The sequence below is a fragment of the Companilactobacillus paralimentarius DSM 13238 = JCM 10415 genome (assembly GCF_001434985.1).
In the GTDB taxonomy this organism is placed as follows: Bacteria; Bacillota; Bacilli; order Lactobacillales; family Lactobacillaceae; genus Companilactobacillus; species Companilactobacillus paralimentarius.
Map to the genome: position 1 here is coordinate 1 of NZ_AZES01000051.1, position 57,671 is coordinate 57,671.

Here is a 57,671-nt window from a genome sequence, read left to right on the forward strand (position 1 = left end):
GCCGAAAGTAGTTGGTGGGAAACTACCCGCGAGGATAGGTAGCTGCCACGCTAATGATAAGGGATCAACTTAGGTTGATTCCTTTTTTTGTGTCTTTTTTTATTAATAATTAGTCTACAAGTATAGTCTAAAAAAACTTCATTAAGCCAAATTAGACTTATAAATTAGACTTATAATATAGAGGTAAGAATTATTAGTAAAGGGGGAAAACATTACTATGGTAAAGTTTTTACGTACTAATAAGATTGCTTCAATTATTTTGGCTATTATTAGAGTGTACTTAGGTGTTCTATGGACAATGGCTGGATGGGAGAAAATCACCGGTGGTGCTGCTGGAGCTGTTAAAGGCTTGCTCAGCAATGCTGTTAAGAATCCTGTTAAAGGACCTACAGGTAAAGTTCTTTACCCTTGGTTCAATAACATGTTAAGTGCCATATTACCTCATTACAAAGGTATGAGCATGATGGTTTCTTGGGGTGAGTTTCTTGTTGGTTTAGGTCTTATTTTTGGTTGTTTAACAACGGCAGCAGTATTCTTTGGACTGATGATGAACTTCTCGTACATGTTGGCTGGAGCTATTTCAGTTAACCCTGAATATATTTTTCTAGAATACTTCATTATTATTGCTGGGTTTAATGCAGGTAAGATAGGATTAGATTACTGGGTTATTCCTTGGATCAGAACACATATCTTTAAACAAAAGAAACAATCAGGTATTTGGAATTAAAAAAAACTTGTTGGTTGCATAAATGTAAATCAGCAAGTTTTTTTGTGCCAAAAAGTACTATAATGTTAAACTATTAAATCTATTAAGAAGAGGCAGATTGAATGACAAGAATCAGACCCGTTACAGAGGATGATGCCCAGGCATTATTGAATATTTATGCGCCCTATATTACTGATACAACCATAACTTTTGAAGATGTTATTCCATCTGTTGAAAACTTTAAACAGCGTATTCATGATATTTCTCAGAATTTTCCTTACCTAGTGGCGATAGATGATGATAATAAAATATTAGGCTATGCTTATGCTCATCTATATGGACCAAGAGCCGCTTATGCATGGACTGTGGAAGCTAGTATTTACGTTGATAAGAATTTTAAGGGACATGGATTAGGAACGGAACTCTATCAAAAACTTGAAGATATTTTAAAAAAACAAGGGGTCGTCAATTTAATGGCCTGTATTACCGAGGAAAATATTAATAGTATCAGGTTTCATGAAAAGAGAGGATATAAAGCAGTTGGAACCTTTCATAAAGTTGGTTTCAAGTTTAATCGTTGGTTAGACGTAACCTGGTTACAAAAAGATTTGAATGATCGTCCTCAAAAAATGTCGTCAGTTATTCCTTGGAAAGAACTAGACTAAATATTTGACCTAGAGTTAACTCTAGGGGGTATCATAACCATGTTCGAATGGAAGGAGCATTTTTTATGACGAAATTAACAGATACATTTGAAATTTATAATGGTGTGAAGATTCCTAAAGTTGCTTTTGGTACATGGCAGATCCCTGCGGAGGATGCTCGACAAGCTGTTCATGATGCTATTGATACTGGTTATAGACATATCGATACAGCTTTGGTTTATCAAAACGAAAAGGAAGTTGGACAAGGTATTAAAGATTCAGGTGTTAAACGTGAGGACTTGTTCGTAACTTCTAAATTACCAGCTGAAACTAAAAATTATGATGATGCTTTAAATGACTTTGAAACTACAATGAAGAATCTTGATTTAGATTACTTGGATCTTTATTTGATTCATGCTCCATGGCCATGGGGAAAAATTGGTGCTAATTACGACAAAGAGAACCAGGACGTATGGCGTGCAATGGAAAAAATTTATGCTTCAGGTCGTGTTAAAGCAATTGGTGTTTCTAACTTTAATGTGCATGATTTGGAAAATGTTTTACAAATAGCTAAAGTTAAACCTATGGTTGATCAAATTCAATATTATGTTGGTTTTACGGAACCTAAGATCACTAAATTTGCGCAAGCACATGATATCTTGGTTGAAGCCTATTCACCATTAGCAACTGGTGGCTTGATTCATAACCAAGACGTTCTCAAGATTGCTGAAAAATACAATGTCAGTGTTCCACAATTAGCTATTCAATTTGTTATTCAAAACGGAGTATTGCCTTTACCAAAGGCAGTTCACAAGGCTCATATTGAAGACAATGCTAAATTAGACTTTGAAATCAGTGCTGAAGATATGGAAACTTTGAATAATATGTCGGATACAGCACCATCACATTTCCACAATCCTACTCAAGGATAAGAATGGAGACTGTGGACATAACATGTTCGGCTTCAATAGTAATAGGGTAGGTAATCATATTTGATACCTATCCTATTTTTTAGCGATGATTTAATAAATGGACAAAAATTCCTACATCATGATAATATAAAAATATACTTATATTATCGATAAGATTCTAAATAGTAGGAGATGAACTATGAAAATAAATAATGATAACTTAATGAGACTTTTAGCTTCAGATGTGGAACCAAAGATCAGTATTATCTTACCAATTCATCCAGAAACTCCTCAAATTGAAGAAAACATTCTTAACTATAAAAACTTATTGAAAGATGTTAAAAAAGATTTGGAATTGAATTATCCAAGACGCCAGTGGGACCAAGCAGTTGAACGGTTGGAAAATTTATTGCTGGATCGCCAATTATTTAGTACTTCCAAAAAAGCTCTGATTATTTTTGCTAATAATGAGGCTATGGAAATTTCACGCATGGAACATCAAGTTTTACCTAAGGCACATGTTGGGACAACGTTCCTAGTTCAGGATCTGCTCTTGCCTGAAGAGAGTGGTGCTGATCCAGAGTATTTGATCAACCTCAGTCGTGATCGAATCAATGTGTTTAATATGGATAGTCTTAAAGAAGTTGAACTTGAGGGAGTTCACAGTAATTTTGCGGACTATTATCCAGATTTTGATGCTAATGCTAATCTGAATTCCGGTTCATATGGCGGAAAGAATGCGATTTATCATGGTCATCGAACAAAATCAGAAGAGCAGCAGAAAGATCAATTGATCTATTACCAATATTTAGATCGTAAACTGGGATCAATGTATCAACGTGAGGGCACGACTTTTCTTTTAACAGGTCTACCAGAAGTGTTAGATGTTTACTTAAATAATTATGGAAATAGTAAATATATCGATGGTGTGATCCACAGTTCAATGCTTAACTTATCGCACAGAGAAATGTTGGAAAAAGTTAATGAATACAAGAATTTTGAAACTGTCGCATTGATAGAAAAAATCAAACATGATTTGCATCGAGCAGACAATCAAGAGTGTCTGATCAGTGATTTAGATACAATTAATTTTGCTTTAATGAATCGAGATATTAAATCACTGATTTCATTCAATGACGGTACTTCTTATTCTGTAGAGCACAATAAAATGTTAGTTCAATATATTTTGAATAAAACCAATTCGCAAGTGGTTTATTCAAAAGATGCAGCAGTACCAAGTATGAGTGCTATTGTGTACTAAAAAAGGAATCTCAGGCTGAATAACTTGAGATTCCTTTTTGGGCTGATTAATTAATCTTTAGGTTCATTTTTTCTTAAGATACGAGCGGGATTTCCAACAACAATAACGTTATCAGGGAAGGATTTTGTAACAACTGATCCTGCACCAACGATGACATTGTTTCCTAGAGTTACTCCTGGAAGAATACTTGCGCTGCCTCCGACCCAAACATCGTTTCCGATTGTAATTGGGGCAGTTCTTTCGGCTTCAGTACGACGAACAGCTGGGTCCATGGGATGCTTTGGTGTATATAAGCCGACTTTGGGACCGAATTTAACATCATTACCGATAGTGATTTTACCTTCATCACAAAGCATGACATCGTGATTGGCGTAGAAGTGATCACCGATAGTGATATTAACACCGTAACTAAAGTAAATTGTTGGTTCAACGAAAAATCTGTTACCAACTGATTTCATTAAACTTTTAATTTTAGTGTTTCTTTGATCGTTGTCAGCAATCAAATTATATTCCATCAATTTTGTTCGTACATCGTTACGCAAGTTGACCAAAGGTCTTGATTCTAAGTAAAGTTCTCCATTTATCATCTGCTGATACGCAGGGTCTTGTTCAATTTCCATTCTCAAATCTCTCCTCTTTTAAATAAAAGTGTACATTAAGCATAGCATAATTTTTGAAAACACTGAAATATGAGTGAAAATGGATCGACTGATGTAAGAAAATGAAAATGAGTGATTAAGAATTTGGCTATATTTCTTAAAAAAGAGTTAGGATAGAGCTGGAACAAAATTTTGAAGTCGGGGGTAATTTGGTATGACAAATGTATTGGTAGTTGGTGCAACTGGAATAATTGGTCAAAAGGTTACAAGACAACTTTTAGATAAAACGGATGATTATTTAACATTGTTGGCTCGTAATACTAATATCTTATCAATCGATGAAAAACGTGAGCGTGAGGTTCATGGGGATGTGTTGGACGATAAGGTTTTGAATGAAGCTTTGGATGGCAATGATATTGTTCTAATGGCAACGGATAGCAATCTGGGCTTGTCGGTTCAAAGAATTATTGATGGGATGAAGATGAAAAAAATTAAGCGTCTGATCTTCATTACATCAATGGGTCTTTACAATGAAATGCCTGTTACTGATGGTGCTTCAGGTAATTTAGCACAGGATGCTCTTTTGCAGCCATATCGAACAGCCGTTAGTTTGATTGAGGATTCTGAATTGAACTATACGATTCTTCGAGCAACTCGTTTAGATGCTGGTAAGGATATTAACTATGATCTAGTTGATAAGGGTGAGGCACCAACTAGTGAGAATGTTTCTTATGATAGTGTTGTCGATTATGCAGTTAGATTGGTTAACAATGGCAAATTGGAATCTCATAAGAATGTAGAGATTAGTCGTAGAGCTGTTGCTGCTAAGTAATAACTATTTGATTTTAAGTGGAGCTGGATTTTTTCTGGTTTCACTTTTTTATTTTAAATAACCATTGTTCTATGTTTAATAGTGGAAACGAGCTTCGCAGGCCAATTTCTTCCGGTTTGCTACAGTACTGAAATTGCCCGCCAAGTATGCGTGCAGTTCCAGTACTTAGGCAAATCCTCGGAAATTCCCAGGCCTGCTCCGCTCTCTGATCTCTTGACCTCAACCTGACTTTAGGGTATAGGATACTAAATAAGAGGTGTAATTATGGCAAAATTAATCATTTATTTTTCACTTTCAGGTAACACTAAGAGGGTGGCTCAAAAGATTCAAGCGTTGACTGGCGCTGACATTGTTAGTTTGGAACCTCAAGTTCCTTATCCGGCGGGTTATAGTAATTACGTACCGGTGGCTCAAAATGAATTTGAACAACGGCTTCACCCAGAAATAAAAACGAAACTTCCGGATTTGGATAAATACGATACAATCTATTTAGGATATCCAACTTGGAGTGGTCGTGTGCCAATGATCTTTTATAGTCTTTTTGATAAATATGATTTCTCAAATAAGACGATTGTTCCTTTTACAACAACTGGTGGTTCTAATGTTAATGAATCAATGCCTTACGTTAGAGAGTTAGCTGCTACAAGTAAGGTAACGGACGGTTTCAGATACAATAATAACGATACCCAATTGAAAGAGTTCATTGAACAATTTGATTAGGAGGTAGTCCTATGAATATTTTGATTTTAGGAGCTAATGGAAAAATTGCACGTTTAGTTGAAGAGCAGTTGTTGAGTGATAAAGCTTTCTCAGATATTAAATTAACGCTGTTCTTGCGTGATAAAATTCGAGCTGATGATTTAATAGCTAATCAATCAATCGCTATTGAAGGGGATGCCAGAGACAGTTCGGCTGTGGAAGTTGCAGTGGAAGATCAAGATATTGTTTTGGACTTAACGGGAGCTACGAAATCAATTGTTCCGACGCAAAATATTATTAGAGCTATGCAGGCTAATGGTGTTATGAGAGTAGTTTCTATCTGTGGCTTAGGAACTCATAGTAAGGCAACCAGTCAAATTGGAATGCAGGTTGCGCATCTGTATGAGCAATCAGGGTTGGATTACACGATTTTAAGATTGGCTTGGTTGAATAATGTAGATGAGGTACGTTATCAGGTTACGCAGCCTAATAAGCTGGTTCAGGGTAATAGTATTTCACGTAAGAGTGTAGCTGAACTTATTTTAAAAATAATCGATGATCCAGCATACTTATCGAAAAAAGATGTAGGTGTTAGCGACGGGATCAAACGTGATGCACCAATTCTTTAAACAAATCAAAAAGCTTCTCAAAACTATTTCTAGTCTTGAGAAGCTTTTTTTGTCGGGATTCTTCGATTAATTAACTGATTATGTGTGCAATGTGGGAGAAGAGTTAATTAATGGAGTTGCATTGACTACTTCAATTTAGAAGAAGTCAATGTTAGATCACTGAATAATTCGTTATTGGCAGGACTGAAGTCGAAGCCTTTAACACGATTATTAACTGGTTGCCATACGTAGTTGAATTCTTCTGGTACAACACCAGCTTGATCGTTCATGTATTCTTGCCATTGTTTGAATGTCTTAGTACGTGTCTTGTCATTCCAAGCAGATGAATCGTTCATCTTGTTGATCAATTCAGTATTCTTCTTGGTTACGAAGTGACCCATGTTGAATGGAGCAGTTTCACCATAAAGTTGTGATTGTGATGGTTCAGATGATAATGACCATGCAGCTGTCCAAAGGTCAATTTTGTTTTGACTTGGTTTTTGTAGCAAGTCATAGAAGCTATTCATTTCCATTGGTTTGCCACCGTATAATTTAACGTTCAAACCAACTTTGTGCCATTGTTGTAGATAATCTTGGTATGTAGCTTCTGTAATAGAGTTACCACTCATACCACCGAAGTAGATAGTAAGTTTCTTACCCTTTGGATCAGAACGCCATTTGCTACCGTTACGCTTCTTGTATCCAGCGTCATCAAGTAACTTGTTGGCTTTCTTAAGATTCAATGAGTAACCTTTAGCTGACTTATCGTAGTACTTAGTAAATACAGGTGGAATCAAAGTGTTACCACGCCATGCAACACCATTACCAAACTTCTTAGCAACATCATCGACGTTTAGAGCGTACATCATAGCTTGACGTAGACTCTTGTTAGCCATCTTCTTATTAGAATCGGCAACGTTCTTACCAGTCTTAGTATCGAAATGGCCTAAGTTAAAGGCAAAGTAACTGTATGATAGGGCAGGTTGACCAACTTTTGTATAACCTTTAAGGTTCTTCAATTTCTTGTATGAAGTACCACCAACTTCACCAGAAGCTGAAGGAACTACGGAGTCATACTTCTTAGATTGAATGGCCTTAACAATGTTGTTTGATGAAACAACGTTGATAGTAATGTGTCCGATTTGGGCTTTCTTACCATAGTAGAACTTGTTTGGTACCCAACTTGTTGATTCACCAGTAACAATCTTATCTAGCTTGTAAGGACCAGTGAAGATAGGGTTCTTACGGATTTGTTCTGAAGATGCAAGTTTAGCAATAGGAACATTTTTGATGTATTCGTAAGGTTCAGCGGAGCCCCAAATGAATGAGTTACCAGAGAATTTCATACTTGGTGACATATGCTTGAAGTGAATAACAACTTTCTTACCTTTTTCACCATCTGGCATTTCGATACCAGAGATAGTACTTGCTGTTCCCTTATGATATGCAGCCATACCTTCGATATTTTCAAAGTCAGATGAATATTGACTTGTTGTTGATTCTTTATTGCCAAGAACTTCATATGCGTACTCAACATCCTTAGCAGTTACAGGGTCACCATTTGACCATTTACCATTACTACGGATTGTAATTGTAGCTGTCTTAGCTTTACGATCAAGCTTTTGATTAGCAAGACCACCATCGATAATCTTGTAGTTCTTATCGACGGTGAACAAGTTGTTCAAACCACCAGGAGAGAAGACATGTGAGTCAGCGGCGTTTGAAGCAAGGACTGGATCTGAGATTCCTTGGAATGGTGAGTCAGCGACTTCGGCCAACTTCAAAGTACCATTCTTAGTTGCATTTTTATCTGTAGCAGCACTGTTCTTAAATGATGACTTTAATTTAATTTGAGCAGTTGTACCGGATGAAGAACTGCTGCTATTTCCGTTAGAACAACCAGCTAATGTGACGGCAGCCAAAAGTGTCACAGCTGAGAGAATAACCTTATTTTTAGTTTTAACCATTGTGTTTCCCCCTTAAGTTAAAAAAACCTATATTCACCAATTACAGAATTGGCTAAGAAAATTTGTATCCAGAAGACTTATAAAACCCGTGATTAGGAAAAGGCACCATCTCCCTTAATTTTTTGTAAAATTACGAAATAATTATTGTTCTGCATCTCCCTGACGTTGAGAGGCATCAGCTGAACGTCTAACAACTTGACCAATGTAACTAATTGATAAACAAAGGACGATAATCAACAAGGCAGCTGGTAACCATGTCCACCAATATTCGGTGATGTTATTAGGATCATTAGCATTAGCAATCAAAGTACCAAGTGATGGAGTTTGAATTGGAAGACCAAATCCCAAGTAGGAAAGACCTGTTTCAACACCAATGTTTTCAGCAAATGATAAAGTTGTATCAACGATGATCAATGATGAAATGTTAGGCATGATCTCTCGGAAAATAATCTTGAGACTGCTAGTACCAGAAGTCTTAGAAGCAGCAACGTAATCTTTTTCAGATTCTGAAAGAGTACGTGAACGAATCAAACGTGAAGTACCTTCCCAATAGAAGATAGAGAAGATAAGTGTCAATGAAACAGCATTGTAGTTTTTAATGATAGTAACTAAAACAATTATCATCATTGTCATTGGTAACATCATCATGAAGTCGTACACACGTTGCATACCCCAATCAATGTAGCCACTGAAGTAACCTGAAATTAATCCCCAGCAAATACCAAAGGTTGAAGAAATAATTGTAAGTCCGATAGCAATACCGATTGAATTACGTGAACCAACGATAAGCTGCTGAGCGATTGAACGACCACCAGCATCAGCACCGAGAGTATAACCATTGGTTCCTGGACTGATATTGTAGTTCATGATGTTGGTCTCCATCATTTTTGGAGTATTAATGAATAGTGATGCAATCATAACGAAGAGTATAAAGCCAACAACGATAAACAAGGCGATGAAAGCAGGTCGGTCAGCCTTGAACTCGTTCCAAACAATCTTGGCAGATGATGGAGTAGCTTCTTCGCTAGCTTCTTTAGTTAAACGGTCTAAGTCAGCCGCTGAAATATTTGAATGTTTATTTAGATTCTCTTCCATAAATTAACGGCCCCCTTATTCGATTCTGATTCTAGGATCAACGATACTTAGGATGATATCTGAAAGTAGCGTACCCAATAGATTCAAAATTCCGTAAATTAAAACTAAAGCAGTGATAACGGTGTAATCACGATAATTGATTGAATTGATAAATAGTAGTCCCATACCTGGATAAGAGAAGACTGTTTCAGTAAAGATAGAACCATTTAACAATCCAGTAATTGAATAACCGGCAAATGCGGCGATAGGTAATAATGAATTTCTAAAAATATGATGTTTGTAAATATCTTTTTCAGGAACACCTTTAGAACGAGCAGTTCTGACATAATCGGAACGTTTGGCGTCGATAACTTCTGAACGAAGGTATTGAACAACATTGACAGTTCCAAATAGTGCACCCAAGATACTTGGTAATAAGATGTGGTACAAATGAGATCCAGCGGTTGGAAGTCCTGGATTAGCGGTAGCTGAAACGGAACCTGTAGTTGGGAACCAGCCTAGAACGTAACCGAAGATCCAGATACCAATAACTAAAACAACGAAGAAAGGAATACTGTAAGTTACATATGTGTAAATTCTGACGATATTGTCAGGAAGTTTACCTTCATGTTTAGCAGCAAACATACCCATTGGTAGAGCAAAACAGTAAGTAAGAACTGTTGTAAGTAAGGCTAACCAAATGGTATTAACGGCACGGCTACCAATTAAACGAGTAACTGGTTCTTGATATTGATAACTGTTACCCAAGTTACCGTGGAATAGATGGACAACCCAATTCCAATATTGTTGATACCAAGGATCGTACAAACCATTCATTTCCATCAAATGATGAAGTTGAGCAGGATCGGATTTAGGATTAATGGAACCGGTGAAAGGATCACCAGGCATTGCCTTAGCTAATAGGAAAACTAAAAGACTAAGAATAATAACTTCAGGAATCATAATCATGATACGACGGAGAACTGTTTTCCACATTATGCCTTCACCTCTCCTTCTTGTTTGATGATCTGGTTGGCAACTTCTTTTGGTAGAGCAACTGAATGAGTTGGACTAATTGGAACTAGTGGGAAAGCTTTACCATCTTTGTCGTAATACTTGTCTTGTTGTTCACGATAGACTTCTTCAACGGCTAAACGATTAGCACGATGTTGTTGTCTGTTGTTAACACTTGTTTCAGGAATGGCAGCTAGTAAACGCTTAGTGTAGATATGAACGGGATGATTATAAATATCATCACGAGTTCCAATTTCAACTAGACGGCCACGGTTCATGATAGCGATGTTGTTACACATATGTCTGACAACACCTAAATCATGGGAGATGAATAGGTAAGAAATTCCAAATTCACGTTGAATTTTCTTCATGAAATTTAGAACTTGAGCTTGAACGGAAAGGTCCAAAGCGGAAACCGGTTCATCAGCGATGATCAATTTAGGATTGGTAGCAACGGCACGAGCTACTCCGATACGTTGTCTTTGACCACCAGAGAATTGATGAGGATACTTGTATAAAGCATCAGGATCCAAACCAACGATATCTAGTAGTTGTAAAACTCTTAATTTCTCTTCATCTTTACTTAAATGCTCGAAATTTCTTAATGGTTCTGCGATAATATCTTCAATTCTTTTTCTAGGATTCAAACTAGAAAGGGAATCTTGGAAAATCATTTGAACGTCGTGGTTGTAATCAAGTTCCTTACGGTTGATTTTTTTGGTAATATCTTTACCTTGATACATGATTGAACCGCTTGTGATTTTTTCTAGGCCAACAACTGATTTACCAGTCGTTGATTTACCTGAACCAGATTCACCAACTAATCCGTAAGTTTCACCAGCTTCAATATTGAAACTGATACCATCGACAGCCTTTACAGAATCAGTAATTCGATTCCAAAATCCAGAACGGATAGGGTAGTGAACTTTTAAATTTTTGATTTCAACTAAACTCATGCTTTCACACTCCCAACCTGATCTGGAAACGAGAAGTTCTTGTAACAAGTACAACGAACTTCATGTCCAGGTTCTATTTCATGCATTGTTGGATTTTCTTCGTGTTCTTCAGGTTTGACCCAAGGAATACGTGGTGCAAATCGATCACCAATCTTAGACATCTTTTGTAATGAGGGAACATTACCTTGGATGACATATAAGTCATCGTTTTGATTGTCACGTTGAGGCATTGATCTTAATAGTGAACGTGTATAAGGATGCTTTGGAGTATTGAAGATTTGTTCGACGCTACCTTCCTCAACAATTTGTCCAGCATACATAACTGCTACACGGTCGGCGGTTTCAGCAACAACTCCCAAATCATGGGTGATCAAGATGATACCGGCATGATTTTCAGATTGAATCTTTCTTAAAACATCTAAAATTTGAGCTTGAATTGTTACATCAAGAGCTGTCGTTGGTTCGTCAGCAATGATTAAATCGGGTTTGCAAGCAATAGCAATCGCGATAATAACACGTTGACGCATACCACCGGAGAGTTGATGTGGAAATTGATGAGCAGTCCGTTTGGGATCAACAATTCCTACTTCTTTTAATAGTTCCAAAACTCGATCGTGTTTTTGTTCAGCAGTTAACTTAGTATGGTAAGTCATGACTTCACTAATTTGATCTTCAATCCTTTTTAGAGGATTTAAAGCAGATAGTGGATCTTGGAAGATCATTCCGATTTTAGCTCCTCGGAATTTGTTGTATCCAGCTTCATCAAGTTTTAAAAGGTTAGTGCCTTCAAAATCAATTTCACCTGAAATTTTTGTTTCGGATGGATCATGCAAACCCATAATAGTTGTGGCTAAAGTACTTTTTCCACATCCAGACTCACCAACAATGGCAAGAATCTCGTCATGATGAACTGTGAGATTAATATGAGAAATGGCATCGTAGTATTTTCCGTTAATCTTAAAAGCAGTATTAACATCTTTAATATTTAGAAAATCTGATGTAGTTTCCAAGATATCCCCTCCTGATTCTAATAATCTTCTTATATAGACCCTAAGGTGCAAAGATACATTCGTACCAGTGCCCGGTTGAACTTTTTAAATAATTGAGTTCGATTATAGTTAATCATTTTCTAATTTACAACCCCTAAAATTAAAATGATATTAAAAAACTTTATTATTTATTCATAATTGAGTTATAAACTTTGTTTTATCTGTATGAACAGACTATACAATTAAATTAGAAAGATTAGAAAAAAGTTAACTTATAAATGACGATACGTATATTTTCAGGTCATTGGTCTAATTATTGGTATCAAAGAGATTAATAGAATATGGAGGAAGATAAAACGGACTAATTAATTGACGTTATAACGCCAGTGGTTTGAACCAATTATCTTAGAAATAAAAAGGAGCTTCAGAAAAATTAGTTTCTGAAACTCCTTTAAAGAAATTTTTTATTATTTTCATGAAAAATTAGTTAGCAAAATGAGTTGAAACGCTACCATTAACGTGTCAAAATATGAAAACACGGTAGTTAAAAAGTGAATTATGAATGAAAATGGTGGTAATATATCCATGAAGAAGGGTGATCCTATGCGTCAACAAATGCGTCATCAAAAGAAAACTAAGAAACCGTTAATTTTAACAATCATCATTTCATTACTAGTTTTAATAGTCCTATGTGTTATCTTCTTTTTTCCATTGAACAATATGTTACGTAATGCAACAGGTAATGATACTCCTAGTGACAAAGCTGTGAAATCAGAACTAGTTAAGAGAGTTAAGGCACGTAAAACCGGTGATTCTAAGAAGGATGAGAAGATTGACCGAGCCGCTTCCGTTTTAGGAAAGAAAAAAATGTCTGAAATTATGTCGGCTGCTGATAGTCAGGATAAAACAGCAACTCTTATTGAGGATTCGTCTGCTTTAACGAAGGAACAATCACAAAAGGCTGCACAAGAAATTTTCTCCAATAATGAATATTCAGGCTTGAGAACTGCTATTAATAATGGAAATTGGTATCAGGCTTACCAGCAATATCAGAAACTTTCTAATAATGGAGAATTGAATCAGTTACAACAAGATATAAATCAAAAATAAAGATAACAAAAAAGTGCAAAGCAATGTTTGCACTTTTTTTGTGATTTGAAATAAACTATATAGTGATGGCATATTTCAAATGAATAATCTTAAGAATTTTCTGGGAATGTGGAAGTATCCGTATTATCGTTATCAGCATCATAGAAAAATGCTTGAATAGGGATGTTGTATTTATTATGAATTAGTAATATCTCTTTTTGAGTGAATCCTAAATCATCATTTTTTCTACGAATGGTGGATGTTGATTTGTCAAGAAGCTTGGCAATATCATTTTGCTTGATGTTCTTTAACGTAAAATATGCTTTTAAATATTGATTGCTATACATAATAAATTCCCTTTTTTTAAGTTTTCCTTAATCAAGGACAAGAACATGTTAAACTAGAAATTCTTTTTTTTCAATAACTTTTTTTGAAAAAGCCATATTTTAAGTTAAAATATCATATATGAAAGGTATAGGTTATATTTGAGACATGATGACGATTGGAAAGTATTTGCGTAAAAAAAGACTTTTGAAGAATTTGACGCTCCAGCAGGTGGTTGATACTACGAAAATAGAGTATGGCTGTACCACATCAACCTCAGTCTTGAGTGCAATTGAAACAGATAAGAACAAAATCATTGATGGTGAGCTCTTATTTGTGTTGTCAGATTTTTATGAGATTGATTTACGAGAATTACAAAAATTAATTCTAAAAAATTTGCAAATTAAATAAGCAAAAAATTATCTTCAAAACTTAGTTGTATTAGCAGATACTTCTATATAAATAAATCTATATTTTTTAATAATTATATTAAATATGGTTAAAAACAAAATAAATGAATGAATGCCGTATGATTGCTCACTTGTAGAGACGCTTAGAAGACAAGTGAGTTTTTTTGTGCCAAAAGTTTGAATGATAAATCACAAGTGAAATAGTTCACATCTACGAAAAAATAGGTACAATGAAAGCAGAGGATTCGATTTATGTGAACGGCATTACTGATATTGAGGGCAAAATATCTTTAATGAACGGATGATGACTTATGGAATATTGTGTAACCACCAAAAATAATGACAGTTGGTATATTGGTACCAACAATTTCGACCTCTTCAAGGCAGATAAGACTGAAGCAATAATGTTTCAAGGCAATGGTTATCTAGGTATAAGGGCAACTGCCGAAGAAAGAAACTTAAACGAGAGACGTGACATGTTCGTGTCTGGAACGTTTGATGCGTTCAATGATGAAGTTACGGAACTTCCTAATTTGCCTGATCTATTAAATATGGAGATCATAATTAATCAACGAGCATTTTCATTAAGCACAGGATTGATAGAAAATTATCATAAGCATCTCAATTTGAAGAACGGTGAGTTAATTCGATCATTTGATTGGTTAATTGATGGTAATAGAATCAGTTTTAAGTTTTCACGTTTTGTTTCAATGAATGATGTTCATTTATTTGTCTCAAAATTAGAAATTACTTCTAATCAAAGTGATTTAAATATTAAACTCAATTCAGGGATTGATGGTCAATATTCCAATAGTGGAACTCAACACTTAGTTGAAGGCGACAAACGTTTGTTTGATGGTAAAATTCTGCAATTGCAGGAAAAGACGCAACAAACGAATATTGGTTTTGCTTTTAATGTGACACAAAAGGCCTATATAGATGAGGTATTGTTAAAAGTTAAGCCCGATATTAGAATGGATCGCCGCCAAATTTTTGACGAATATAATGTTGACATGGCTAAGGGTAAAAGATTCACTTTTGTTAAATATGCTAATGTCTATACGACTATTGATAGCGATGTGGGTAGTGACACTATTTCAGATATATCCATAGATGCAATTAAGCGTGCCAGTTTACTTAATTATGGTGAATTACTGAATAAATCAGCCAATACTTGGAATATCAACGTTTGGCAACGTAGTTTGATCAGTATTGATTCAGATGATGTCAAACCACAAGTAGCAATCAATTTTGCTCGTTATCAGTTGGCGGCCAATACTCCTAAAGATTCAAGAATGAATATTGGAGCTAAAGGTCTGACTGGCGAGGGGTACAAAGGCCATACGTTCTGGGATACAGAAATTTATATGTTGCCATACTTTACTTTTACAATGCCGGAGATGGCTCGCAATCTGCTGAAATATCGTTATTTAGGACTAGATGGTGCCAGAAAGAAGGCTAAGGCTAATGGTTACTGGGGAGCTCAATTTCCTTGGGAATCAGCTTGGTCGACTGATGGTGAAATGACGCCACCTTGGGGATCAGCTGATATTGTAACGGGAAAGCCAATGCGAATTCTTTCAGGTTCTTTGGAACAACACATTACCAGTGATGTGGTTATTGCCGTAATGCAATACTTGTCGATTACTAAAGATGAGAGATTTGCTGAAGAAATGGGTTATGAAATTATTTTAGATGCTGCCAAGTTTTGGGCTAGTCGGTTAGAATGGGATCTTGCACGTAAGAAATTTGTGATCGATAATGTAATTGGACCTGATGAGTACAAGGAACATATCGATAACAATGCGTTTACCAATTACACTGCTTTCTGGTGTATTCAAAAAGCGATTGCAGTGATTGATGTATTGAAAAATTCTAATCCGGAAATATATAATGGATTGAATTTGAAATTAAAGCTTGATGAATCTTATCAAGACTGGATTTCTAAGGTTAACTTGATTTTTCTACCCAAACCTAATGAATTCGATGTTATTCCAGAAGATGACACATATTTACAAAAGAAAATAATTGAAACAGCTCAGTATCAATCCGACGGAGGTCATGCGAAGATCTTCAAAGATTATAATTTACAACAGATTAATGATTTACAAGTTACTAAGCAGGCTGATGTCTTATTGTTAGTCTTCTTATTTGAAGATTTATTTAGTGACGATATTAAACTTGTCAATTGGAATTACTATGAACCCAAGACCACACACGATTCATCACTATCTTTTTCAACTCATAGTATTTTGGCCAGTGATTTAAATTTGGCTGATACGGCTTATGATTATTTTGAAAGAGCATGTGAAGTCGATTTAGGGACTGGCGCCGGCAAATCAAATCAAGGGTTACATATGGCCTCAATTGGTGGTGTTAGAGTTCTTGATGGTTAATTAAGAATCGAACCGCATCTTCCAAATAAATGGAATAGTTTGCATTTTGAAATTAATTGGCAAGGTAGTTTGTTAAAGATTGATGTGTACAAGGATACCTTCCAAGTATCTGTTTTAGGAGACGCCATTACTTTTATTAACCACAATGAGATTTATCACGTTGCTGCTAATTCAAAAATAGAAATCCCTATATCGATTGAAGTGAACGTAGAGGATTAAAGAAAAGTCTTATCAATTTCGTTGAGGAGTTGATAAGATTTTTTTGTTGATTAACTAATTAATTTTATATTTTTGAATAATTAAACCGCTTTCTATAATAGAATTAACGTAATAGTATAGGAGGAGAAATTATGAAAAAGGTAGCAATCATCACAGGTATTTCTTCAGGGATGGGAAAAGCGGCAGTGTTATATTTTAAAGAACAAGGATTTGAAGTCTACGGTGGTGCTCGCCGAATTGAAAGATTGGTTGATTTAAAGGAGCAAGGTATTCATACACAGAGTCTAGATGTGACTGATGCCATTTCAGTGCGTGCTTTAGTGGATCGTGCTATTAGTGAACAAGGACAAATTGATGTTTTAGTGAATAATGCTGGTTACGGTGAATTTGGTCCGATTGAAGAGGTACCGATAGAAAATGCTAAAAAGCAGTTTGATGTCAATGTCTTCGGGGCTGCTCAAATAACAAAATATGTTTTGCCGCAAATGAGACAACAAGGTTCAGGCCGAATTGTTAATATTTCTTCAGTTGGTTCTAACATTTATAGTCCACTTGGTGGTTGGTACTACACTACTAAAGCTAGTTTGAACATGTGGAGTGACGTTTTAGATCAAGAGGTCAAACAATTCGGAATTCGTTCAGTTATCGTTCAACCAGGTTTAACCAAATCTGAATGGAGTAAGATTGCTTTTGAAAATGCTAAGAAGAACTTAGTTGAAGATTCACCATATGAAAACATGCTTGATAAAACAGAAGAACTCTTCTCAAAGATTACTTTCAGTGAAGCAACAGCCGAAGATTTGGCAAAAGTATTCTACAGAGCTGCGACTGATATTAAACCAAAACGCCGTTACTATCACTCGATCGTTGATCATGGGATGGTCTTAGTGGCTAGAACGATGCCTAATACTTATCGAGCAGTTTTATCCAAAATGATGAAGGGGATTTAATATGGCATTTTTTGGATTCAAAGATATTGATAAATTATCAGAAGTTGATATGGCCATTTATCGCTATATTGTTGATCACGATGAACAAGTTCCTTTAATGAGAGTACGTGACTTATCTCAAGGGGCACATGTTTCCAATTCTTCAGTCATGCGCTTTATTCATAAAATTGGTTATAGTAGTTTCCCCGAGTTCAAGGTTTCATTTAAAAGTGAGAATCAAGATTTAATGCGTTCAAAAAGTGATGTATTGAATATTATTGATCGGAATGCTTTTCCCAATGACATTGAAAAGACAATTAAGTTGGTAGCTCATTTGATGCTAGATGCTGATAATATTGTTTTCTTTGGAATGGGAGGGTCTGGTGCAATTGCTGAATATGCTTCGAGACAAGCAGCGTCATTAGGATTCAATTCATATGCAGTTAAGGATCCGTTTTATCCTTTGATCCAACAATTACACAATACTTCTAATAATGTCATCGTTACGCTATCAGTTTCAGGGCGGACTAGTGAAATTTTGGAAACTTTAAATAACTTTGTTAATAGTCCAGATACTATTTTAGTTAGTATAACGGGAAATATTGAAAGTCCTATTGCTAGAATTGGTCGCTATGCACTTAGTTACAATATTCCAGAAACTAGAATTCATAAATACTACGATTTAACAAGTCAGGTACCGTGTGTTTATATTGTTGATGGTTTACTAATGGAATTACATAATCAAGACATTGATCGAAAAATAGAATAATGGAACATGTTGTACCGCGATTGGAATATTATTCAAAGCTTAGGTACAGCAATTCAAAACGCTTACAAAGTATTCACAATTTGTAAGCGTTTTTCTATACTGGTATTTGTAATCAAATAAAGGGGGATTCATATTATGATGAACAGTTTCAATACGTTCATGGAAAAACACATTGTTCCGTTTGCTACTAAGTTAAACGAACAACGTCACATCGCTGCTATCCGTGATGCTTTCATGTACACATTTCCAATCACAATGGCTGCTTCAATTGTTATTTTGATTAATAATCTTGTCTTTTCAAAACAAGGTTTTATTGCACAGATTTTATTTTTACCGAAATTTTTCCCACATTTGGAAGATGCTCAAAGGCTTCTAAACTCTGTAACTAACGGAACAATGAATATTCTTTCAATTTTCATTGCTTATCTGGTTGCTAGAAATTTGGCCAAGTATTTTAAAGCCGATGATATGTTAGTTGGATTGACAGGAATTGCTGTCTTTATGATTATGTACACACCTTCAATTATGAAGGGCGGAGTTACATACCTACCAACAACATATCTTGGTGCCCAAGGCTTGTTTGTTGCCATGCTCTGTGGTGGCTTAGTTGGTGAATTCTTACCTAAGCTTACTAGAATTAAGAAACTACAAATTAAAATGCCTGATATGGTTCCGCCAGCTGTTGCTCGTTCGTTTAATGGTTTAATTCCAATTGTTTTTGTCATTATGGCTGCTTCAATTTTGAATTTTCTTATTCAATTGGTTGCACCACAAGGTATCAATGATGTGATTTATAAGTCTATTCAAACACCGCTTACTCATATTGGTGTCAATATCTATGGTGTTATTATCATTGCCATTGTTCAAAATTTGCTATGGCTTGTTGGTATTCATGGTCCAAATACTTTGAATGCTTTGAGATCAATTATTTTTACTGAAGCTGATATGAGTAATCAAACATATATCAATCTTCATGGTGTCGTAGGTGTCCCACATCGTGTTACATGGGGAATTTTAAACGATGTTTTTGCTAACATGGGTGGTTCTGGTATGACTCTAGGTCTTATCATTGCAATTTTCTTAGTATCAAGAAGAAAAGATTATCGTGCTATTGCTAAATTAGCTTTCGTTCCAGGACTATTTAATATCAATGAACCTTTGATGTTTGGTCTACCAATTGTTTTAAACCCAATCATGGCTATTCCATTCGTATTAACACCTGTTGTTAATATCTTGGTTGGTTACTTTGTAACTGTTGTCTTTAATTGGATACCATCGCCGGCGATTAGTATGTCTTGGACCACTCCAGGACCATTGATGCCGTTTATAGGAACTGGTGGTAATTTACTAGGACTAGTAATTGGATTTGTTTGTTTAGCAATTTCTGTAGCTATGTACTTCCCATTCGTTTTGGCAGCTAACAAGATGGCTGTTCCTGACGATGACGAAAATAAAGAGGAAAAAATCGAAAAGGGTGCCGAAGATGAAGATATCAACGGTACTGTAGAAGCTTAATTATAAATATATAACGATGATGTAACGCATTTGAGGAGGACAAATTTATGACTTTAGAAGGAAAATCATTTCCAGACGGATTTTTATGGGGTGGCGCTGTAGCTGCTCATCAATTAGAAGGTGGGTTTGATCAAGGGGGCAAAGGTATCAGTACAGCTGATGTAATGACTATCGGAGCCAACGGTGTGCCTAGAAAAATTACTGATGGAATTGATCCTAATGAATTTTATCCTAATCACAATGCAATTGATTTTTATCATCGTTATCCTGAAGATATAAAATTATTTGCTGAAATGGGCTTCAAGTGCTTTAGAACATCAATTGCCTGGACAAGAATTTTTCCCAATGGTGATGATGAACAACCTAATGAGGCTGGATTAAAGTTTTATGACGATATGTTTGATGAACTACACAAATACAACATTGAACCTGTAATTACATTGTCTCATTTTGAAATGCCATATCATTTGGTCAAAAAATATGGTGGTTGGCGCAGTCGTAAGGTAATCGACTTCTTTGTTAAATTTGCTACAGTTGTCTTCAAACGTTATAAGAATAAAGTTAAATATTGGATGACATTTAATGAAATCAATAATCAAACTGATTATGAATCAACACACGCTTTGTTCACTGATTCAGGAATTGTTCCTAAACCAGAAGAAAATAATGAAAAATTAATGTATCAAGCCGCTCATTACGAGTTAGTTGCTAGTGCTAAAGCTGTCAAAATTGGTCACGAGATCAATCCTGATTTTCAAATTGGTTGCATGATTGCGATGACTCCAATCTATCCACTCACATCTAAACCAGAAGATATTCTATTTGCTCAACGCGCGATGCAAACAAGATTCTGGTTCGCTGATGTTCACGTAAATGGATTCTATCCACAATGGTTGTTGAATCATTTCCAAGAACGTAATTTTGATTTGGATATGACTGACGATGATTTGCAAGTGTTAAGCCAAGGTAAAGTTGATTATATAGGATTCAGTTATTACATGTCCTTTGCTGTCAAAGATACTGGCAAGCTTGAATACAATGAAAGTCATGATCGTGTTAAGAATCCTTACGTTAAGGCTAGTGAATGGGGTTGGCAAGTTGATCCCGTTGGCTTGAGATATGCTCTAAACTGGTTCAATGATCGTTATCATTTACCATTATTCATCGTCGAGAACGGACTTGGCGCTATCGATAAAAAGACTAGTGACAACAAAGTTCATGATGATTATCGAATTGACTATATGACTGATCATATCCATGCAATGAAACAAGCTGTTTTGAAAGATGGTGTTAATTTGATTGGTTATACACCTTGGGGCTGTATCGATTTGGTAGCCGCAAGTACCGGTCAGATGTCTAAACGCTATGGTATGATTTACGTTGATGAGAATGATGACGGAACAGGTAGTTTGAATCGATACAAGAAGGACTCATTCTACTGGTTCCAAAATGTCATTAAAACCAATGGTGCGGAGATAGATTAATATGAAAAATTATGTAGGTTTAGATATTGGAGGAACTTCAGTTAAGTATGGTTTAGTTGACGAAAATGGAGTTGTATCTAATAAAGGACATTTTAAGACTAACGTTGATGACCAAGCTGGTTTGTTGAAGGACTTGGTAACAGCCGTTAAAAACATTCAATCAGTTGATAAGAATGTTTTAGGTATCGGTGTCAGTATGCCTGGTGTTGTCCAAGCAGATGGTTTCCTAACAACTTCTGGAGCTGTGAAATGTTTTACAGGTATCAATTTGGCCCAATTGTTAGAGGAAAAAACAGGTTTGCCTGCCAAAATCGAAAATGATGCCAATGCTGCAGCGATTGCTGAAAAGTGGATTGGCTCAGCTCAAGGAATTCACGACTATATTGGTTTAGTTCTGGGAACTGGAGTCGGTGGTGCGATGATTATTAATGATCAAATCTATCGTGGCGCTCATGCTCGTTCTGGTGAATTCGGTTGGATGATTGTTGAAGATGATGATATTGATGTTGAGATGGGCAGTCTAAATTTCCGTGGTGCGACTGTCATTGGCTTGATCAGACGATATAATCAGTTCAGTGATCAACCAGTTGAAGATGCTCGCCTAATCTTTAAACGTGCTGACGGTGGGGAAGTTTTAGCTCAGAACATTTTGAAGAGTTACTATCATAGTCTGGCAAAGGGAATTATCAATTTGGAAGTTTCCTTTGATCCAGCGGTAGTAATTGTTGGTGGCGGAATTAGCGCTAATACTGAATTCATCGAAAATCTGAATAAGACGATTGAGGAAGTCAAGGCTACACATAATAGTATTAAGGATATAGATTTACCACTTGTCAAAGCAGCTAAATTGAAGAATGATGCTGGGATGATTGGTGCAGTTTATCAATTGATTCACGCATAGAAACAGAATGGCTTGCCCCCGTTAGGTTTTTATAAAACGTGAAAAAAATCAGCGACTCTGTATTTTGAAGTCGCTGATTTTTTGTCCAATTTGTATATTTCCTCCTTGTCATAATTACTATCAACAATAACTAAAGATGATAGGATTTGTGTCGAACCAAAAGTATTTTAAATATTAAATATTTTTATCTGATGGGGGTGAGAATATGAATGATTGGTTCAATAAAAGGATTATGCCAGGTATGATGAAATTTGTTAATACCCGTGTCATAACCGCAATAAAAAATGGTATGTTAGTTTCCTTGCCATTCATCATGGTAGGTTCTGTTTTCTTGCTACTGAGTTCATTTCCAGTTCCAGCGGTTGCTAATTGGATGAATAAGGTTGGTCTAACGCCATATTGGACACAGGCTTATAATGCTTCATTTGGTGTTATGGCAATCTTTGCCGTTGTTGGTATTGCTTATAATTGGGCAAAAGATGCTGGGTTCGAACCACTTCCAGCCGAAATGACAGCTCTGGTCAGTTTTCTACTGATTATGCGTCCAACTACGGCAGTTATGAATGGTACTAAAACAGTTATTGCTGCAAAACAAGCACCTACAATGTTAGGTGGATTTATTGATAGAACTTGTCTAGGCGGTCAAGGGATGATTGCTGCAATCTTAGTTGGATTGTTGACAGGTTGGATCTACTCTTGGTTTTTAAAACATCATATAACAATTAAATTACCTGATGCCGTACCACCCGCAGTTGCTGAATCATTCATTGCTTTGATTCCAGCTTTTGTAATCGTGACAGGCTTCTTACTTGTTTATATCTTCTTTGATTTAGTAGTACACGAAACTGTAACACAATGGATCTATACAACAATTCAAACACCTTTACAAGGAATAACCGATACAGCCGGAGGTGTCTTCTTAGTTGGTATTTTGGTACCATTCTTGTGGTTCTTTGGTGTTCATGGTTCCATCATTGTTGGCGGAATTATGGGACCACTACTACAAGCTAATGCACTCCAAAATGCTCAAATTTTTAAAGCTCACGGTGTTGTAACCCAAGCCTTAGGTGGACATATCTTTACACAATCATTGATGGATCAATTTGGTACCGTTACGGGTGCCGGAATGACATTTGGATTAGCTGTCTATCTTTTGTTCTTCGCTAAGTCAGTACAATTAAAGAGTATTGGTAAATTGGCATTTATTCCAGCTATCTTTAATATCAATGAGCCGATTCTCTTTGGCTTACCAGTTGTATTGAATCCAATCATGTTGTTACCATTTATGTTCATGCCAACATTTTCAATGCTTTCAACATACTTCTTAATTAAGATTGGTATCTTACCATACTTGAATGGTGTACAAGTACCATGGACTACACCACCAGTAATTTCAGGATTCTTGATTGGTGGTTGGAAAGTTATGATTTGGCAAGCTATCATCATTATCGCATCATTCTTTGTTTACTATCCATTTGTACACAAACAAGATGCAATCCTTTATAAACAAGAACAAGCTGAGGCTAGTGCTAAAGCTTAATATATTAGGTTAATAAAGACTCATGAGTATTGTAAGCTCATGAGTCTTTTTATAATCTCTCAGTTAAATAAATTAAAATGATGAAATTATTTATAACATTGATATTGATTTATATGATTGAGAGTAATAATATATTGCCCAAGGAAGCACGAAAACAATGTGCTGAAAGTGGGGAGATTATATGGGGAAATATTTGAATACTAAAAATCATTGTTTAAATATAGTTTGGATTATTATCAATGCAATATTATCGGCAATTACGGCAGTTTTACTGACATATTCGACAAATGCTATTTTTGATAGGAATATCAAAAAATTGTTTTTCTGGTGTTTAATCAATCTTGCAGTATGGATTCTATTATTGTTGAGTGATTACTATCAGGCATTCTTTCAAGAAAAATTTGTTCAAAAGATTTGTGCAGATCTGCGTGTGAAGATTGCTACCGATATGTCAGAAGATACTTATTCACATTTTCATAAAATGAATACGGGTCAATATATTTCCCAATATACAAATGATGTTGGGATGATTGAAAAGAATTATTTGAACAATCTCTACTTGGTTTTGTCCAGCATCTTTGCGGTCATATCATCGGCGATTGCGTTGGCTCTTTATAGTTACTATTTACTGGCGGCAACTGTAGTATTAGCAGGAATTCTCATGACTTTGCCTAATTTACTTTCTAAGCCAATGGGGAAGGTTACTGAAGAATTATCTAGTTCCAATGAAAATTTAAATAGTGAAATTTCTAATATTTTGAATGGATTCGACGTGCTTTATAGTTATAATCGCTTGTCAGTTTTGCCCAAATTGGTTAATAAATATGCTCGACAATATTCGAAAAATAAAGTTGATTATACAAAGACTTCTAAGCGTGTTGAGAATTCAATTGGTAGTATAAGTATCTTCTGTCAGGTAGGAATAGATTTATTAACCGGTATTTTAGCAATTGGACAAATAATCCCTATGGGAGCTATTAGCTCCACCGGTAATTTGGCAGCGACTTTATTCAATTCGTTATCTCAAATTGGCAGTGAATATACGCAAATTAAGGCAACTAATTCTATTGTAGAAAAATTGAAAGTTAATTTAACTCAACAAAAGAAAGCTATGGATTCTCAATCAGAGTTACCAAGCTTTGAAAAGAATATCCAGATTAAAAATTTATCTTATTCGGTTGGTGGAAAGGATATTTTTAAAGATCTTAATTTATCAATAAATAAGGGTGAAAAGGTGCTGATTACTGGAAATAGTGGAGTCGGCAAAAGCACGCTCTTAAAGATAATTAGTGGACAGATTAAGAATTATGAAGGACAAGTTTTAATTGATGGTTTAGATTTAAAGAAAATTGATTATAAATCATTAAATAGAAATATTACATATATTGATCAGAAACCATATCTTTTTGCTGAAAGTATTAGGAATAATGTGACTCTTTGGAGACAAAATATTGAAGAAAAACTTTTCAAGAATTCCCTAAATATGTCCAAAGTTGATTTTCTTAATAATGATGATGCGGTTGTTCAGGACGATGCCTCGAATCTATCGATAGGACAGCAACAAAGAGTGGCTTTGGCAAGATATTATATTAAAGGAACACCGATTGCGCTATTAGACGAAGGTACATCAGCGTTGGATTATGATACGTCTTCAATAGTAGAAAGAAACTTGCTAGATGACCAGAAGAGAACGGTAATCGAAGTAGCCCATAAGTTTAATAAAGAGAACGAAAAGTATTTTACTCAAACTATAAATTTGGAAAATGTTTAATGGCTTATTACGCAAAAAATCGTATCAGTAGATTGATTCTACTAATACGATTTTTTTTAATCTAATGCTTGTTCAGCTTGTTTTGCTTGGACACGTTCACTTATCTTCATAAATGGTAAGTAGAAGAACACGCCAATTATGATAGTAACTATTTGAACTAGGACGGCTCGCCAATCACCGGCAGTTGCCAGATAAGCTGATAATAGTGGTGGTGTGGTCCAAGGAACCATAACGACTACTCGATTCATGAATCCAATTGCAGTACAGAAGTAGGCGATTAGAATGCCGATAACTGGAGTTAATACAAATGGAATCATCATAGGGATGTTGAAGACGATTGGATATCCGAAGATAACTGGTTCATTAATGTTGAATAGTCCAGGAGCAATGGCTAATTTGCCTAATTCTCTACCTGATTTTTGTTTGGAGAATAGGAAAATAGCAATCAATAAACAAATTGTTGATCCGGTTCCACCCATCATTCCGAAGGTATCACGGAAAGTGTTAGTCAAAATGTATGGTGCTTGATGTCCAGCAGCAAAAGCAGCTGTGTTTTTGTTCATATTAATTAATAGGACGGGATCAAGTAAGGTACCATTGATAACTGTTTGGTGAATACCAAGTGTGAATAGAAAGTTACCAATCGAGTAGATAAACAACATTCCAAATAGACTGGTATTAACTTTTCTAAGAGGTTCTTGAATAACATTAGTAATCAATGTAACAAGATCTGTGTTTCCAAAAACGGCTAGAAGTGCAGCAATTAAAGCAAATAGGCTGGCCGTTAAAATAGCAGGAATTAAGGAATTAAAAGATGCAGATACGGCAGGTGGGATGTTATCACCTAAATTGATTTGTAAATGTTTAACATTTGATAATTTAATAAATACTTCGGTAGCCAATAAACCAACGATAATACCACTGAACATACCAGTTGTTCCTAAATTACTGAATGAAAGCATGCCAGATACGTCAACGGCCTTTTTAGCACCATTAGGAATTACACTTAATGAAATTGGCATTGTCATAATTAAACTAGCTAGTGAAATAATAGCAGCGGCAATAGAATTACTATAACTTTTGTTACGTGCCAAACAGAATCCAATTGCAGGAGCTAACATTAGACCAGCAATGTTTAGAGTACCGTTAGAAATTAAGTTTCCCCAAACTTGTAAATTGGTTAGGGTAGTACCACTTGCCAGTTTAGGAAAGACAACGTTATTAATCAAAACTCCAACACCAGCTAGGATGAATAGGGGCATGATAACGGCGAAAGCATCACGTAATGATCTCAAGTGAACTTCAGATCCAATACGTGCGGATACAGCAGCAAATTTATCTAAAAATTTTTGACCTTTGCTTTTACTAGCATCCATCTTGATCACTCCATTCTATAAAATATTTCCATTTGATTTGATAACTTCTTTAAACCAATTGAAACTCTTTTTAGGAACTCGTTTCATATCTCTAAGATCATGATTGCCACGGTTTACGTAAACCATTCCATAACGTTTTTCCATATTTCCTTGTGAACTAGGAATGTCGATCAATCCCCAACCGAGGTATCCCATGACGTCTACACCGTCAATACTTACGGCATCTTTCATGGCTTGAATGTGATCTCTGTGGTATCTAATACGATAATCATCGTTGATAGGATTCTTGCCGTCCCATTTTTCACTAACGCCAATTCCGTTTTCAATTGGGAAAAGTGGAAGATGTGTTTCATTAGAAATAGTGGTTAAAACAGTTCTAAATCCTAATGGATCGATTTGCCAGTCCCATTCGTTAGTTAAAAGATAAGGATTAGGTTTATGACCCTCGATACTGTAAAAGTTAGGGCAGGTATTTATTGGAATTAGTGTGCTGTCGATAGTTGAAGTTGAATAATAGCTGAAACTGATAAAATCACTCTTAGTATGAGAAATAATTTCCATTTCTTTAGGGTCCAAAATATCATCGAGCTGATTTAATTTCATATAATGGAGAACTTCGTCGGAATATTTTCCTTCAGTGAATAGACGAATTAGGTTGTTATCTGCAAATTCTAGGAATTTACGCGTAGCGGCAACATCTGTAGGTAATGCTGTTGCAGGATAAACTTCTTGATAGGCTAGCATGCCACCAATTTGTGTATTTGGATAATTTTCATGAACTTCATTAGCAATGGCAGCGTGGCAAAGGAATACGTGTTGTTGAATTTGATATAGATCTCTAATTGAATTGTCACCTTTGTAACCACTAATTTTGAAAGCTTCAGGAACACTGTAAAGATTTTGTTCGTTGAAAGTGATCCAGTATTTAACTTTGCTACCAAAACGTTTGAGCATTTCCTTTCCATAGCGGATAAAAGCATCAACTACATGCTGACTAACGAAACCATTATATTTTTCAGCAAGATGTAGTGGCATATCAAAATGGTACAAGCAAATCATTGGTTGAATATCATTAGCCAATAATTCATCAATTAAATCATTGTAAAATTTGATACCTTCTTCATTAAAATCGCCGTCACCTTCGGGGTTAACACGACTCCATGAAATTTGGAATCTGTAACAATTCATACCCATTTCTTTCATCAATTTGATGTCTTCTGGATAACGATGATATTCATCAATAGCGACTTTCCAATCTGAAGCATCATCAGTAGCCTTACGAATATCGTAAACAGATTTACCTTTGCCGCCTTCGTTATAAGCCCCTTCTGTTTGCATACTAGAGGTTGAATTGCCCCATAAAAAATCTTTTCTTAATTCATTCATAAAAATTATCCTCCTTTTACAACACAAATTGTACGCGCTTACAGTTAACTTGTAAACCCAAATTATTAAATTGGATTATCACGTTTTCAAACCAGATAAACACGGGTATTATATAGTTAAAGATAATATTGAGGTTAGAAAACTATGTCGAAATATGAGGAAATAGCTAACGATATCATAGAAAAAATTAGATCTGGTATTTACAAATCGGGCAATCCACTTCCTGATCAAAAGACGATGGCAACAGAATATTCAACGAGTCGAATGACACTACAAAAATCATTGGCAATATTAAAAACTAAGGGTTACGTTTATAGTCAACAAGGTTCAGCAACTTATGTGAAAAATAATGCTGACAGTATTGCTAACATGGATATTGGTGTAGATCAGTACGTTGGTACTTCAAGTCTATTAGGGAAGGATCACAAGGTAGTTAGTAAAATAATTGAATTTAATTTGAGATACCCTAATGATGATGAACAAAAGGATTTGAAGATTTCTGCTACTGATGCAATTTATGATATAAAAAGATTGCGAATAGTAGATGATGAACCATATGCATTGGAATTCACCAAGATGCCAGTAAATGTTATTCCGGGAGTTAATGATGATGTTTTGCATAAGTCAATTTATGGTTATATTCAAAAAGATCTGAAATTAACAATCGGTGCGGCAGATAGGACCATTATGGCAAAAAAGCCTAATAGTGAAGATATTAAGTATCTGAAGATAGATAAAACAGATCCAATTTTGAATGTAAGCCAAGTAGTTTATTTAGACGATGGAACTCCATTTGAAAAGTCTTCGACGGATAGATCTTATGACACTGGTGGTTATAGGGTATTTCTTTCACATAAAAGTGATTTTTAATAAAAATAAAAGAGTGTTCATATCATTTCCAATGTAAATATTGGTTGATATGAACACTCTTTTTTTATTTTTGGTAACAAATAATAGAACAACTCATTAGTCCAGACCAATCGGGCTTTTTGTGGAGGACGGCACGTATCTAAGAATTTCTTATTTTAACCTTAATTAATCATCAAGACCATACCACCGTTGCGATGCTATAACTTAACTATGCTTTTTAACAGCAAGTAAATAATCGCAATAGAGGTGAACTCTTGGCAACGAAGAAGAAAAAGAAATACCTATATGAAGTCGATTTAATGCGAGTTCTCTTTATCGGCGGAGTTCTACTTAACCATACGACAACAGCTTTTAAGAATAATGTCGGCAATGGTTCAGGTAGTCAATTATTTATCGAAGCAACCCACTTGATGCTTCACTTTACCAGAATGGGTTTTATGTTTATGACCGGACTCGTTTTGGTTCTAAATTATTATAATCGCGATAATCATTGGCTACACTTTTGGAAAAAACGTTATATCAGTGTTGGTATACCTTACATTGGTTGGAATGCAATCCTAATGTGGTTTGCTACCGTTACAGCTGGTGTAGCGATAAGTTGGCCGGATTATTATAAAAATTTAATTGATGCCATCATTCATGGAAACAAGTATTACATGTATTACATCTTAGTAACGTTCCAGTTGTATCTAATTTTCCCATTGATAGTTTATATGTTTAAAAAATTACCAAAGCATCACACTGCTATTCTAGCAGCTAGTGCAATCATTCAACTGTTATTAGTGATAGGAATCAAGTACTGGCTGCCAGGTGTCGACCGTGACAGTTGGTGGTACTTATTTAGAGCTTATGGAATGAACGTTTTGGTTTATCAATTCTACTTTATAGCCGGAGCCTTTGTGGCGATTCATTATGATCAGGTAGATAAGTTTATTGAAAAAAATCATCGTGTGATTGGTTGGTCAACTTTGGTTATGGCTATTGGAACAGTGTTCTTATTCTTTGGTAACCAGAACATTCTAAAACTAAGTATGAGCGCAACTGAATCGATTCATCAACCGTTTATCTTCATCTACGATACGTTCATGATTGCCTTTGTTTTCTGGATTGGGCGGCAATATGCTCATGCTCGAAACAATGGATTACCAAAGATAATTGATCGTATGGTAAGTAATATGGCCAAAGTATCCTTTGGAATCTACTTGGTACAAACAATTCCAATTACATTGTTATATGGGATTCTCAGCATGGTTAAAGTTCCATCAATCGTCATGTTGTTGCTATTACCATTAGGATACGCATTTGTATTAGGCGGAGCCTTTCTTATTTCATGGTTCTGCTACAAAGTTCCCCCATTTGGAGTATTAATTGGACGTCCACAATGGCATTTAAAAAAAGGAGTTAAAAAATATGTCAGAAATAACGAATCTATTAAACAAACAGTTAAAGAATAATAAAAATGAAAAAATTATTAAAGATGAGACCACAAATAAATGGTTCACAGGGCTTGAGTTTGGAGAAGACGTTAATGATTTAAAAAAGACGTTGATCGACTTGCACATAGGATTAGGTGATGTCGTCTTGGTATGTTTACCAAATACGGCCGCTTATCCGGTCTTAACACAAGCTCTTTGGGAAGTGGGCGCAATTATGCATCCTATTTCGGCCACGACACCTGAAAGAGAACTACAACAAGAATTGAGTGATCATGATTACGTGGCCTCAATTGTAGGCGAAAACTTGGTTAATGCTGTTCTGGATGAAAGAATGACTATTGTAACGGCGTTACATTTACAAACTTACTCAATTTTACACATCATTCGTGATCGTAAATTGATGGGCCACGAAGCTGCACTTCCAAAGGAAGATGATCTAGCTTTGATCCTCAATACTTCTGGTACTACAGGCAAGCCCAAGCGAGTTGGGTTGACGCATCGTATTTTGAAGAATGCTGCAGAACATGATATTGAAAGTCACCAAATGAACCAACATGACACAACAATGATAGTTATGCCGATGTTTCATATCAATGCTCAAGCTATTTCAATTCTTTCGACTAGATTGTCTGGTGGAAAAATTGTTGTAACTGAGAAATTTAGTGCTTCCAAATTTTGGAATCAGATTCGTGATAACGGCGTTACATGGGTTTCAGTTGTTCCAACAATTGTAAATATTCTATTGATAAATAAAAATTCTCTAGCGGCTTATAGTAATGATATTAAATTACGTTTTGTAAGATGTTCATCATTTGCTTTACCACTTGATAAATTAACTGAATTTCAAACTAAATTCCATACGAGAATTCTTGAAGGATACGGTATGACGGAGACTGCTAGTCAATGTACAATTAATCCTTTCGATGCACCTAAAGTTGGTTCAGCGGGTAAAGCCTTTAAGACTGATGTCGCTATTATGGTTGATGGAAAAGTGGTATCTGAAAGTAATCAATTAGGTGAAATCGTGGTTAAAGGTGACCATGTTATTAGTGATTACTTAGATCCACATCCAGATTCATTTAAAGATGGTTGGTTCTTAACTGGTGATTTAGGTTATCTCGATAATGACGGTTATCTTTTTGTTAAAGGTCGTAAGAAGGACATTATCAATCACGGTGGTGAAAAAGTTGCGCCTGCCCAGGTTGAAAATATTCTGAGCCAATTAAATTTTGTCAGAGAGGTTTCAGTTATTGGAACTCCTGATACTCTATATGGTGAGGCCGTTACGGCAGTTGTCATCACTCGTGGAGATCAGGATGAAGAATTGGAGCGTCGCAAGATTATGGCGCATGCCAAAGCTAGCTTGGCGAATTATGAACAACCAACACGAATTTTCTTTGTAAAGGATTATCCTCGTAATGCTACTGGCAAAGTAATTCGCTTGAAGTTACGTGAACAAGTAATGTCAGCGTTAGTAGGTAAGCGTGCATGAATAAAAGAAAAAGAACTCTAAAGAAAATTTTAATCAGTGTTGTTCTACTTTTCTGGGCCGTGGTTGCCTTGTATGGCTTTAAACAGACTGATACAAGTAGTTCTAGTTCAGGCCTAGAAACAGTGACAATTGGTTATCAAAAGGGTGATCCTTTCGATATTGCCAAACAACGTGGTGAATTTGTTAAGAAGATGAAGACTAAAGGTTATAAAGTGGTCTTCAAAGAGTTTCAAGATGGTAATTCTCTAATGCAAGCTTTGAAAGCAGGTAGTGTCGATTACGCTAGAACAGGTGATACACCTCCAGTTTCAGCCTTATCAACAGGGACTAAGTTGACCTATGTAGCGGCTGGATCTTCTAAAGCCAAAGGTTCAGGAATCCTGGTTAAGAAATCTTCAAGTATTTCTTCAATAAAAGATCTGAAAGGTAAGAAGGTTGCTTATACCAAAGGAACTAGTTCACAGTACATGTTATTGGCAGCTTTGAAGAAAGCTGGAATGAGTGCTAGTGATGTTACTTGGGTCAATATGGACCAATCAAGTGCCAGTGTAGCCTTTTCTAAAGGTAAGGTAGATGCTTGGGCCACTTGGGATCCTTACACTTCACAAGCTGAAACTAATCAGAATGCCAAAGTACTAGTTGATGGTTCTGGAATAACGAATAATCGTGATTATGTATTATCAACACAAAGTTATGCTAAGGAAAATACTGAGGTTTCTAAATATTTAATTAAGTATCTAGAAGAGGATATGCAATGGGCTAACAACAACCATAGCGAACTCATAACGATGATGAGTAAGTCCTTGAAAGTTTCTAAAGCAGTAGTCAAGAAAATGGTAGAACGCCGTACTTATGGTATCTACACTATGAATGCTACTTATGCTAAGGAAGAACAAAAGATTGCTGATACCTTCTATGATGCAGGACTGATCGATAATAAAGTAACTATTAGCGATTCAGGTGATTATAAGTAGAATAATATTGAATTAAGGAAGTCGACTAAATAGTCGGCTTTTTTGTTATAATGTTAAAAACAACCTATCACTATAGTATAACGATAAAAATGAGCTTTATTGTAATTGCAACCGAGGGTTTCTGTTCAATGAGATCCACTTAAGATATGCTTTTAAATATTAAACGAGGTGGACTTAATGAAAATAGGCAAACAATTACAGGATCAACGTAAGCAACATAATATGTCACAAGAGGATTTAGCAGCTGAATTAAATATTTCTCGTCAAGCAATTTCTAAATGGGAAAATGGAACTTCTTTACCTAGTTTCACCAATGTGATTGCTATAAGTGATTTGTTTGATATTTCTTTGGACAAGCTTATTAAAGAGGATCCGGCATTAATCAATAAATTTGAGCATGAAAAGATAGGATTAACCAAAGTAGAAACAATTATTACGGTCGGATTTGTGTTGGCATTTATAGTCTTAGGAGTTTGTTATTTTTATGGAGTTACTTCACATGAGATGATGGATTGGATTTCGTTATTTGAATTAGTTACTGGTATTGGTTTTTTAACTAATATTAAATGGAAATTATTCAATAAATCACTCAATAAAAGAGCAGTTATTTTTGGCATATTACTATTAGCTTTATTTTTGATACCTCAGATTATGCATGCTACTCCTGAAATTATTAAAGGAATAGATCAAGGTATTTCTTACGGTAGTTAATAACGAATGCATAACGATGTATTTTTTATAAAGGAGTCGACTTTAGGTCGATTCTTTTTGTATATTTAAGTGACAAAGTAAAAGCAACCTCTAGGTTCTCGTCCAATTAGATAATTACATCTAGAATTGTAACTAAATAAAGGGGGCACCAAAATGAAGATTGGTGATTAGTTACAAAAACAGCGAAAATCACATCATATGTCACAGAACGAATTGGCAGAGAAACTTCATTTAACCAGACAATCGATTTCAAAGTGGGAAAATGGAACGACGTTGCCTAGCTTTGCTAACGTAATTGCCATTAGTGAAATATTTGGTGTCTCTTTGGATGAGTTAATCAAAGGAGATGTTGCTCTAATGGATAAACTTAAAGATGATGGAAAGATTAGGTTGACCAAGCTTGAAACAATAGTCATTACGGGACTCGTATTCGTAGCTATTGCTCTGGCAATTATTTATGGAACGGGAATATCCATGGATGATGTGAGTGATTGGATGTCAGGATTCTCTTTAATATTTTTTATTCTCTTTGCCAATAGCATTAATCGAAAGAAGTTTAATGAAAGTCTTAATAAGAAGACCGTGATTTTTGGAATATTATTATTAGTTACGATTGTAGTGCCATTTATTATGGGAATCTTTAGTGGTTTCTTACAGGAATCGATTAGATTACAGAAAAATGTTTAAAGAAATAGCCCCAATAGCTCAAAATCGAGTTGTTGGGGCTATTATCGTTAATCTTCAGAATTAAAGTCAATCATGGGAAGTGTCATAGCTGGGAAACCACTTGCTGCAGTCATCATTGAGACTAATGGGCGTAAATAAGATAGTAAAATCGTTGCAGCATCTGTTTGTAAAATTTGCAAAGCGTCAACATTGGATATGTCATCATCAACTTTAAAATACGAAGATATTTTACTAGATATTTTATATGGTACCTGGTCTTGATCAAGATTGACGAAAAGACTTAAGTAAACTGGAACAGCTGAGCTCCAATCTATTTCTAATTCCGGAGGCATTTCGATCATAGTTTTAATATCTAATTGTTCGAGGCCGTCGACGATGTCGAACTGTTCGTTAACTTTGAGATCGAATTCCGAAACAGTGGGATCATCAAATTCTAAATATCGATCAATTTTATTCATGATTCTCCTCCATTCATTTTCGTAAGTTTAGCACGTTGCCGAAAAAAACGATATTTATCTGCCATTCCAATAAAAAAATCGACCTTGAAGGGTCGACTTTTTAAGCGGTTTGTTTTTGAATTTCCTTTTCACCTAGAATTTCGTTGAGGACTCGATCGGCTACAATACCGATTTGACCAGCATTACGATTCTTAGGACAATCTTCTTCATAGTAATTAGTTGATTCTTTCATAACGACGATGCGGTCGGCCATACGAGCAGCTTCATCGACATCGTGGGTTACAAGGATAGTTGTAAGATGCTGTTTTTGACAAACATCAAGGATCAAATCCTGCATTTTTCTTCTAGTTAAGGCATCTAATGCGCCGAGTGGCTCATCTAACAATAAAACTTTAGGATTAGTCATCAATGCTCTAGCTAGGGCAATTCGTTGCTTTTGACCACCTGATAATTGATTAGGAAAGTGATCGGCGTAATCGCCCAATTCAACAAGATCTAATAATTCTTTGGCATGTGCTTTAGTATTTTTATCTTTAGAGCCAAATGATAAATTGTCTAAAACATTCATCCAGGGAAGTAAACGATCTTCTTGGAACATCATTCTCATAATGGAGCGAGAGTTGTCTTCACCAACAGTGATCGACCCACTAGTTGGTTTTTCTAATCCAGCGATCAACCTTAAGAGGGTACTTTTACCGCCACCACTCATACCAACTAAGGCAATGAATTCACCTTGATTAATATTGAGGTTTACATTTTCCAAAGCGGTTAGATCTTGATACATTTTATTAACATTTTTAATTTCAATCATTGAATTTTTATTCATTTAAACGTTGCTCCTTCCAGTTGTTTGCCATTCTAGTAGTAAACTTTCAAAGCTTTTAGCGACTAAGTCAGAAATTTTACCTAAGATGGCGTAGACGACAATACATAAAATAACAGTTTCCATATCCATGAAATCTTCAGCATTATTAGCCATATAACCAATACCAGAACTGGCTGAAATAGTTTCGGCGACGATTAATGTAGTCCACATCACACCTAAGGCATAACGGATACCAACAAGAATTTGTGGTAAGGCAGCTGGGAAAATAATTTTGAAGAACATTTGGCTTTTGGAGAGTTCATAAGATTTTCCCATTTCAATCAAGTCGGGATCGACGGAACTGATACCGTGGAATGTATTGATATAGACTGGGAACATTGTTCCAATAGCCACTAGAGAGATTTTGGCTGATTCATTGATACCAAGCCATAAAATAATTAATGGGATAAGTGCCAAATGAGGGATATTACGAAACATCTGAATAGAGGAGTCGAATAGTAAACGACAAGTCTTTGACATTCCGTTGATAAATCCGAGGATAAAACCAACTCCACCACCAATCAAAAGACCGACAGTTGCACGATAAAGACTGATACTTAAGTTTTTAGGCAGTTCACCACTTTGGGTTAGCTTGATTCCATCTTGAAGCACCGCTAGAGGTGATGGTAAAACGGAACTTGATAACCAACCTAAAGTAGAACTGACCTGCCAAAAAAGAATTAGAATAATCGGCAAGAGAAATGGTAATAATTTAGTTACGGGAAGAACGAACTTCCTCTTTTTGCGTGCTATGGTCAAAGAATCTTGCATCGACTAAGCCTCCTTTAATTGTTGAGTCACTTCTTGAGCTAGAAGTGTACGTTGAATTTTTCCAGTAGCATTCTTTGGTAATTGACTACTAAAGATATACTTTGTGGGACGTTCAACAGGTAATAACTGCTCATTTGCTAATTCATTCAACAATGCGAGTTGGTGTCGATGATCTTGACTGATTTCAGTTGGGACAATAACAGCAGTAACAGTCTCACCGTAGATTTTGTCAGGAACACCAATTACGGCCATTTCACGGACAAATTTCAAAACGTTAAGACAATCTTCAACGGCAAGCGGATTTACATTTTCACCACCACGGATAATCATTTCTTTGCTACGGCCAGAAATTTGGAGATAACCATCTTCATCCAAGGAACCCAGATCTCCGGTTAAAAGCCAACCATCATGGAAAGCTTCAGGTTGAGGATCGAGATAGTGTGTAATAATACTTTCACCTTTAATGGCAATTTCACCTACTTGACCGACAGCCATCTCTTCATAATTGGTACCGAGAATCTTTAATTCAGTACCAACTGGCAAACCAACACTATTTTGAAGAGGCCGGTCCAACGGATTTTGAGCGATTTGGCTAGCTGCTTCAGTCATACCGTAACTTTCAATTAAAGGAACGTTGAAACGACGATTGAATTCCTCGTGAGTACTAGGCAATAACGGTGCTGAAGCGGTTCTGAGAAATCTCAGATTGTTGTCAGTTGGTTGTTGGTCACGCTGTAGCAGAATGGCGATAATAGCTGGTGTGAGTGAGACCCAAGTTACCTTTTCACTACTGACTTCTTTCCAGAATAAGTGGGCACTGAATTTAGGACGGAAGAGTAACTGTCCATGAGATAGACGAGTAGCTAGGTTGGAGATAACCAAAGCATTGATATGAAACATTGGCATCAAGATAAAAGTGCTATCGTGACTAGTGAGTAACTCGCTATCAATGACGTGGAAAGCACCAGCTAAGAGTTGATGGTGTGTTAAACCGACCCGTTTAGGTTTCCCTGTTGTACCAGAAGTATGCATGATGATCATCATCGGGAGTTTCATTGAGATGTGCAATGTGTTTGTTGCGGATAAAAATTTGTACTTCAGGTTCATGTAAAGTGGTTAAACGGGGTTGATTAGTAAAAGTATCTTTTAAGATAGATAGTTCTTTAATATCTTCATTAAGAATAATTGCTGAATAATTATATTGATCTTCCAGTTCACTAATTTGAATTTCAGTAGAAACCGGATTAATGGGTTGTACAATAGCACCAATGTCCCAAAGACTTTGAATAACGATAGAGTAGGAAACCGAATTAGACAAAGCAACTAAGACGATATCGTTATGACCAATTCCTTTGTTTTGCCAATAGTTTTTCCAAACATTTTCTTCTAAGTTAAGTTGACTACCAGAGTACCAGTGCTGACCAGCATCTTGCATCAAAGGACGAGAAGAGCCAGCAATTAATTGTTGTTTTAATCTTTCTGTAAGTTCTGACATAAGTAATACCAAGTCCTTTCACTTGTTTAATTGTTCGATTGAATAAACATAGTTTACAAGGAAGATAGAGAAGTAACTACTTAGTTTCGATAAGGTTTTTATAAGAAGATCTTAGAAAGAGGAGAGGATTCCACAGACTCGGAAATTTCAGGACTGTAGCAAACCGGAAGAAATGGATCGGTGGAATCCATTTAAGCAGCATACTTGAGAAAAGTAGCCAGACCGAGAAGATCTAAATCAATAAAAAAATAGAACACTGCCGTCCTCCGCAAAAAGAAAATTTGGCTGGAACGCCATGGGCCGACTTAGAGCTAATTATTTAATGGATCTCTGAGTTCAATCATTCTCTAAGCAATAAATCGCTAAGGAAATCTCATAACTGAGCCAAATTTCTTGTTGCTCCAGACTAAATCCCGCTTTGTTTAGTAGCTACTGTAAAATCTAACCAATAAAAAAATCCAATCCCAGAAAGGATTAGATTTTATCAAAAATAATTTTAAAAATACTACCGCGAGGATGATTATCCAAAACTTCAATAGTACCGTTATTCAATTTGACCAGTTGTGCCACAATAGATAGTCCCAAACCACTACCCTTGATTTCGTTAGAATGAGAGGTATCAACCCGGTAGAATCTTTGGAAAATAAGTTTCTTCTGATCATCAGGAATACCCATACCAAGATCAGTAACCGATAATTCAACTTTATTATTAATATCCTTTAAACTTAAGTTAATAGGGGTATTGTCATCAGAATATTTATTGGCGTTGTCTAAAAGAGCTACAATAATTTGTTTCAAAGTATCAGAGTTTCCAGAGATATGTAAATTGGGATCAATATCTAAAATCATTTTGTGAGGGATCGAAGGTTCGTAGTGTTGGCCAATTTGTTCAGTGATCTCTGATAAGTTTTCATCCTGTAGAATAACCTTGGCTCGATCGGCTCGAGATAGGTGTAAGAGATTCTCAATTAAATTCTGCATTCTTAAGGATTCCTCGTCAATGAAATCGAGTGATTCAGGAATGACTTCGGGATGTTTGTCACCATGACGTTTGATTAAATTGATATTGCCTCGAACTGCCGCAATTGGTGTACGCAATTCATGTGAGGCGTTGGAGACAAAGTCTTTTTCACGCTGTAATCGTTGATTTTGGGCAGTCAGTAATTCATTAAAAGCGTTACCTAACTCGTGAATTTCTTGTGGACTCTGTGGTACTTCTAAAGTAGGCTGATCAACTTCAGAATTTTTAGTCGTATTCTTAGTTTCTTTGACTAATTGAATGGTAGGAGCACTTAATTTGGCGGCTAATTGATGTGCCCACCAGGTTCCAAAACCTAACGTAATGAAGACAACAATACTGATAATGATTATTAAGAGAATTAAACTATTGATCAATCGATTTAAACTGACCCAAATTTGATAAGTTGTATTAGAGTCCTTTTGTGAAAAGAATAAAAAGAATCCAAAACTTTTGACGTAAACAACATTTTTGCCAAAAATACTGAATTTCTTTTGAGCAATAAATTTCTTGGAAGCCGAGGAGGTCATAATAACTTGTCCCTCCCGGCCTGATGTTGCAGTGATAGATGACTTATTAGTTTTGACTCTGATAACGGTATTTTGTTTGGAATGACGATTATTTTGATTATTCCAGTGGATAAAACTAGGAATATCGTCAATGTTAGCTCGATTCAAACTCATCATTTGCCCTTGAGCCTCATGAACTGTCATCAGGGATTGTTGTACACCAACAATAATTAAGATTAAGGCACTGATTGATAAAGTAATGATAATGACTAATTTCTTAATGCCGTTGTTAATTAGTTCTTGATAAGTGAGTTGCTTGTCATTCATTCTGTCACATCCTCAAGTGAGTAACCAACGCCTCTGATAGTTTGAATAAGAGGTTTATTTTTTTTGCCATCGATTTTACTTCGTAAGTAACCGACATAAACATCAACAACATTTTGTTGACCCAAGAAATCTTCACCCCAGACGTTATCAAGTAATTCGTCACGAGTGAAAACTTTGCCAATATGTTGAAGGAAGAATAGCAAAAGATCGTATTCACGTCTAGTTAGTTGAACAATTTCGTCACTTCGAGTTACTTGATGTGACTTAGTATTCAAAATCAAATCAGCAATTTGATAAGTTTGGTCAGGTTCTGATAGATGTTCAGCACGTCTTTGAATAACGCGAACCCTTGCTAGTAATTCTTCGATTTCAAAAGGTTTGGTGATGTAGTCGTCAGCACCATTATCTAATCCGGCAACTTTGTCACCAATGTAATCACGAGCCGTCATAACGATAACGGGAACCTGATCATGCTTTCTGATACGACGTAAAACTTCCATACCATCGAGTTTAGGTAACATCCAATCTAAGAGAATCAGTAACAGGTCGTTTTGATGTTTTTCGTATAAGTCCATAGCTTCAGCACCGTCATTAGCGATAACTGTTTTAAAATCCTCAAATTGTAATTCTTTACTAACGTAACTCGAAAGACTACGTTCATCTTCAACAATTAAAATCGTGTTTTTCATTAACAAATCTCCCAAATAATTATTTAGTTTATTATAAACACCTTTTAATAAAGAAAGCTAAAAATTCCAATTGGTTAGTCTTTAACTTTACTGAGTGGTAAGAGAATATAGCATTTTTTTGAATCGGTTTATGTTACACTACCAATTGATCAGTTAAAAAGGATGACTTAAATGGAAAAAGCAATTGAGATTCTCAAGAAGAATAACTACAAGGTAACTAAACAGAGAACAGACTTAATTAGTTATCTGAAAAATTTTACAATTCATTACGTTGCCATCAACGATATTGCCAATTACATGCGCAATCTCTATCCTGGCATGAGCAATAATACAATTTATCGTAATCTAAAAGAATTTGCGGATATTGGATTGGTTGAGTATCAGGAAAAAAATAAAACACTGGTAAAGTATCAATGTGATTTTGAACACCGTCATCACCACCATTTTGTCTGTAAAAATTGTGGCCGGGTAACAGAGCTGAAGGCTTGTCCAATTGAATTTTTCACCGATCAATTACCAGGTTATACAGTTGAGGGGCATGCCATAGAAGTTTATGGATTGTGTGCTGACTGTACTAAGAAATTGGAGAAAAAAGAAGCATAAAGTAAACAGATTGTTATTCTAGTTTAGAAATTTAAAACAGCACTTATTTAGGATAAACGTAAATATATACGTTCCTAAATAAGTGCTGTTATTTTATTCCAAATATCACTCTGGAACCCTTAAATTATATTTAGTGGCTCAAGCGCCAGTTCTTATAACTTAGACCTAAGAAGTAAGCAATTACTTCAAAAGTTGAGATAAAGAAGGTTACGGGCCAGTTTGTTATAAATGCCAAGTATAATCCTAACCAAACTCCGATTAATGAGAGTCCAACGGAAACAATAATCATTTTAGGTACCGAGTGAACTATATATTTAGCAGTAGCGGCTGGTAATGTTAATAGTACAAAGACTAATAATGAACCAACGATTTGTGCACCGATACTTACACTCAAAGCCAAGGTAATTAAGAAAGTAATTGAGAGTAATTTAGTTTTAAGTCCAGCGGCTTGAGCACCAATGTGATCAAAAGAATCGAAGGATAGTGGCTTGTAAAAGATGATGAAGATCAAAATAACAAAGATGGCTAGAATCAGTAGTTGATGAACTTCTTTAGCACTGATACCAACGATACTTCCAAACAGGATATTTGTGGCATAACTGCTTGATTCAGAGGATAACGATAGAAAAAGAATTCCTAAACCTATAAACAATGAAGAAATAGCACTGATTGAAGCCTCACGACGGGATGACTCACTGCTTAAACTACCAACAGCAATTGAACTAACTAGAGTGAAAAGGATCATTCCCGCTAAGGGAGAAATGCCGATTAAGATACCAAATGATGCTCCAGCAAAACCTATTTCTGACAATGTGTGAGAAAGAAAGGACATGTTTCTCGAAACTACGAAAACACCTACTAATCCGGCTGTTATTGCAATAAAAGTACTGGCAATAAAAGCCTCACGCATAAATTCATATCCAAACATAAAATTATCCCTCCATCTCGAACATATCTTTAGAAACCTTTTGCACATCGATAGGTTCAATCGTCTTATTTTTAAAGAGAAGAGCCTTTTTAGTGTATTTCTTTGTTAAATCATAATCATGAGTAATGAAAATGACAGTTATATGGTACTTATGGTTCAACTCTTGAACTAAATCCATCAGTTGGGTTTTGACTTCTACATCTAAACTGGCTGTCGATTCATCCAAAATTAAGATTTTAGGATCATTCAATAGTGCTTGAGCCAGATAAGCTTTTTGTTTCTCACCACCAGAGGCCAAACCTAATGGTCGATCCTTGATTTCCGTTAGACCAGTTCTTTTGAGAATAGTTTTAATTAAAAGATTGTTTTGACGGCGTTTTTCAGGATTTAGTGTTACTTTCAAATTCAAACGAATGAATTGTTCGATACTAAGTGGATAGTCAGAATCGACATTTCGGAATTGCGGAACGTAACCAATCGTTTGACTGGAAGTCTGAATGGTACCGCTAGAAGGTTTTTCTAAACCAATAATTATTTTGACAAGGGTGGTCTTACCTGAACCATTAGGACCAACTAAGCTGATGAAATCACCATCGTTGATTTGAAAGTTTAAATTCTCAAAAACTAATTGATTACCGAATCTTTTTGATAAATTTTCTACTTTGATCATAATTATTTCTCACTTTGTAAAATTTTGTTGAGGTCCTTATATTGTGACAGCATCCACTGTTTGTAAGTTTTACCCTTAGGAAGGGTTTCTGTAACTTTTAGAACGGGAATATCATTAGCCTGAGCCTTTTTAACGAAATTATTGATAATTTTGCTGTCAGTCTGTGTGTTGAAAACTAAGAAGGCAATTTTTTTATTTTTAATACCTTGATTCATCTGTTTGATATTGGCTGGAGTAGGATCCGTGCCATTTTCAATAGCTTTTTCAAAAGATTTATTGGCAACTTTAAAGCCGATTGATTTAAGTGAATAATCGAAAACTGGTTCACTGACATAAACATTTTTATTTTTGGAATTTTGTGACTTCTGACGCAATTTTGTTAATTCGTTTTGAACGGGTTGAAGTGAACTGATGTATTTCTGAGCATTATCTTCAAAATAAGTTTTGTCATCAGGATCTTTTTTTGCTAATTCTTTGGCTAAATATTTAGCATACTTAGGCATGGTTTGTGGTTTGTACCAAATATGAGGATTGTCGCCGACTTTTTTGTTCATGACGTTTTCACCAATTTTGATGAAAGTACTATTGTCATTTTGATTTAGTTTGTTCATCCAAGAATCATAGCCTAGGCCGTTAGCAACAGTGATATCTGCATTGCTGACTTGCTTGGCTACATTAGTGGTTGGCTCATAATCATGAGGATCGATTGCAGGATTATTAATAATAGAAGTAACGGTTCCTTTATCTCCAACGACTGCTTTAGCAACTTCAGCGTAAAAATCAGTCGTGGTAACGATTTTAATTTTGGAATCGTTGGATTTAGTGGCGGTCTTATTTGAACAACCAGCTAAAACAAATAGAAAGATGAGAAGTAAGAAACTTAATAGGCGGTATTTTTTTAAATTCATTTTTAAACTCCTTAATGATAAATATTACTATTCAATCATAAATTAAGTGTCTTTAAATGTAAATGATAATATTTATCATTTACGTCATTAACAAAAAATAATTATAAGCTCCTTATAGCACAAAAAGGGATGCAATCCTAAAATTATGTACCAAAAAAGCCTGCCAATTCGTAATTCAACTGACAGACTTCTTTTATTTATTCAGAATATTTTTGAATGTTTTTAGCTAACTTGATTATCCTACTTTTGATGTCATCACGAGCGTCACGAAAATCCTCCATGACCTCGGCCTCATCACCAGTACTTTCAGCAGGATCATTGACGGGCCAATGTAACCAACGAGTTGACTGGGGAATAATGCATTTATCACGTGCTTCACCACAAAGTGTTATGACAAGATCAGCTTGATTCATAAAATCATTATCGATTAATTTGGATGTTTGTTGTGAAATATCAACGCCATCTTCCGCCATAACTTTTACAGCTAATGGATTGAGACCACCGATACGGATACCAGCGCTTCTAACGTCCCATGTTGGCAAATATTTCTTAGCATAACCTTCAGCTATTTGACTCCGACAGGAGTTTCCGGAACAAAGAAAATATAATTTTTTATTCATTATTTTTTATTCCTAGTTTAATTTGACATTCAGGGCAGAGACCATAAACTTCCATATGATTACCAGAAATCATGTATCCGGAAATTTCAGCGGTCTTTTTTTCGAGCCCTTTTTCGGTGTCACTGAATCCTGGATACGTAACGTCTACAATACGTCCACAATTAGTACAAATAGCGTGGTAATGGGGTGTTCCGAAGTAATCATAATGAGTACTTCCATCACCATTCTGAAGTTCCACGACTAAATGATGGTCAACGAAAGTATTGAGGGTATTATAAATCGTAGATGCCCCCATATTGGGTAATTCCTTACCTAAAGCATCACGAATTATTTCAACAGTAGGATGATTATGATGGCTAACTAAGTAGGCCAAGATAATGTGACGTTGGGGAGTAACCCGAAGCTTGTGATCCTTTAGGATTTGTAACGTTTCTTCCATTACGGCATTACTAGCCATGAGCAATCTTCCTTTCTACTTGAGAATCATTACAAAGTAATTATATTACTAAAGTTTGAAAAATGGCAATAATTTGAGTTTAATTGTGAAACCATTTTAATGACGTGAACAGTTTACTTTTCAGAAAATAAGAGGTATTATGTACTCGTTAATAGATGAGAACCATTCCAATGTAATGAAAAATTAAGGAGTGAGTACCATGCCTAAAACAAAGAAGAAACAAAGTTTGGCCGAGAAGATCAACGTAATGCGTGCCAGTGTAATGGGCGCTAACGATGGAATTATTTCCGTTGCTGGTATCGTTATCGGTGTTGCTAGTGCACAAAGCAATAATCATGCTATTTTCCTATCTGGAATTGCCGGTATGCTAGCCGGAACTATTTCAATGGCAATGGGCGAATGGGTTTCTGTAAGTACCCAACGTGATACTGAGAAACGTGCTATTGAAAAGGAATCTGCTCAATTAGATGGCCATTATGATGAAGAATTTAGTTATATTCGTGATAAATATCAATCTACGGGTATTTCAAAAGAATTGGCCACTCAAGCCACAACGGAAATGTTGAGCGATGATCCTTTGGATGTAGCGGTTCGTGAAAGATACGGTTTCAATCCCAAGGAACAAACAAGTGCCATTGCGGCGGCATTGGCTTCGATGATTTCATTCCCAACGGGATCAATTTTACCCTTAGTATCAATTACGATGTTTCCCCAAAGTATTAAATTATTTGCAACTGTGATTGCTGTTATTATCGCCTTAATGATTACTGGATATGCTGCCGCAACTCTTGGTGGAGCTAAACGTAGCAAGGCTGTTATTAGAAATGTCGTTTCAGGATTGTTAACTATGTTTGTAACCTATGCGATTGGATCACTATTTGCACATTAGTAAGGAGGAAGAAGAATGAAAACTATGTCAGTTTCAAAACCAAAGAAGCAAAAGAAAACAATGGCGGAACGTTCGAATACCCTTCGTGCTGGTGTGTTAGGGTCCAATGATGGTATTTTGACCGTTGTCGGAGTACTGTTTTCAGTCGCCGTTGCTACAACTAATACATTTACAATTTTTATTGCTGGTTTGTCAGATCTGTTGGCATGTGCTTTTTCAATGGCTTCTGGGGAATATGCCTCAGTTAGCTCTCAAAAGGATACTGAAAGAGCTGCAATTGAAAAAGAACGTGAATTGATCAAAACCAATTATCAAGACGAATTAGATGTAGTAGCCAATTACTACGTAGAACGTGGCGTTAAAAAGAATACTGCTGACAGCATTGCCAAAGAATTAATGGAAAAAGATGCCCTAGGAACAGTAGTAAGAGTCAAGTATGATCTACAATTAGGACATTATATGAGCCCATGGGATGCTGCATTTTCATCACTAGTATCAGCAGCATCAGGTGGAATTTTCCCATTAGTAGCAATGACATTATTACCTGCAACAATAAAGTGGCCAGGAACAATTTTAGCTGTAACATTATCAGTCGCTTTAACCGGATATTTAAGTGCAAAGTTAGGAGACGGATTAGTTAAGACTGCTATTATTAGAAATGTTATTGTAGGAATAATTACTATGGCAATACACTATTCAGTTGGATTAATGCTATAAAACAAAGAGCGAAGCAAGGACGCCCAGCTCGTTTCCACTATATTGCCAAGTACATTGGTTATTCCAAAATAGAAGAAAAAATAGGATGCACCCAATCAAAAGAAGAAAGGGTAGCATCCTATTATTTTGTCTTCAACATGAGATCTAAAGATTTTTGTAATTCAGCCAATTGTTTTTCGTCAGTACAATTGGAATTACGACGAATATTTTGTGCGATAACCAATTTCATAGCTTTATCAACACTAGACTTAACAGCAGACAATTGCATAAGGACTTCATTACAAGCCTTACCTTCGTCCATCATCCTAAGTACAGCATCAAGTTGACCACGAGAACGTTTAAGACGACTAATAATCTTTTTACTAGCGACTTCTTCGGGCGTTTGTGTCATAAGTAACCTCCCAAATTGATTTCATGTTCCAATTATACCTATGCGGGTACCGGGTAGCAAATAATTGCTTTATTTTTTCTACAATCATTGATAAAACAAAATAGTTGCCAAAAATTACCCTAGGGGGTATATTATTTTACATAGATATGAGAAGGAGATTGAATGATGGCTAATATTACAGAATTATCAGATAAGACATTCAATGACGAGACAAGCAAAGGCCTAGTCATTACAGATTTTAATGCAGACTGGTGTCCTCCATGTAAAATGATGAACCCAATTCTTGAAAAGTTATCATCAACAGATGAGTTAGGCGACAAGATTAAATTTACATCAATGAATGTAGATCATAATCCAGACACACCAAATAACTTTGGAATTCAAGGAATCCCTACATTTATCATCAAGAAAGATGGTAACATAGTAGGACGCATGGTTGGATATCAACCAGAGGAGAAGTTCCGATTAGAGTTAGAGAAATATATGTAGAGAGCGGAGCAAAGGCGTTCAGCTCCTGAGGACTGAGATAGTTGGTCTTGCACAGGAATCTGATTTGCATAGCTCGTTTGCACTATACATGGTTATTTAAAATAGAACTAATTGACTCCAGAATAAAAAGTTTCTCCAAAGAAATTGTTAAACCAATAAATATAAAGACTACTTAAATATAAATATAAGAAATACACTAAAATTAGACGAATATAAGTAATAAATTATGGGCAAATCAGTAGGCGGGTTTGTCTATTTTTTTGTCCTAAAAAGGTACTATTGGTACGTAAATAAATAGAAAATTTTCTTGTAATCGATTACAAGTGCTGGTGCTATAATGATCCTGAAAAATATATAGAGGCGATTATTATGATGCAATTTGGAAAAAAAGTAAATTTCAGACCATTATTAATTAGTTTGTTTGTTGGCTTTATACCTGGAAATGTTGCTTATGTGTTCTTTCAAAATGGCTGGGTAGGTCTCTTTGTTGGGCTTTGTTTCTTTAGTATTATATTTTTTGCTCACTATTATCCTGAGCTACCCGAATTGTTCAGTTACTGGCAATTCGATGGGGAAACTCTTAAATACAATAATATGGCTAGTCCTAAAAAGAGATTAGTTATGATGTTTTTTCCAAGCTTTGCCAAAATGGATACCGTCAAGAAATCTCAAATAAAGTTGGTTAAATTAATGGGGGATGTTAAAAATCAAACAGAACTTCCTTCAATGGTTCCATTTTCTAATGCTTATAGTATTTTCTATTCACGTTTATCAATGATGAAGAATCCTGTAGGCATCGAGATTACAACTACTGATGATAAAAAGATCTATTTGAACGCCGCCAGGGATTATGCTTATGATAAGGAAAAAATAGTTAAGGAAATTAATAGTTTTATGGGTGATTTTTCAAGTTTAAAGAGTGTATGAGAAGATAGTTTGATTTGCTCAAATCATTACGAATACTTTGAATTTGACCGTCTTTCATCAGTAAAACGTGGTATATTGTCATATAGAAAAACGGTTACATAGTTTATTCAAAGGGATGATGAATAATGGATGATGTACCAAAGACGGTTGGACAAATAAGTTGGTTCGAGGGGGAAATTATTACCATTGATTTTGGTCGATCAGTTCAATTCGATCCAAAACAATATTCGGAACTAACTGACTTGGGGCGTTGGATAGATGCTGATGATCTATCGAAATTTTATTTAGTTAAAAAGGCTGAGGCAATCTTTCCAGATGATACCATTAATCAAGTTTTAGGTAGATTGAACTTGAATGGTTATGAATTGATTCATAGCAATGCCACATACGCATAGGCGAAGCGCCTTCAAGTATTAAGGAAAATAAGAGCAGGTAATCACACTTGATTACCTGCTCTTATTTGTTATTGGAAAGTTACATATCTTTGATCCCAAATATTTTCGAAAAATGAAATTGTGTCTTCGGCAATCATATAATTGTTGTCAAAAGTGGTTGTCATATCATGTTCCATGATGATTTTGTATCCCAATCCATGTGCCATGATAATTGTGGCATTACAACAATATTCCGTTTGGGCACCACAGACTTCAATTGTTTTGATGCCATTATCTTTAAGAACTTTCTCTAAATCAGTTTTGTAAAAGGCGTTGGGGTGGGTTTTCTCGACAATTTTGTCGTTATCTTTTCGATCCAGTTTGTCAGATAAATTCCACAGATCACTGTCACGCTCTAGGTCCTGATCATGATGCTGAATAAAAATAATAGGTAAATTGGCTTGTCGATATTCCTTGATGCGTTGATTGATATTATTGATTAAATCATTGAAATTGTAACTGTATTGGAGAGCTTTCTGCATATCTATAACTAAAAGTGCTTCCGCCAATTTTGGCATAAGACCACTTCCCCTAAAGTTTTTTATAACTTGAGACTAACATTAACGCAATCGATATGAAAGCGATATCCGTTGCTTTTCATCGCATTAAAAAATTGGCGGCTGTGATTAATTCGTTTTATAATGAGGAATAATAAATTTTAAGGTAAAAAAATGAAAAAATTAAAAATAGTTTCTATTATTATAGGTGTAATTCTTGTTATCGTTCTAGCAATAGGGGGAGTCTTTACCTATCGAACTCAGCAGGCGTTGAAATCCTTGGATACAAACAAAAATAGTGTTTCTAAGAAAATCAGTCAGGGTAAACCTTTTTCTATCTTACTTTTGGGGGCCGATACAGGTGCTGATGGTCGTGTTGGTCGTGGTAACTCGGATACAATGATGTTATTGACTTTGAATCCAAAGAAAAAGAATACCGTTGCCTATTCGATTCCACGTGATGCTTTGGCTGAAATGGTCGGTGATAAGCAAAAAAATGTTCAGAAAATAAATGCAGCATACAATATTGGTCTCTCCGATATGGCTAAAAATACAGTTGGTAGTTTATTGGGTGTGCCAGTTGATTATCATGTTGCAATCAACATGGATGCATTAAAGAAGACAGTCGATTTTGTTGGTGGTGTAACCGTCAAAAGTGATTTGAAAGTTTCCTTTGATGGCGTAACGATTCCTAAAGGGACACATCATTTGAATGGGAAGCAAGCATTAACTTATGCTCGGATGCGTTATCAAGACCCACGTGGTGACTATGGCCGTCAAGTTAGACAGCAACAAGTTTTAAAAGCCGTCGTTGATAAGTTAGAATCACCAAAATATTTAGTGAAAATTCCAGATTTAATTACGGATTTAGGAAAAGATATAAGTACAGATTTAACTTCAAAAGAAATTGATGAGATTATTTTGAAGTATCATAGTAGTGCTGACAATATGGATTTTAATCAGATTCAGGGCAAAACGGCTTGGATCAATCAAAGCTCTTATCAAATCTTACCAACTTCAACTATGCAAAATGCTTCTAATAATTTAAGAGACAATTTAGGTTTGGAGCCTCAAACTTTGAGTAATACTGAAACGAAACTGAATGCTAAAAACAAAAAATTCTTCGCGAACGAAGATGATATTGACTATGATACATTCGGCTTGGATACAACGCATTATACTGATAGTACATATTAGAAAATTAAAAATTAAATAAAAAACAACGACATCTATTCAGAATATAATCTTCTGCGTATTAATACGGGAAGAACAAATTCTTATAATAGATGTCGTTTTTTTAATATTAAGAAATATTTATAACGTTATATCGGCGGTGATTGAGCTGGTTTTATATGGGAAACGTGATTCGGAAATTTCAAATGGTTGACCATCGTCAAGATAGCTTAACTGACGAATTACCAAAACAGGCTGTTCGATTTTAGTAGCAATACCAGTTTCAACATCTTCTTGAGAAGCAGCTCCGGCACTAATGATTCTATGGCTACCTTCAATACTTAATCCATCTTTTTGGAGATGAGCATAAATGGAACCTTCTAGAACCTTTTCCGTCAAAGTGGTAATAGAAGTAGGCATAACAGTGTGTTCATATGCGAATACTTCTCCATTAACAAACCGTACACGACGAATGACATAAACTGGTTCGGTTGGTGCAATGATTAGTTGGTTAGCTTCCTTAGCAGTAGGGATACGAGCCGATAGTTCCAAAACCTTACTAGTAACTTTTTTACCTTGATTAGTTAAGGTAGCACCAAACGGTTTATCAATAGGGGAAACTTTACCGAATTTACTAGAATTGATTTCGGGACTGTAATCCTTTCGGACAAAAGTTCCGGAACCTCTTTTTGAATAAACCATACCTTCAACGATTAAAAGCTGTAGAGCCTTGTGGACCGTTATTCTTGTTGTGTTGTAATCTGTTGCAATTTGATTTTGGTCGGGCATCAATTCTCCAGGTGCGTATTTACCGGAATTGATCTCTTTTCTTAAACCGTCAGCAACTTCCTTATATTTGTACGCCATGATATCTTCTCCTAAAACTCACTCTTCACCCTAAGTTTATCATTAAAATAAAAGTTTTTCGCTTTATTTTAAAAGTATATACTTTTAAAAAATAAAGTGTTTACATTGAAAAAAATATTGTATACTGTAAACGTATTCAAAAAACTTGGGGTGAAAAAAATGACAAATAAATTACCGGAAAATTTCTTCTGGGGTAATTCAACTTCAAGTATGCAAACTGAGGGTGCTTGGAATGTCGGTGGTAAAGGTAAATCCGTTTATGATGTGAGACCAGCTACAGAGAATTCTTCTGATTGGCACGATGCTATTGATGAGTATCATCGTTACAATGAGGATTTTGATTTGATGGCCAAGCAAGGAATGAATTGCTACCGTTTCCAAATTTCTTGGAGCCGTGTAAATCCTACTGGCGATGGTGATTTCAATGAAGAGGGCATTGAATTCTATAATGAGTTGATTGATGCTTTGTTAGCCAAGAATATTACACCGATGATTTGTTTGTATCATTTCGATATGCCATTGAATTTGGCCGAGAAATATAATGGATTTTTGTCACGTCATGTGGTGGATGCATTTGTTCGTTATAGTACTGAAATGGTTAAACGTTTTGGTGATCGTGTGAAATATTGGATTACATTTAATGAACAAAATCTTTATTCAATGAGTGAAGCTTTCAGAATTGCTGGCTATTTAAAGGGCGATGAGACTGATGATGAGTTGTATCAAATCAGTCATCACGTTATGTTGGCTCATGCAGGTGTTGCTAATTACATTCATGAGAATACGGATTGTCAAATTGGTGGGATGTTGGCATACAGTGAGGTCTATCCAGCATCACCAAATCCTAAAGGTATTTTGTACGCTCGTCAAATCAATGAGTTTCTTAATCGTAATTTGTTGGACGTATTCGTTTATGGACGTTATTCAAATGAAGTTTTGACCTTTGTCAAAAATCACCACATTAATATGGATTATCAACCAGATGATGATAAAGTTTTAATCAAAGTAACATCCGATTTCATTGCTTTCAGTTATTATCGTAGCGATACGATCAGTTCTGAAATGGTTCCTGAAGGAACTATTCCAAATTATTACCTTGATAAAGGAGTCAAGAAGAATCCTTTCTTAGAGACATCAGAATTTGGTTGGCAAATTGATCCATTAGGTTTCAGAGATATTTTGACAAAAGTCTACAACGAATATGGTGTACCAATGTTCCCAATTGAAAATGGAATCGGTGTTCGTGAAGAATTCGATGGCAGCGAAATTGAGGATGACTATCGAATTAAATATCACCGTGACCATATTCAAGCTATGGAAGATGCAATTTTTGAGGACGGCGTTGAAGTTCTAGGCTACTTGGGGTGGGGGTTAATTGATATCCCTAGTTCAAGTGGAAATATGGACAAGCGTTACGGAACGGTTTACGTCAACCGTACGAACCATGATCTCAAGGATATGAAACGTGTGCCAAAGAAGAGTTATTGGTGGTTGAAGCACGTTATCAAAACTAATGGAGGTGATTTAGCAGATTTGAAGTAATTAACTGATTTAAAAAACTTTTTCGGGAGCGAAAGTATGTCATTACAGAATTCAAAAGCTGCAGATAAGTTTGCGACCTTTGCAGCCAAAATGGGTGCCCAAATTCATTTACGTTCATTACGTGATGCGTTTGCCACTATCATGCCGCTATATATTCTTGCTGGATTAGCGGTTCTATTAAATAACACGGTCTTTACTTGGATCTTTAAAGGTAAGACATTATTGCATGTTCAATATTGGGGAACCTTATTGAGTAATGCGACACTAAATATTTCAGGTATTTTAATTGCAGCTATGATTGGTTACTGTTTAGCTAAAAACAGACGTTTTGACAATCCAATTTCTGCTGCATTGGTATCAATGTCTGCTTTGGTAACTATGATGCCAAATACAGTTAAATTAATTCCAGATGGTGCTAAAAAAGCAGTCGATGTTTCAGCTGTTTTACCATTTACTAATCTAGGTACAGGAGCAATGTTTGCCGGTGTTATCGTTGGTTTGATTGCTACTGAAGCCTTTGTCAGAATCTCTAGAATTAAGAAGTTACAAGTTCATTTAGGTGAAAATGTTCCACCAGCTGTTGGTAAATCATTCGATGTTTTGATTCCTATGATCATCGTCTTATCATGCTCAGCGATTATTTCAGCACTACTTTACAATTTATCAGGAATGAATTTGATCAACTTGATCACAACATTCATTCAAGAACCACTCCGTCACATTGGAACAGGTATCTGGGGAGTTATCATTCTTTACTCACTAGGTAACTTACTTTGGTTATTCGGTATTCACCAATCAGTTATTTACAGTTCAATTCTAGAACCACTTTTGATCATCAATATTACACAAAATATTGCCGCATATAATGCCGGTAAAGCAATTCCTAATATTATCAATGTTTCCCAAGTTCAAACTTACGGTTTGATGGGTGGTTCTGGTTCAACACTTTGTTTACTAGTTGCTACATTCCTAGTTGGACACAGTGCTGTAACTAAGAACGTTGCTAAATTATCAATTGCACCTGGATTCTTTAACATCAACGAACCTGTTATCTTCGGTTATCCAATCGTTTATAATATTTCACTAGCTATTCCATTTGTACTTGTACCTGTTATGGGTCTTGTAATTAGTTATGTAACAACTGTTTTAGGTTGGATGAGCCCATGTGTTATCCAAGTTCCATGGACTACGCCAATTGGATTCAGTGCCTTCCTAGCTACTGCAGGTGACTGGCGTGCTGTTGTTATTCAATTGATTACCTTTGTATTAGGCGTTCTAGTATACATTCCATTCGTTATGATCAACGATAAGGTTCTTTCAAAAGAAAACCAAGGTATGGACGTCAAAGAAGCTTAGTTAAATATTTCTTAACTTATACTCTATGAATTTTTTAAATTCATAGAGTATTTTTTTGCTTAAAAAAGCTAATCAATTTGATGAATAATACGTGAAACTAATATGCCATTTGCAATAAATATTAGTAATGAATAAGTAAGTAGCTATTTTTATGATATTAATTATTAGAGAATGTACGTTTTAAAATTTGAACAAAGTTTTATCTACATGATGAAATTTTCAAATTAATTAAAGGCCGTTTGATTTGTTGGTAGGCTTCATATGAGCTCTTCAAAAAAAATATTATGAAAATAACAATTCTAAATTTTATGAAAAAGGTTTGTGATTAATATATGTATATTAGTAAAAGATTAATATGATCGTATTTAAGATTAAAATTCTTAAATTCAAATTAATGAGTGATAAGTGACAAAGCCTATGGCAAGTAAGAAAGACAGGCGTTTATTAATCGTGAACACTTTGAAGAATCACTATTTCCGTTTAAAATAGCAATGTGAGCTATGTCACAAAATACTATTGATTTTTGTAAATGTAACCGTTATCATGAAAATGAATCGATGGAAAAGGAGAAAATAATGTAGCGATGGTAGGTGTTATTAAAGAATAAAGGGTATGAAGAACCTTCTATAAAGAATTGAAATCATTGCTGAAGAATTAAGCATTCTTTCTACAGTGGTTTTGGAATCACATAAATTGGAGGGAGGAACTTGAGATGAAAAAGAGCTTATCTCAGTCTGCTTATGGTGGCATATCGGGTGAAAAATATGTACCGTATGTGACTGATAAAGATAATCATGGTGGCAGCTCAGTTGTAATGATCATGGGTGCCATATTAGCAGTTATTTTTGCCGCTTCAACAGCATATTCAGGTATGAAAGCTGGATTAACCGTTGCGGCTGGTATTCCTGGATCAATTATTGGATCAGGACTTATTGCCGCTTTTACTAAAAAGAAGGGCATGCTGGGGAAGAATTTATTACAAGGAATGTCTAGTGGTGGTGAATCAATCGCCAGTGGAATGATTTATGTTTTACCCGCCATTATTATTATTGGTGGTCGTGTCAACTTCATTGCAGGAGTTTTAGTTGGAGCTTTGGCTGTATTATTTGCAATTGGTACAGCTTCATTAGTTGAAAATTATTTAGTAGTTGAAGAACACGGAAAATTAGTTTATCCAGAATCGATGGCCATTTCAGAAGCCTTAGTTGCTTCCGAAGTTGGTGGTGATTCTTTGAAATTCATGGGAATTGGTTTTGGTATTGGTGGTTTATTGACGCTTTTAACAACACAAGTTTTCGGTTGGGTCAATAGTACGATCACTTATGTAGGTAATTCCTTCTATCGTTGGAAGATGTCGACAGAAGTTAATCCCATGTTAGCCGGTATTGGATTTGTTGTAGGACTGGATGTTGCTTTGACGATGTTTGCTGGTTCGATTCTATCCAACTTCGCGATAACTCCGTTAATTGCTAACTTTACTCAAATGGCAACTAATAATGCGAAGGATTGGAATGATGTAACAGTTCTTGTTAACCAGATGGGCGTTGATCAAGTTGCCGGTTCCTATTCGAAATATATTGGTGCTGGTATAATGCTTTGCGGTGGTATTGTCGGAGCTGTTAAGTTGATTCCAGTTATTGTTACATCCATTAAGAAAACTTTGAATGCCAGAAACGGTGGTAATGATGATCGTAACATGTTAGGTATTTGGTCATTAGTAATCGCTGTTGTTGCAATTTTTGTTGTTGGTTTCTTCGTTTCTGGTAACATCGCTATGGCTATTGCTGGTGGAATTCTTTCTATTATTTTGGCATTACTATTCGTTATTGTATCTGCTAGATTAGCCGGAACGATTGGTTGTTCAAATGCACCGGTTTCAGGAATGACAATTGCTTCATTAGTTATCATGACATTAGTCTTTGTTATCTTTGGATGGAAGAGTAATGCTGATAATCAGATCCTTCTATTGTTTGGTGTCTTCATTGTTACCGCCATTTCTGTTGGTGGTGCTTATATGCAGACTCAAAAAGTTAGTTTCGTTATCGGTGGTAATAAGAATGAAATGATGAAATACTTCATGATCGCCGCAATGATTGGTGTTATCGTGGTTGTTGGTACTACCGTTATTCTTGAACCTCAACTAAAGATTACAGGTTCAAATCCACCATTCGGTATGCCACAAGCAAACTTGATTGCTACTTTGACAACTGGAATCATGTCAGGAAATCTTCCTTGGATCATGATCATTATCGGAGTTGTCATGGCGATTGTTTGTTGGATGTTAGGTCTATCAATTATGACAGTTGCCTTAGGATTTTATCTACCAATTTCAACAACTTCAATTATCCTAGTTGGTGCTTTGATCAAATTATTAATTGATAAAGTAACAAAAGATAAAGAGTTGAAGAATAGACGTATCCAAAGTGGTGTCAGTTTATCATCAGGTTTAATCGCCGGTGGTTCAATTATTGGATTGATCGGAATCATCCTACATGTTACAGGGGTACTTGGAGACAAGACTCCAGCCGGCTTTGCTGGTAGTAATGAAATGGGCTTGATTTTGTTAGCAGTCTTGATTATTGCTATTATCATTCCATTGTTAAATATCAAAAAGGAAGCAAAATAAGTAAGGGGCGATGAAAATGGCTAAACGTCCAGAGTTAACTGAAGAAGATTTGAAACACATGGTATTTCAGAAAAATCCTGAAGTAACCTATAAGAGAAAAGCAGGGATTATAACAATTGTTCGGGAACAGAATCATCCGATTCAAAAATTTTTCCGTAAATTGCATATGCATATTCCTGAAGAGTCTTATCTAGAAATGGATGAGTATGGCAGCTATGTTTTCACTAAGGTTAATGGACGTCGTAACGCCTATGAAATTGGTAAAGAGCTCGCTGAAAAGTTTCCAGATACTGATAAATATCGTTACACAAGATTAGTTTTATTTTTGCAACAAATTGAGAGTGTCGACCACCTAATAGAACGAGTATCATAATAATTAAATAATCATAATTTTTATTAATGGGGGATATTAAAATGACAGATCGTATTGAATTATCAGCATGTACATCAATCATGGTTGGTAAGAAAGCTTCAATGGATGGAGCAACTTATATTTCAAGAAACGAAGATCGATTGAATGCTATTTATAGAAAACGTATCATCGTTCAACCAGCTGTTTCTGGACGTGACGCAACTTATGTTTCACCATACAATAAGATGACAGCACCATATCCTACAAGTGGCTACCGTTACACATCAACACTTGATGCTGATCAAAGTACAGGTCCTAATGAAGAAGATGGTTTCAACGAAAAGAACGTTGGTATGAGTGCTACAGAAAGTGTTTATGCCAATGAAAAAGTTTTAGCTTTCGATCCATATGTTAAAAATGGACTAGCTGAAGATTCACTAGCAACATTAGTTTTGCCATACATTAATTCAGCTCGTGATGGAGTTAAATATCTTGGTAGATTAGTTGCTAAGTATGGTTCTGCCGAAGGTAACGGACTTCAATTCAATGATAAA

The 57,671-nt window shown here is 35.6% G+C and carries 59 protein-coding genes and 1 pseudogene (1 of these 60 running past the window's edge); 36 read left to right on the forward strand and 24 right to left on the reverse strand.

The window, feature by feature from the left end; translation table 11 throughout:
- Positions 1 to 217: 217 nt before the first annotated feature.
- The 4 genes from FD33_RS05225 (at position 218) to FD33_RS05240 (ending at position 3,522) form a co-directional block, all read left to right on the forward strand.
- On the forward strand, positions 218 to 727 hold the full coding sequence (locus FD33_RS05225) for a DoxX family protein (RefSeq protein WP_025084578.1): 510 nt from the start codon (positions 218 to 220) through the stop codon (positions 725 to 727).
- 101 nt (positions 728 to 828) lie between these two features.
- Complete coding sequence (locus FD33_RS05230; protein ID WP_025084577.1) at positions 829 to 1,371, forward strand: GNAT family N-acetyltransferase; 543 nt, start codon at positions 829 to 831, stop codon at positions 1,369 to 1,371.
- A 65-nt stretch (positions 1,372 to 1,436) separates the two neighbouring features.
- Positions 1,437 to 2,282, forward strand: coding sequence for an aldo/keto reductase (locus FD33_RS05235; RefSeq protein ID WP_025084576.1), 846 nt, complete (start codon positions 1,437 to 1,439; stop codon positions 2,280 to 2,282).
- Between the two features lie 178 nt (positions 2,283 to 2,460).
- Positions 2,461 to 3,522, forward strand: a complete 1,062-nt coding sequence (locus FD33_RS05240; RefSeq protein ID WP_056955820.1) for a baeRF8 domain-containing protein — start codon at positions 2,461 to 2,463, stop codon at positions 3,520 to 3,522.
- 50 nt (positions 3,523 to 3,572) lie between these two features.
- Here FD33_RS05240 and FD33_RS05245 read toward each other — a convergent pair whose 3' ends face one another.
- Positions 3,573 to 4,142: a sugar O-acetyltransferase gene (locus FD33_RS05245; protein WP_025084574.1), complete on the reverse strand. Its 570-nt coding sequence runs from the start codon at positions 4,140 to 4,142 to the stop codon at positions 3,573 to 3,575.
- Between the two features lie 193 nt (positions 4,143 to 4,335).
- Here FD33_RS05245 and FD33_RS05250 point away from each other — a divergent pair, with 193 nt between their 5' ends.
- From FD33_RS05250 to FD33_RS05260, 3 genes are all read left to right on the forward strand, one after another.
- Entirely contained in the window at positions 4,336 to 4,953 is a 618-nt protein-coding gene (locus tag FD33_RS05250) for an NAD(P)H-binding protein (RefSeq protein ID WP_025084573.1), read from the forward strand.
- Positions 4,954 to 5,217: 264 nt separating this feature from the next.
- Positions 5,218 to 5,673 carry a flavodoxin gene (locus FD33_RS05255; protein ID WP_034543823.1) on the forward strand — a complete coding sequence of 152 codons (456 nt, stop codon included), beginning with the start codon at positions 5,218 to 5,220 and terminating at the stop codon, positions 5,671 to 5,673.
- A gap of 11 nt (positions 5,674 to 5,684) precedes the next feature.
- Positions 5,685 to 6,281, forward strand: coding sequence for an NAD(P)H-binding protein (locus FD33_RS05260; protein WP_025084572.1), 597 nt, complete (start codon positions 5,685 to 5,687; stop codon positions 6,279 to 6,281).
- Positions 6,282 to 6,406: 125 nt separating this feature from the next.
- Here the strand turns inward: FD33_RS05260 and FD33_RS05265 are convergent, their stop codons facing one another.
- The 5 genes from FD33_RS05265 to FD33_RS05285 all read right to left on the reverse strand — a co-directional run bounded on the left by FD33_RS05265 (position 6,407) and on the right by FD33_RS05285 (position 12,284).
- A complete protein-coding gene (locus FD33_RS05265) occupies positions 6,407 to 8,227 on the reverse strand; it encodes an oligopeptide ABC transporter substrate-binding protein (protein ID WP_025084571.1) in 1,821 nt (606 codons plus the stop codon).
- A gap of 141 nt (positions 8,228 to 8,368) precedes the next feature.
- Positions 8,369 to 9,322, reverse strand: a complete 954-nt coding sequence (locus tag FD33_RS05270; protein WP_025084570.1) for an ABC transporter permease — start codon at positions 9,320 to 9,322, stop codon at positions 8,369 to 8,371.
- 15 nt (positions 9,323 to 9,337) lie between these two features.
- Positions 9,338 to 10,297, reverse strand: coding sequence for an ABC transporter permease (locus tag FD33_RS05275; protein ID WP_025084569.1), 960 nt, complete (start codon positions 10,295 to 10,297; stop codon positions 9,338 to 9,340).
- Entirely contained in the window at positions 10,297 to 11,271 is a 975-nt protein-coding gene (locus FD33_RS05280; protein ID WP_056955821.1) for an ABC transporter ATP-binding protein, read from the reverse strand. The genes FD33_RS05275 and FD33_RS05280 overlap by 1 nt, the downstream gene beginning before the upstream one ends.
- On the reverse strand, positions 11,268 to 12,284 hold the full coding sequence (locus FD33_RS05285) for an ABC transporter ATP-binding protein (protein ID WP_034543831.1): 1,017 nt from the start codon (positions 12,282 to 12,284) through the stop codon (positions 11,268 to 11,270). The genes FD33_RS05280 and FD33_RS05285 overlap by 4 nt, the downstream gene beginning before the upstream one ends.
- A 561-nt stretch (positions 12,285 to 12,845) precedes the next feature.
- On the opposite strand from FD33_RS05285, the gene FD33_RS05290 reads away from it, so the two are divergent.
- The gene (locus FD33_RS05290; protein WP_025084567.1) at positions 12,846 to 13,370 is read left to right on the forward strand and encodes a hypothetical protein; all 525 of its coding nucleotides are present in this window, start codon (positions 12,846 to 12,848) and stop codon (positions 13,368 to 13,370) included.
- A gap of 89 nt (positions 13,371 to 13,459) precedes the next feature.
- Here the strand turns inward: FD33_RS05290 and FD33_RS05295 are convergent, their stop codons facing one another.
- Positions 13,460 to 13,696 (reverse strand): helix-turn-helix domain-containing protein, encoded by a 237-nt coding sequence (locus FD33_RS05295; RefSeq protein WP_025084566.1) that lies wholly within the window; start codon positions 13,694 to 13,696, stop codon positions 13,460 to 13,462.
- 145 nt (positions 13,697 to 13,841) lie between these two features.
- Here FD33_RS05295 and FD33_RS05300 point away from each other — a divergent pair, with 145 nt between their 5' ends.
- The 10 genes from FD33_RS05300 (at position 13,842) to FD33_RS05340 (ending at position 25,607) form a co-directional block, all read left to right on the forward strand.
- Positions 13,842 to 14,084, forward strand: coding sequence for a helix-turn-helix domain-containing protein (locus FD33_RS05300; RefSeq protein ID WP_156407828.1), 243 nt, complete (start codon positions 13,842 to 13,844; stop codon positions 14,082 to 14,084).
- A gap of 310 nt (positions 14,085 to 14,394) precedes the next feature.
- Positions 14,395 to 16,479: a glycoside hydrolase family 65 protein gene (locus tag FD33_RS05305; RefSeq protein WP_056955823.1), complete on the forward strand. Its 2,085-nt coding sequence runs from the start codon at positions 14,395 to 14,397 to the stop codon at positions 16,477 to 16,479.
- A gap of 6 nt (positions 16,480 to 16,485) precedes the next feature.
- Positions 16,486 to 16,698, forward strand: coding sequence for a glycosyl hydrolase family 65 protein (locus FD33_RS13155; protein ID WP_081784478.1), 213 nt, complete (start codon positions 16,486 to 16,488; stop codon positions 16,696 to 16,698).
- A 131-nt stretch (positions 16,699 to 16,829) separates the two neighbouring features.
- Positions 16,830 to 17,648 carry an SDR family NAD(P)-dependent oxidoreductase gene (locus FD33_RS05310; protein ID WP_025084564.1) on the forward strand — a complete coding sequence of 273 codons (819 nt, stop codon included), beginning with the start codon at positions 16,830 to 16,832 and terminating at the stop codon, positions 17,646 to 17,648.
- A gap of 1 nt (position 17,649) precedes the next feature.
- A complete protein-coding gene (locus tag FD33_RS05315; RefSeq protein WP_025084563.1) occupies positions 17,650 to 18,396 on the forward strand; it encodes a MurR/RpiR family transcriptional regulator in 747 nt (248 codons plus the stop codon).
- A gap of 138 nt (positions 18,397 to 18,534) precedes the next feature.
- Complete coding sequence (locus tag FD33_RS05320) at positions 18,535 to 19,911, forward strand: PTS sugar transporter subunit IIC (protein WP_025084562.1); 1,377 nt, start codon at positions 18,535 to 18,537, stop codon at positions 19,909 to 19,911.
- A 47-nt stretch (positions 19,912 to 19,958) separates the two neighbouring features.
- Positions 19,959 to 21,395, forward strand: coding sequence for a 6-phospho-beta-glucosidase (locus tag FD33_RS05325; protein WP_025084561.1), 1,437 nt, complete (start codon positions 19,959 to 19,961; stop codon positions 21,393 to 21,395).
- 1 nt (position 21,396) lies between these two features.
- Positions 21,397 to 22,296 carry an ROK family protein gene (locus FD33_RS05330; RefSeq protein ID WP_025084560.1) on the forward strand — a complete coding sequence of 300 codons (900 nt, stop codon included), beginning with the start codon at positions 21,397 to 21,399 and terminating at the stop codon, positions 22,294 to 22,296.
- Between the two features lie 205 nt (positions 22,297 to 22,501).
- Positions 22,502 to 23,836: a PTS sugar transporter subunit IIC gene (locus FD33_RS05335; RefSeq protein WP_025084559.1), complete on the forward strand. Its 1,335-nt coding sequence runs from the start codon at positions 22,502 to 22,504 to the stop codon at positions 23,834 to 23,836.
- Positions 23,837 to 24,017: 181 nt separating this feature from the next.
- Positions 24,018 to 25,607, forward strand: coding sequence for an ATP-binding cassette domain-containing protein (locus tag FD33_RS05340; RefSeq protein WP_025084558.1), 1,590 nt, complete (start codon positions 24,018 to 24,020; stop codon positions 25,605 to 25,607).
- Positions 25,608 to 25,663: 56 nt separating this feature from the next.
- Here FD33_RS05340 and FD33_RS05345 read toward each other — a convergent pair whose 3' ends face one another.
- Together FD33_RS05345 and FD33_RS05350 are read right to left on the reverse strand one after the other, a co-directional pair.
- Positions 25,664 to 26,983 carry a PTS sugar transporter subunit IIC gene (locus tag FD33_RS05345; protein ID WP_025084557.1) on the reverse strand — a complete coding sequence of 440 codons (1,320 nt, stop codon included), beginning with the start codon at positions 26,981 to 26,983 and terminating at the stop codon, positions 25,664 to 25,666.
- A 15-nt stretch (positions 26,984 to 26,998) separates the two neighbouring features.
- Positions 26,999 to 28,369 carry a glycoside hydrolase family 1 protein gene (locus tag FD33_RS05350; protein ID WP_082603700.1) on the reverse strand — a complete coding sequence of 457 codons (1,371 nt, stop codon included), beginning with the start codon at positions 28,367 to 28,369 and terminating at the stop codon, positions 26,999 to 27,001.
- A gap of 144 nt (positions 28,370 to 28,513) precedes the next feature.
- On the opposite strand from FD33_RS05350, the gene FD33_RS05355 reads away from it, so the two are divergent.
- From FD33_RS05355 to FD33_RS05380, 6 genes are all read left to right on the forward strand, one after another.
- The gene (locus FD33_RS05355; RefSeq protein WP_025084556.1) at positions 28,514 to 29,239 is read left to right on the forward strand and encodes a GntR family transcriptional regulator; all 726 of its coding nucleotides are present in this window, start codon (positions 28,514 to 28,516) and stop codon (positions 29,237 to 29,239) included.
- Positions 29,240 to 29,493: 254 nt separating this feature from the next.
- Entirely contained in the window at positions 29,494 to 30,693 is a 1,200-nt protein-coding gene (locus FD33_RS05360; protein ID WP_056955824.1) for an acyltransferase, read from the forward strand.
- Positions 30,650 to 32,167 (forward strand): AMP-binding protein, encoded by a 1,518-nt coding sequence (locus FD33_RS05365; protein WP_025084555.1) that lies wholly within the window; start codon positions 30,650 to 30,652, stop codon positions 32,165 to 32,167. The genes FD33_RS05360 and FD33_RS05365 overlap by 44 nt, the downstream gene beginning before the upstream one ends.
- The gene (locus FD33_RS05370; protein ID WP_025084554.1) at positions 32,164 to 33,141 is read left to right on the forward strand and encodes an aliphatic sulfonate ABC transporter substrate-binding protein; all 978 of its coding nucleotides are present in this window, start codon (positions 32,164 to 32,166) and stop codon (positions 33,139 to 33,141) included. Before FD33_RS05365 ends, FD33_RS05370 begins: the two co-directional genes overlap by 4 nt.
- A gap of 177 nt (positions 33,142 to 33,318) precedes the next feature.
- The gene (locus tag FD33_RS05375; protein WP_025084553.1) at positions 33,319 to 33,852 is read left to right on the forward strand and encodes a helix-turn-helix domain-containing protein; all 534 of its coding nucleotides are present in this window, start codon (positions 33,319 to 33,321) and stop codon (positions 33,850 to 33,852) included.
- Between the two features lie 198 nt (positions 33,853 to 34,050).
- Positions 34,051 to 34,539, forward strand: coding sequence for a helix-turn-helix domain-containing protein (locus FD33_RS05380; RefSeq protein WP_051564092.1), 489 nt, complete (start codon positions 34,051 to 34,053; stop codon positions 34,537 to 34,539).
- A 47-nt stretch (positions 34,540 to 34,586) separates the two neighbouring features.
- Here FD33_RS05380 and FD33_RS05385 read toward each other — a convergent pair whose 3' ends face one another.
- The 7 genes and pseudogenes from FD33_RS05385 to FD33_RS05410 all read right to left on the reverse strand — a co-directional run bounded on the left by FD33_RS05385 (position 34,587) and on the right by FD33_RS05410 (position 40,671).
- Positions 34,587 to 34,997, reverse strand: a complete 411-nt coding sequence (locus tag FD33_RS05385) for a protein-export chaperone SecB (RefSeq protein ID WP_025084552.1) — start codon at positions 34,995 to 34,997, stop codon at positions 34,587 to 34,589.
- A gap of 100 nt (positions 34,998 to 35,097) precedes the next feature.
- Positions 35,098 to 35,730 (reverse strand): annotated as a pseudogene (locus tag FD33_RS05390) (ABC transporter ATP-binding protein); the annotation flags it as partial.
- 93 nt (positions 35,731 to 35,823) lie between these two features.
- Positions 35,824 to 36,633: an ABC transporter permease subunit gene (locus tag FD33_RS05395; protein WP_025084550.1), complete on the reverse strand. Its 810-nt coding sequence runs from the start codon at positions 36,631 to 36,633 to the stop codon at positions 35,824 to 35,826.
- Between the two features lie 3 nt (positions 36,634 to 36,636).
- Positions 36,637 to 37,677 carry an AMP-binding protein gene (locus tag FD33_RS13020; protein WP_034543820.1) on the reverse strand — a complete coding sequence of 347 codons (1,041 nt, stop codon included), beginning with the start codon at positions 37,675 to 37,677 and terminating at the stop codon, positions 36,637 to 36,639.
- Positions 37,634 to 38,128 carry an AMP-binding protein gene (locus FD33_RS13025; protein ID WP_034543818.1) on the reverse strand — a complete coding sequence of 165 codons (495 nt, stop codon included), beginning with the start codon at positions 38,126 to 38,128 and terminating at the stop codon, positions 37,634 to 37,636. The genes FD33_RS13020 and FD33_RS13025 overlap by 44 nt, the downstream gene beginning before the upstream one ends.
- 474 nt (positions 38,129 to 38,602) lie before the next feature.
- Positions 38,603 to 39,982: a sensor histidine kinase gene (locus tag FD33_RS05405; RefSeq protein ID WP_025084549.1), complete on the reverse strand. Its 1,380-nt coding sequence runs from the start codon at positions 39,980 to 39,982 to the stop codon at positions 38,603 to 38,605.
- Positions 39,979 to 40,671, reverse strand: coding sequence for a response regulator transcription factor (locus FD33_RS05410; protein WP_025084548.1), 693 nt, complete (start codon positions 40,669 to 40,671; stop codon positions 39,979 to 39,981). The genes FD33_RS05405 and FD33_RS05410 overlap by 4 nt, the downstream gene beginning before the upstream one ends.
- A 171-nt stretch (positions 40,672 to 40,842) precedes the next feature.
- On the opposite strand from FD33_RS05410, the gene FD33_RS05415 reads away from it, so the two are divergent.
- Complete coding sequence (locus FD33_RS05415; protein WP_025084547.1) at positions 40,843 to 41,274, forward strand: Fur family transcriptional regulator; 432 nt, start codon at positions 40,843 to 40,845, stop codon at positions 41,272 to 41,274.
- Between the two features lie 130 nt (positions 41,275 to 41,404).
- On the opposite strand, the gene FD33_RS05420 is transcribed toward FD33_RS05415, so the two are convergent.
- The 5 genes from FD33_RS05420 to FD33_RS05440 form a co-directional block, all read right to left on the reverse strand.
- Positions 41,405 to 42,202 carry a metal ABC transporter permease gene (locus tag FD33_RS05420; protein ID WP_056955825.1) on the reverse strand — a complete coding sequence of 266 codons (798 nt, stop codon included), beginning with the start codon at positions 42,200 to 42,202 and terminating at the stop codon, positions 41,405 to 41,407.
- Positions 42,203 to 42,206: 4 nt separating this feature from the next.
- The gene (locus FD33_RS05425) at positions 42,207 to 42,872 is read right to left on the reverse strand and encodes a metal ABC transporter ATP-binding protein (RefSeq protein WP_034543816.1); all 666 of its coding nucleotides are present in this window, start codon (positions 42,870 to 42,872) and stop codon (positions 42,207 to 42,209) included.
- 2 nt (positions 42,873 to 42,874) lie between these two features.
- Positions 42,875 to 43,780 (reverse strand): metal ABC transporter solute-binding protein, encoded by a 906-nt coding sequence (locus tag FD33_RS05430; protein ID WP_025084544.1) that lies wholly within the window; start codon positions 43,778 to 43,780, stop codon positions 42,875 to 42,877.
- Between the two features lie 197 nt (positions 43,781 to 43,977).
- Positions 43,978 to 44,400, reverse strand: a complete 423-nt coding sequence (arsC, locus tag FD33_RS05435; RefSeq protein ID WP_025084543.1) for an arsenate reductase (thioredoxin) — start codon at positions 44,398 to 44,400, stop codon at positions 43,978 to 43,980.
- On the reverse strand, positions 44,393 to 44,857 hold the full coding sequence (locus FD33_RS05440) for a Fur family transcriptional regulator (protein ID WP_025084542.1): 465 nt from the start codon (positions 44,855 to 44,857) through the stop codon (positions 44,393 to 44,395). The genes arsC and FD33_RS05440 overlap by 8 nt, the downstream gene beginning before the upstream one ends.
- 199 nt (positions 44,858 to 45,056) lie before the next feature.
- On the opposite strand from FD33_RS05440, the gene FD33_RS05445 reads away from it, so the two are divergent.
- Positions 45,057 to 45,746 (forward strand): VIT1/CCC1 transporter family protein, encoded by a 690-nt coding sequence (locus FD33_RS05445; RefSeq protein WP_025084541.1) that lies wholly within the window; start codon positions 45,057 to 45,059, stop codon positions 45,744 to 45,746.
- A gap of 15 nt (positions 45,747 to 45,761) precedes the next feature.
- A complete protein-coding gene (locus FD33_RS05450; protein ID WP_034543814.1) occupies positions 45,762 to 46,463 on the forward strand; it encodes a VIT1/CCC1 transporter family protein in 702 nt (233 codons plus the stop codon).
- A gap of 121 nt (positions 46,464 to 46,584) precedes the next feature.
- Here FD33_RS05450 and FD33_RS05455 read toward each other — a convergent pair whose 3' ends face one another.
- Positions 46,585 to 46,854: a metal-sensing transcriptional repressor gene (locus FD33_RS05455; RefSeq protein ID WP_025084539.1), complete on the reverse strand. Its 270-nt coding sequence runs from the start codon at positions 46,852 to 46,854 to the stop codon at positions 46,585 to 46,587.
- A gap of 165 nt (positions 46,855 to 47,019) precedes the next feature.
- On the opposite strand from FD33_RS05455, the gene FD33_RS05460 reads away from it, so the two are divergent.
- The 3 genes from FD33_RS05460 to FD33_RS05470 all read left to right on the forward strand — a co-directional run bounded on the left by FD33_RS05460 (position 47,020) and on the right by FD33_RS05470 (position 48,665).
- Positions 47,020 to 47,343, forward strand: coding sequence for a thioredoxin family protein (locus FD33_RS05460; RefSeq protein ID WP_034543812.1), 324 nt, complete (start codon positions 47,020 to 47,022; stop codon positions 47,341 to 47,343).
- Positions 47,344 to 47,712: 369 nt separating this feature from the next.
- Positions 47,713 to 48,270, forward strand: coding sequence for a magnesium transporter (locus FD33_RS05465; protein ID WP_025084537.1), 558 nt, complete (start codon positions 47,713 to 47,715; stop codon positions 48,268 to 48,270).
- Positions 48,271 to 48,395: 125 nt separating this feature from the next.
- Positions 48,396 to 48,665 (forward strand): hypothetical protein, encoded by a 270-nt coding sequence (locus FD33_RS05470; protein ID WP_025084536.1) that lies wholly within the window; start codon positions 48,396 to 48,398, stop codon positions 48,663 to 48,665.
- 68 nt (positions 48,666 to 48,733) lie between these two features.
- On the opposite strand, the gene FD33_RS05475 is transcribed toward FD33_RS05470, so the two are convergent.
- Entirely contained in the window at positions 48,734 to 49,222 is a 489-nt protein-coding gene (locus tag FD33_RS05475; RefSeq protein WP_056955826.1) for a cysteine hydrolase family protein, read from the reverse strand.
- A 153-nt stretch (positions 49,223 to 49,375) separates the two neighbouring features.
- On the opposite strand from FD33_RS05475, the gene FD33_RS05480 reads away from it, so the two are divergent.
- On the forward strand, positions 49,376 to 50,398 hold the full coding sequence (locus tag FD33_RS05480; protein WP_025084535.1) for an LCP family protein: 1,023 nt from the start codon (positions 49,376 to 49,378) through the stop codon (positions 50,396 to 50,398).
- A gap of 117 nt (positions 50,399 to 50,515) precedes the next feature.
- Here FD33_RS05480 and FD33_RS05485 read toward each other — a convergent pair whose 3' ends face one another.
- Positions 50,516 to 51,241, reverse strand: a complete 726-nt coding sequence (locus tag FD33_RS05485; protein ID WP_025084534.1) for a GntR family transcriptional regulator — start codon at positions 51,239 to 51,241, stop codon at positions 50,516 to 50,518.
- Positions 51,242 to 51,400: 159 nt separating this feature from the next.
- Between FD33_RS05485 and FD33_RS05490 the strand changes: the two genes are divergently transcribed.
- From FD33_RS05490 to FD33_RS05510, 5 genes are all read left to right on the forward strand, one after another.
- Positions 51,401 to 52,783: a glycoside hydrolase family 1 protein gene (locus FD33_RS05490; protein ID WP_025084533.1), complete on the forward strand. Its 1,383-nt coding sequence runs from the start codon at positions 51,401 to 51,403 to the stop codon at positions 52,781 to 52,783.
- Positions 52,784 to 52,819: 36 nt separating this feature from the next.
- On the forward strand, positions 52,820 to 54,139 hold the full coding sequence (locus FD33_RS05495) for a PTS sugar transporter subunit IIC (RefSeq protein WP_025084532.1): 1,320 nt from the start codon (positions 52,820 to 52,822) through the stop codon (positions 54,137 to 54,139).
- A gap of 712 nt (positions 54,140 to 54,851) precedes the next feature.
- Positions 54,852 to 56,765, forward strand: coding sequence for an OPT/YSL family transporter (locus tag FD33_RS05500; RefSeq protein ID WP_025084531.1), 1,914 nt, complete (start codon positions 54,852 to 54,854; stop codon positions 56,763 to 56,765).
- A gap of 16 nt (positions 56,766 to 56,781) precedes the next feature.
- A complete protein-coding gene (locus tag FD33_RS05505) occupies positions 56,782 to 57,138 on the forward strand; it encodes a PqqD family peptide modification chaperone (protein ID WP_025084530.1) in 357 nt (118 codons plus the stop codon).
- Between the two features lie 41 nt (positions 57,139 to 57,179).
- Positions 57,180 to 57,671 carry the start of a C69 family dipeptidase gene (locus tag FD33_RS05510; RefSeq protein WP_025084529.1) on the forward strand. It continues 936 nt past the right edge of the window, so only the first 492 of its 1,428 coding nucleotides appear in the window; it begins with the start codon at positions 57,180 to 57,182; its stop codon lies off the right edge, out of view.

What these genes read in the sequence shown, in the direction of transcription:
- FD33_RS05225 (WP_025084578.1), top strand. Translation starts at nt 218, where the DNA reads ATGGTAAAGTTTTTACGTACTAATAAGATTGCTTCAATTATTTTGGCT.
- FD33_RS05230 (WP_025084577.1), top strand. Translation starts at nt 829, where the DNA reads ATGACAAGAATCAGACCCGTTACAGAGGATGATGCCCAGGCATTATTG.
- FD33_RS05235 (WP_025084576.1), top strand. Translation starts at nt 1,437, where the DNA reads ATGACGAAATTAACAGATACATTTGAAATTTATAATGGTGTGAAGATT.
- FD33_RS05240 (WP_056955820.1), top strand. Translation starts at nt 2,461, where the DNA reads ATGAAAATAAATAATGATAACTTAATGAGACTTTTAGCTTCAGATGTG.
- FD33_RS05245 (WP_025084574.1), bottom strand. Translation starts at nt 4,142, where the DNA reads ATGGAAATTGAACAAGACCCTGCGTATCAGCAGATGATAAATGGAGAA.
- FD33_RS05250 (WP_025084573.1), top strand. Translation starts at nt 4,336, where the DNA reads ATGACAAATGTATTGGTAGTTGGTGCAACTGGAATAATTGGTCAAAAG.
- FD33_RS05255 (WP_034543823.1), top strand. Translation starts at nt 5,218, where the DNA reads ATGGCAAAATTAATCATTTATTTTTCACTTTCAGGTAACACTAAGAGG.
- FD33_RS05260 (WP_025084572.1), top strand. Translation starts at nt 5,685, where the DNA reads ATGAATATTTTGATTTTAGGAGCTAATGGAAAAATTGCACGTTTAGTT.
- FD33_RS05265 (WP_025084571.1), bottom strand. Translation starts at nt 8,227, where the DNA reads ATGGTTAAAACTAAAAATAAGGTTATTCTCTCAGCTGTGACACTTTTG.
- FD33_RS05270 (WP_025084570.1), bottom strand. Translation starts at nt 9,322, where the DNA reads ATGGAAGAGAATCTAAATAAACATTCAAATATTTCAGCGGCTGACTTA.
- FD33_RS05275 (WP_025084569.1), bottom strand. Translation starts at nt 10,297, where the DNA reads ATGTGGAAAACAGTTCTCCGTCGTATCATGATTATGATTCCTGAAGTT.
- FD33_RS05280 (WP_056955821.1), bottom strand. Translation starts at nt 11,271, where the DNA reads ATGAGTTTAGTTGAAATCAAAAATTTAAAAGTTCACTACCCTATCCGT.
- FD33_RS05290 (WP_025084567.1), top strand. Translation starts at nt 12,846, where the DNA reads ATGAAGAAGGGTGATCCTATGCGTCAACAAATGCGTCATCAAAAGAAA.
- FD33_RS05295 (WP_025084566.1), bottom strand. Translation starts at nt 13,696, where the DNA reads ATGTATAGCAATCAATATTTAAAAGCATATTTTACGTTAAAGAACATC.
- FD33_RS05300 (WP_156407828.1), top strand. Translation starts at nt 13,842, where the DNA reads ATGATGACGATTGGAAAGTATTTGCGTAAAAAAAGACTTTTGAAGAAT.
- FD33_RS05305 (WP_056955823.1), top strand. Translation starts at nt 14,395, where the DNA reads ATGGAATATTGTGTAACCACCAAAAATAATGACAGTTGGTATATTGGT.
- FD33_RS05310 (WP_025084564.1), top strand. Translation starts at nt 16,830, where the DNA reads ATGAAAAAGGTAGCAATCATCACAGGTATTTCTTCAGGGATGGGAAAA.
- FD33_RS05315 (WP_025084563.1), top strand. Translation starts at nt 17,650, where the DNA reads ATGGCATTTTTTGGATTCAAAGATATTGATAAATTATCAGAAGTTGAT.
- FD33_RS05320 (WP_025084562.1), top strand. Translation starts at nt 18,535, where the DNA reads ATGAACAGTTTCAATACGTTCATGGAAAAACACATTGTTCCGTTTGCT.
- FD33_RS05325 (WP_025084561.1), top strand. Translation starts at nt 19,959, where the DNA reads ATGACTTTAGAAGGAAAATCATTTCCAGACGGATTTTTATGGGGTGGC.
- FD33_RS05330 (WP_025084560.1), top strand. Translation starts at nt 21,397, where the DNA reads ATGAAAAATTATGTAGGTTTAGATATTGGAGGAACTTCAGTTAAGTAT.
- FD33_RS05335 (WP_025084559.1), top strand. Translation starts at nt 22,502, where the DNA reads ATGAATGATTGGTTCAATAAAAGGATTATGCCAGGTATGATGAAATTT.
- FD33_RS05340 (WP_025084558.1), top strand. Translation starts at nt 24,018, where the DNA reads ATGGGGAAATATTTGAATACTAAAAATCATTGTTTAAATATAGTTTGG.
- FD33_RS05345 (WP_025084557.1), bottom strand. Translation starts at nt 26,983, where the DNA reads ATGGATGCTAGTAAAAGCAAAGGTCAAAAATTTTTAGATAAATTTGCT.
- FD33_RS05350 (WP_082603700.1), bottom strand. Translation starts at nt 28,369, where the DNA reads ATGAATGAATTAAGAAAAGATTTTTTATGGGGCAATTCAACCTCTAGT.
- FD33_RS05355 (WP_025084556.1), top strand. Translation starts at nt 28,514, where the DNA reads ATGTCGAAATATGAGGAAATAGCTAACGATATCATAGAAAAAATTAGA.
- FD33_RS05365 (WP_025084555.1), top strand. Translation starts at nt 30,650, where the DNA reads ATGTCAGAAATAACGAATCTATTAAACAAACAGTTAAAGAATAATAAA.
- FD33_RS05370 (WP_025084554.1), top strand. Translation starts at nt 32,164, where the DNA reads ATGAATAAAAGAAAAAGAACTCTAAAGAAAATTTTAATCAGTGTTGTT.
- FD33_RS05375 (WP_025084553.1), top strand. Translation starts at nt 33,319, where the DNA reads ATGAAAATAGGCAAACAATTACAGGATCAACGTAAGCAACATAATATG.
- FD33_RS05380 (WP_051564092.1), top strand. Translation starts at nt 34,051, where the DNA reads ATGTCACAGAACGAATTGGCAGAGAAACTTCATTTAACCAGACAATCG.
- FD33_RS05385 (WP_025084552.1), bottom strand. Translation starts at nt 34,997, where the DNA reads ATGAATAAAATTGATCGATATTTAGAATTTGATGATCCCACTGTTTCG.
- FD33_RS05395 (WP_025084550.1), bottom strand. Translation starts at nt 36,633, where the DNA reads ATGCAAGATTCTTTGACCATAGCACGCAAAAAGAGGAAGTTCGTTCTT.
- FD33_RS13020 (WP_034543820.1), bottom strand. Translation starts at nt 37,677, where the DNA reads ATGATGATCATCATGCATACTTCTGGTACAACAGGGAAACCTAAACGG.
- FD33_RS13025 (WP_034543818.1), bottom strand. Translation starts at nt 38,128, where the DNA reads ATGTCAGAACTTACAGAAAGATTAAAACAACAATTAATTGCTGGCTCT.
- FD33_RS05405 (WP_025084549.1), bottom strand. Translation starts at nt 39,982, where the DNA reads ATGAATGACAAGCAACTCACTTATCAAGAACTAATTAACAACGGCATT.
- FD33_RS05410 (WP_025084548.1), bottom strand. Translation starts at nt 40,671, where the DNA reads ATGAAAAACACGATTTTAATTGTTGAAGATGAACGTAGTCTTTCGAGT.
- FD33_RS05415 (WP_025084547.1), top strand. Translation starts at nt 40,843, where the DNA reads ATGGAAAAAGCAATTGAGATTCTCAAGAAGAATAACTACAAGGTAACT.
- FD33_RS05420 (WP_056955825.1), bottom strand. Translation starts at nt 42,202, where the DNA reads ATGTTTGGATATGAATTTATGCGTGAGGCTTTTATTGCCAGTACTTTT.
- FD33_RS05425 (WP_034543816.1), bottom strand. Translation starts at nt 42,872, where the DNA reads ATGATCAAAGTAGAAAATTTATCAAAAAGATTCGGTAATCAATTAGTT.
- FD33_RS05430 (WP_025084544.1), bottom strand. Translation starts at nt 43,780, where the DNA reads ATGAATTTAAAAAAATACCGCCTATTAAGTTTCTTACTTCTCATCTTT.
- arsC (WP_025084543.1), bottom strand. Translation starts at nt 44,400, where the DNA reads ATGAATAAAAAATTATATTTTCTTTGTTCCGGAAACTCCTGTCGGAGT.
- FD33_RS05440 (WP_025084542.1), bottom strand. Translation starts at nt 44,857, where the DNA reads ATGGCTAGTAATGCCGTAATGGAAGAAACGTTACAAATCCTAAAGGAT.
- FD33_RS05445 (WP_025084541.1), top strand. Translation starts at nt 45,057, where the DNA reads ATGCCTAAAACAAAGAAGAAACAAAGTTTGGCCGAGAAGATCAACGTA.
- FD33_RS05450 (WP_034543814.1), top strand. Translation starts at nt 45,762, where the DNA reads ATGAAAACTATGTCAGTTTCAAAACCAAAGAAGCAAAAGAAAACAATG.
- FD33_RS05455 (WP_025084539.1), bottom strand. Translation starts at nt 46,854, where the DNA reads ATGACACAAACGCCCGAAGAAGTCGCTAGTAAAAAGATTATTAGTCGT.
- FD33_RS05460 (WP_034543812.1), top strand. Translation starts at nt 47,020, where the DNA reads ATGGCTAATATTACAGAATTATCAGATAAGACATTCAATGACGAGACA.
- FD33_RS05465 (WP_025084537.1), top strand. Translation starts at nt 47,713, where the DNA reads ATGATGCAATTTGGAAAAAAAGTAAATTTCAGACCATTATTAATTAGT.
- FD33_RS05470 (WP_025084536.1), top strand. Translation starts at nt 48,396, where the DNA reads ATGGATGATGTACCAAAGACGGTTGGACAAATAAGTTGGTTCGAGGGG.
- FD33_RS05475 (WP_056955826.1), bottom strand. Translation starts at nt 49,222, where the DNA reads ATGCCAAAATTGGCGGAAGCACTTTTAGTTATAGATATGCAGAAAGCT.
- FD33_RS05480 (WP_025084535.1), top strand. Translation starts at nt 49,376, where the DNA reads ATGAAAAAATTAAAAATAGTTTCTATTATTATAGGTGTAATTCTTGTT.
- FD33_RS05485 (WP_025084534.1), bottom strand. Translation starts at nt 51,241, where the DNA reads ATGGCGTACAAATATAAGGAAGTTGCTGACGGTTTAAGAAAAGAGATC.
- FD33_RS05490 (WP_025084533.1), top strand. Translation starts at nt 51,401, where the DNA reads ATGACAAATAAATTACCGGAAAATTTCTTCTGGGGTAATTCAACTTCA.
- FD33_RS05495 (WP_025084532.1), top strand. Translation starts at nt 52,820, where the DNA reads ATGTCATTACAGAATTCAAAAGCTGCAGATAAGTTTGCGACCTTTGCA.
- FD33_RS05500 (WP_025084531.1), top strand. Translation starts at nt 54,852, where the DNA reads ATGAAAAAGAGCTTATCTCAGTCTGCTTATGGTGGCATATCGGGTGAA.
- FD33_RS05505 (WP_025084530.1), top strand. Translation starts at nt 56,782, where the DNA reads ATGGCTAAACGTCCAGAGTTAACTGAAGAAGATTTGAAACACATGGTA.